Below are 55,542 nucleotides of genomic sequence, written 5' to 3' on the forward strand. Positions count from 1 at the left end.
TTTCACCAACCCCTCACCCGGCGCTTCGCGCCACCCTCTCCCCTTTCAAATGGGAGAGGGTAAAAATGTCATCCCGCCTGACCCCCAGGGGCAAGCCGGGATCTTGAACGACAGGCACCCGGCTTCAGGTCCCGGATCGCTTCGCGTCCGGGATGACAAGAGAGGAATCTAACCGCCCAGCCGACGCAGGACGCGCTCACGGCCCATCAGGGGCAAGAGCTTGTCCATCTCCGGCCCGTGATTGTCGCCGGTCAGCGCCTGGCGCAACGGCAGGAAGAGGTCGCGGCCCTTGCGGCCCGTCTCGGCCTTGATCGCACCAGTCCACTGGCCCCAGCTCTCGCCGGTCAGCTCACCTTCGGGCAGAAGCGACGCGGCTGTCGCGGCATAGTCCGCGTCCTCGATCACCGGCGTGACCGGTCCGTTGACGAGGCGGACCAGCGTGGCCGCATCGGAAAGTTTTTCCAGATTGGGCCGGACGGCGTTCCAGAACGCTTCGCCCGCGTCGGCATCCATTGCTTTCAGGCGTTCGGAGACCGCTCCATACGGCGTCTCATGCAGGAGACGCGCATTGACGCGTTTCAGTTCTTCCGGGTCGAAACGCGCCGGCGCACGCGAAAACTTGTCGAGATCGAAATCCGCGGCGAGTGCGTCGAGATCGGCGCGCGGTTCGACCGCGTCGGACGTGCCGATTTTAGCGAGGAGCGACAGGATCGCCATTGGCTCAAGGCCTTCTTCCTCGCGCAGACCCTGCACCGACAGCGCACCGAGGCGTTTTGACAGTTTCTCACCATCGGGGCCGACCAGCAGCGGGTGGTGGCCGAGCTTCGGTTCAGTCGCGCCCAGCGCCCGGAAAATCTCGATCTGCGCCCCGGAATTGGTGACGTGGTCCTCGCCGCGGATGATGGCGGTGATGCCGGACTCGATATCGTCGACAACGCTCGGGAGCGTGTAGAGATAGCTGCCGTCCTCGCGCACCAGGATCGGATCGGAAAGTGAGGCGGTATCGATGGTCGTCTCGCCGCGCACCAGGTCGGTCCAGGTGACCGGTTCGCCCGACAGTTTGAAGCGCCAGTGCGGCTTGCGGCCTTCGGCCTCCAGCTTTGCCTTGTCGGCCTCGGTCAGTTTCAGCGCGGCGCGGTCATAGACCGGCGGCTTGCCCTGCGCGCGCTGGATCTTGCGTTTGCGCTCCAGCTCGTCCTCGCTGTCATAGCAGGCGTAGAGCAGGCCCTTGGCCTTCAGCGCCTCGACGGCGCTGTCATAGCTGGCAAACCGGGCTGACTGGTTGAACGTCTCGTCCCATTCAAGGCCCAGCCAGGTCAGGTCGGCCTTGATGCCGTCCTCGAACGCCTTGGTCGAACGCTCCAGATCAGTGTCGTCGATGCGCAGCACGAACTGCCCGCCCTGCTTCTTCGCATAGAGGAAGTTGGTCAGCGCGGTGCGGATATTGCCGACATGGATTCTACCGGTCGGGCTGGGCGCGAAACGGACTTTGACACTCATGGGATTTCGCCTGCTGTATTCGGAGGCAGCGGCTTAGCGTTTGCAGCCTGTTCCGGCAAGCGGGCGGTGTGGTAGGCGGCGGGTCACCGCCGCGGCGCGCGGAACTTGTTGGTGATCGGATAGCGCCGGTCGCGGCCGAAATTCTTACTTCCGATTTTCACGCCCGGCGGGGCCTGACGGCGCTTGTATTCAGCGCGGTAGAGCATGTTCTCGATGCGCGCGACCAGGTCCGGATCGAAACCCCGGTCGGCAATCGTGTCCGGCGCGGTATCGGATTCGACAAGACCGTTGAGAATGGCATCGAGCACTGAATAGTCCGGCAGGCTGTCCTGGTCCGTCTGGTCAGGTTTCAGCTCCGCGCTCGGAGCCTTGGTGATGATCCGCTCCGGGATCACCAAGCCCTGCTGGTTGCGCCAGCGCGCCAGCTCGTAGACCTCGGTCTTGTAGATATCCTTCAGGACGTTATAGCCGCCATTCATGTCGCCATAGAGCGTGGCGTAGCCGACCGCCATTTCCGACTTGTTGCCGGTGGAGAGTACCATCGGGCCGAACTTGTTCGAGAGCGCCATCAGCACCACGCCGCGCACGCGCGACTGGATATTCTCCTCGGTCGTATCGGGATCGCGCCCGGCGAACACGCCGGCCAGCGTCGCCCCGAAGGCCGCAATCGCGGGTTCGACGTCCACCACGTCATGTCGGATGCCCAGCAACTTGGAGCACTCTTTCGCGTCGTCGAGACTGTCCTGCGAGGTGTATTTCGACGGCATCATCACCGCCCAGACCCTGTCGGGTCCCAGTGCATCCGCCGCGACAGCAGCCGAGATCGCGCTGTCGATCCCGCCTGACATGCCCAGCACCACCCCGGGAAACCCGTTCTTGTCCACATAGTCGGCGAGCGCGAGGCGCATCGCGGCCCAGTCGGCTTCCAGCCCGGTCACGACCGGTGCGCGTTCGGCCTTCACGCAGCTCCACCGCCCGCCGGACTTTTGCCAGTCGGCAATTGAGAGCGCGGTTTCAAAACCGGTAAGGCGCTGGACCTCGTTTCCGTCGGAATCCCAGGAAAAGGACGCCCCGTCGAAGACCAGCTCGTCCTGTCCGCCCACCTGGTTGACGAAGATCAGCGGTACCGCAATCTCGGTCCAGCGCGAGAAGGCCGCCTTGCGGTCGGCCTCGATCGTGCGCCGCCAGGGCGAGCCGTTGATCGAGATGAACAGCTCCGCGCCATGGCCTTTCAGCGTGCGCGGGACCGACTCGATCCAGATGTCCTCGCAGATCGGCAGGCCGATCCTGATACCGCGCCACGTGACCGGCTCGGGCAGCGGCCCGGAATCGAAGACGCGCTTTTCGTCGAAGACGGCATAATTGGGCAGTTCACGCTTGAACCGCACTGCCTGCACCCGACCCTCATCGAGCAGGGCGACCGCATTGTGCAGACGCCCCTCTTCGGCCCATGGCGTTCCGATTATCACCGCCGGGCCATCTTCCGCGGCCAGTGTTTCCAGCGCCTCACGGCAGGCCTGTTCCACGGCCGGGCGAAGGACAAGGTCTTCGGGCGGATAGCCCAGAAGGAAAAGCTCGGGGAAGACGACGAGATCAGCGCCCTTATCGGCCGCTTCGGCGCGGGCACGGCGGGCCTGTTCCAGATTTCCGGCAACGTCACCGACAATCGGATTGAGCTGGGCGGTCGCGATGCAAAGGGCAGAGGTCGTCATGGCCCGAGCCTTTAGGCCCGCTGGCCGGTTCAGGCAACCGCCAGACGGTCGATGTCACGCGCCGCGGCCAAAGCCGCCAGTCCGGCTTCGGCCGGAACGATCACAGGTGTGCCATCGAGGACTGAGCGGATGAAGGCATTCACATTCGCCCCGAGCGCATCCTTCGCTTCAGGATCCTCGGCAAAGTCCGGATTGAGATCAAAACCGGTCTCGTTGACGAAGGTCTTCTTCACGAAATCGACCTCGACGAAGCCTTCCGCGTATTCGATCCGCATCACCCGGTCGAGCGCGTCCGCGACCCGGCTGGACACCAGATGGGCTTCGTATCCGTCAGCGAATTTCAGCGTCGCTTCGGCCTCGTCCGCGGTCGCATTGGTCACGCAATGAGCGTTGGCATCCAGCCCTGTCATTTCGGCCTGCGCCAAGGCGATGGCGAGATCGAGATCATGGATCATCAGATCGACCGTGACCGAAACATCGAGATTGCGCCGGGACGGCACGCCCATCCGCCGGGCCTGCACGCGGCGCGGTGCCTCAGCGATATCGAACACACCCATGGCCCGGAAGACGAAACGTTCCTGGTGGCCGACCTGGAGCACAAGGTTCTTCGCCTCGGCCAGCGCGATCAGGTCACGGCCCCGGGCCGCGGTATCGGCCAGCGGTTTCTCGCAGAATACATGCCGGCCCGCATCGAGTGCCAGTTTCGCGGCGTCGAAATGCGCAATGGCCGGGCTGGCGATCGTTACCGCCTCACAAGCGTCGATCAGCGCTTCGGCACTGGAAAAGGCTTTCGCGTCCAGTGACGCCGCCAATTCCGCCGCACGCTCGGGCTGCGGATCGTACACACCAACCAGTTCGGCACGATCCGATCCGGCATATTTGCGGGCATGGTGGCCGCCAAAAACGCCGGCTCCGATCACACCTGCCTTGAGGGAAGTCTGGCTTGTTGTCATGGCTGGGGACCATGCACAGGCGATTCTGCGAGACAACAAAGCCGTGCATCAAGAATTGTTGCCATTTCCCACGCCATTTGCGGGGTTGCGGGCGGACGAATGCGACCTAGACTTTACCGGCAAGGGACAGGCGGCATGAGCGAAACAATTCCACCCCAGGACACGCGGCCTTCGCGGGCCGATGCGGATGACGTTGCCGATGCCGTCATCGGGGTCGACACGCGCATTTTCCGGACGGTCTGGGACACGCTGGTCCACACGCCACGCGTCCTGCAGGCCGCATTTGAGGGCGACCGTGAGCGCTATGTTCCGATCCTGCGGCTGTTTCTGATCCTGTTCGGACTCCAGTTCGCGGTCGTGGCCTTCATCGGCCTGCCGCAATCGATGTCCCTGGATCAGTTTGTCCGTCCCGGGGACACCGATGTCCTGAATAACTGGCTCGGCGGACAGACGGCTGACGCCGTAAACCTGACCCTGGAGCGGGCCGCAGGACTGACCAACACGATTTTGGTGTTCCTGTCGTCCCTTCCTTATCTGCTGTTGCTCAAGCTCTACCGTCCGAGCCGTTCGTTTTTCGGACATGCGCTCGCCTACCTGCTTGCGACCAATGTCTCCTATCTGGTGATGCTGCCGCTGATGCTGCCAGCCGCGCTGGGCAATTTCATATTCTGGTACGTACTGTCATTCTCGGTTGGGCTATCTGTCTTTTACGTCGCCGCCGGGCGCATTTTGTATAGCCACTATTCACAGAAAGCCTGGGTAGTTGCGCTACAAGTCCTGGGAATGCTGCTCCTGCTACCGATCACACTCCTCTTGGTCATCCTCGGTCAGCTCGGCACGGCCGAACTGGTCATGAGGGTTTTTCATGACCTGTCCTACTTCGAACTCTTCTTCCAACTCGCAGAGGCTCAAGCCCAATGAAATCTCGCCAGATCCAGCTCACCGCCTATCCCAAGGGCGAACCCGGCCCGGACCATTTCAACCTTGTCGAAGTGGATTTGCCCAAACCGGGTGACGGTCAGGTGCTGGTCGCCAACCGCTGGCTGTCGGTGGACCCCTATATGCGCGGCCGGATGAGCGGCATGCGTACCTATGTCGATCCCTTCCCCCTGAACGGCCCCATGGAAGGCGGCGCGGTCGGCGAAGTGATCGAGAGCCGCTCCGACCAGCTGAAGAAGGGCGATTGGGTCCAGTCCATGAATGGCTGGCGTGACGCGTATGTGTCCGACGCCAAGGGACTGCAGAAAATCGACACCTCCATCCTGCCGCCGCAGGCCTATCTCGGTATTGCCGGCCTGACCGGCATGACGGCCTATGTCGGCCTGAAACGGATCATTGGCCTGAAGGAAGGCGAAACCGTCTGGGTCTCCGCGGGCGCGGGCGCTGTTGGATCCGCCTCGATCCAGTTTGCCAAGGCGATGGGCGCGAAAGTCGTCGCGACTGCCGGCGGGGCCGACAAGGTCAACTACTGCAAATCCATCGGCGCTGACGGTGCGGTCGATTACAAGGCGACCGACAATCTTGCCAAGTCGGTGCGTGAAGCGGCTGGCGGCGGTGTCGACGCCTATTTCGAGAATGTCGGCGGCAGCCACTGGACCGCTGCGCTCGAGGTCCTCAAGCCAAAAGGCCGGATCGCGGCCTGCGGCATGATCCAGCGCTATAACGACGCCAGCGCCCAGCCGATCCCGGACAACCTCACCAATATCGTCGCCAAGTCGCTGAAGATCGAAGGCTTCATCGTCATCGATCACATGGATCTGCTCGGCGAATTCATCCAGGACCTGTCAGGCTGGATGATGGCGGGCAAGGTCACCGGCGAGGAAACGGTCCGCGAAGGACTGGGTGAAATGCCGAACGCCTTCCTCGGCCTCTTCAAGGGCGAGAATCTCGGGAAGATGCTGGTCAAGCTATGAGCGAGGCGGGGGACGCGCGCAGCGAATTCGAGGATTTCCTTGAGGATATCCTCGGCTTCAATTTCCGGTCTTTCCGGACACTGCGCGATCTCCTGATCCGTCCCAATACCGTCTTCAAGGCCTATGCCGCGCGCGATCGCGTCACTTACACGCCCAGCCTGCGGCTCTGGCTTGGCCTGATCACCCTGCAACTCCTGCTCTCGATCGTCTGGGGCGGATATGGGGGCATGTTTGTCAGCCAGCTGAACACACAGCCCGAGAACGCCGCCGTCATCGAGAATGCTCTGGGCACAAACCTCGAAGACCTCGCCGAACCCTACAGCGAGGCGGCCTCCTTCCTTCATCCGATCCTTGTCGGTGGATTTACGGCTTTCTCGGCTTTCCTGATCGGCGCCTTCAACAAATCGCTCAGTTGGGCGGCCCGGCTGAATATCACCTTCGGCATTCTCACCGCCGCGTCGCTGGTCGGTCTGATCCTTTTGCTGGGGATCGTCGTGACAGGCGCAACAGGGGCCATGACGTGGATGATCGTACCCGTCGCATTGATGTACTGGATCGTCTTCACGTTCGGCGCACCGGGCGTGCTGGCCGAAACCCGGTCGGGAGCCATCATCAAGGGGGCCGTGTTCTCACTGACAACGATCATTCTGGTGATGATCGGCGGGTTGGTCATGAGCCTGACGGCCCTCATGTTTGCTATTGCGGCCGTCTCGTAAGGCGGCCCAGCAGCCAGCCGCCTGCTATGGCACCAGCCAGCGCCGGCCAGGGATCGGGCGCACTGACAGCCTTCAGCGCGGCAAACGCGCCCAGCGCCAGAAAGAGCGGCGCAGGAAGCCGGCGCAGCATCGCGGCCATGCCCGACGGGCCGGGCTGAGGGTCATTTCGGAACATCATGCCAGCGCTGACGCAAACCCCGCGCCGGTTGTTTACCGGTCATTAACCTGCATCCGATGCCGCAGTGTGAGGCATCCCGATCCGTTTTCTGGTCGCCGACCAGAAGGCGGGCGCGCCAGCGTCGCCGATATCCCCCAGGTCACCGTCCACGAGACCGTCCACATCCTGCAGCTTCAGGCACAGGGCGGGTTTGAGAATTACCGCTCAGTCTACAACGCCGGGGCCGGCAGCAGTGACGGCGGGCTGCACGCGCTGTTTTCGTCGTATGCGCGACCCGAAATTGAGGCGATGGCGGATGCCTATGCCCACAGTCTCGCCGCCCAATAGCGCCGATTTACGGGGCGGATGTTGGGGATTCGACCGGCGTGTTCACCCGAATCACAGCCTCCCGGACGCACTACCTAAACGCGAAAGGCATGCTCTGGCTGGCAAAAACAGCGGGGCCGGGACGAAAAAATGCGGTTTTTTGGCAAAAAAGCGGTGATTTCCCCGGAGATTCAGTGCCGGACGCTTGCCTAACCGCGTCAGAGCGTCCTCTATCCCTTGCGTACAACGGATTCGCCCGGTGTCCTTTACTCAGGCCACCGGTAGAAAACCGGCTCAACACCAAGGGGGAGACCCAAATGAACAAATCCGATCTCGCCGCCGCCGTCGCTGGCTCCACGGGCATGTCCAAGTCGCAGGCCAGTGAAGCCGTCGACGCCACGATCGATGCGATCGTTGGTGCCGTGAAGAAGAAGGACAATGTCCAGCTCGCCGGTTTCGGCACCTTCTACGCCAAGCATCGCGACGCCCGTCAGGTCCGCAACCCGCGCACCGGCGAGACGATGATGTCGAAAGCCAAGACCTCCGCGGCGTTCCGCCCGGCGGCTTCGCTGAAGGACATCTGATCGTCCGATCAGTTGGCTCTTGAGCCAGGAAACGCCGCTCCGGGAAACCGGGGCGGCGTTTTCTTTTTCAGGTTGTACCGGGTTCAGCCTGTGCCGGATCAGGCCGCATCGGCGCTAGACCGGCGCGACGCTTTCATCGATTCCGCAATCCGGAACGCCATGTCGAGGGCCTGATCGGCATTCAGCCGTGGATCGCAATGGGTGTGATACCGCGACGACAAATCCGCTTCGGTCACGGCACGCGCGCCGCCAACACACTCGGTAACGTCACTTCCTGTCATCTCGAAATGCACACCGCCGGGATAGGCCCCCTCGCCGCGCACTGCCTCCATGAAGCGTTCGAGCTCGGAGAGGATGCTTTCAAAGTCCCGCGTCTTGTACCCGCTATCGGTCTTCACGGTGTTGCCGTGCATGGGATCACAGCTCCAGACGACCGTGCGGCCCTCACGTTCGACGGCGCGGACCAAGCCCGGCAGGCAGTCGCCGACCTTTTTTGCGCCCATGCGCGATATCAGAACCAGCCGGCCAGCTTCGTTCTGCGGATTGATCCGGTCGATGACCGGCAGGAGCTGATCGATCGTCGTCGTGGGTCCCACTTTCACGCCGACCGGATTGAGGACGCCACGCGCAAACTCGACATGGGCACCATCGGGTTGACGCGTCCGCTCGCCGATCCAGATCATGTGGGCCGACGTGGCCAGCCAGTCACCGGTCGCCGCCTCGCGCCGCGTCAGCGCCTCCTCGAAGGGCAGGTGCAGGGCTTCGTGACTGGTGTAGAAATCGACGCTTTCCAGGCTGCGCGCGCCCTCGCCCGTCACCCCACAGGCGCGCATGAAGGCCAGCGCCTCGGAAATCCGGCCCGCCAGTTCGCCATAGCGGTCACTTGCCGGGCTGCCGGACACGAATTCCAGCGTCCACTGGTGGACATTGTTGAGGTCAGCATAACCGCCCGAGGCGAAGGCCCGGATGAGGTTGAGCGTCGCAGCTGACTGGTCATAGGCGCGCAACAGGCGGCGCGGGTCAGGGACGCGGCTGTCCGCGTCAAACCCCATCTCGTTGACGGAATCGCCGCGATAACTGGGCAGTTCAACACCATCGCGCGTCTCGGTCGGGGCCGAGCGCGGCTTGGTGAACTGTCCGGCGATACGGCCGACCTTCACGATGGGTTTTGCTGCCGCGAAGGTCAGCACCACTGCCATCTGCAGCATGACGCGGAAAGTGTCGCGCACTGAGTCGGCCGAGAATTCCTTGAAGCTTTCCGCGCAATCACCGCCCTGCAAGAGGAAGGCACGGCCAGCGGTCACTTCGGCCAGCTGGCGCTTCAGACGGCGCGCTTCACCGGCGAAGACGAGCGGCGGTTTGGAAGCCAGCTCGCGCTCGACGGTCGTGAGTGCATCCATGTCCGGATATTGCGGGATTTGCACAGCCGGCTTGTCGCGCCAGCTCGATGGCGACCAGTCTGTCATGATCCGCTCCCCAGCTCGGGCGGCACCCATTTGTCTTTCATCGTGACCAGCTCCTCGGCCACGGTCGGATGGACGGCACAGGCGGCGTCGAATTGCGCCTTGGTCAATCCGGCTTTCACCGCAATGGCGGCCGACTGGATGATCTCGGGCGCATCATCGCCGGCGATATGCACGCCGACGACGCACTGATCGTCCGCCTTGACCACCAGCTTCATCAACATGCGGGAATCCGCATTCCCCAGGATATTCTTCATTGGCCGGAAGACGGTCTTGTAGATGTCGATCTTGCCGTGGGTCTGGCGCGCATCGTGTTCGGACAGACCAACGGAACCCACAGGCGGCTGTGTGAAGACAGCGCTAGCGACATCGCTATGGTCGAACGCCATGGCAGTGTCGCCGAAAACGGTCTCGGCAAAGGCCGCGCCCTCGCGAATGGCGACCGGCGTCAGATTGATCCGGTTGGTGACATCGCCGACGGCATAGATATGATCGATACTGGTCTGCGAATAGGCATCCACCTTGATCGCGCCCTTGTCGTCGGTCTCGACACCCACCGTGTCGAGGCCCAACCCCTTGGTATGGGGATCCCGGCCGATGGCCAGCATGACTTCGGTACAATCGACATGCTCGCCATTGTCGAGATCCACGCGTTTCGTGCCACCATCACCCTTGGTGATCTTGGTGAAATTCGCGTGCGTGATGACCCGGACGCCAAACTTCTTCAGCTCTTCGTGGATGTGGGCGCGAATATCGTCGTCAAAACCGCGCAGCACCGTATCGCCGCGATAGACGAGGCAGGTCTTGACCCCAAGTCCGGCAAAAATCTGCGCGAATTCGCAAGCGATATAGCCCCCGCCCGCGATGACGATGGACTCGGGCAGCGTGTCGAGGTGGAAGGCTTCGTTCGAGGTAATGGCCAGATCGCCCCCCGGAATATCAAGGCCGGACGGGGTTCCACCCGTCGCGATCAGGATATGCCCCGCTGTGACCGTCTTGCCGGACTTCTCCAGGCGCAGCGTGTGAGCGTCCTCGAAAACGGCGCGTTCGGGAATGATCTCCACACCCGAATTCGACAAATTCTTCCAGTAAATGCCCGACAGGCGGTCGACTTCGGCGTGGACGGCATCGCACAGGGTCGACCAGTCGAATGACGCGTCCTTGACGGTCCAGCCATAGCCCTTGGCCATGTCGAAAGACTTGGCGTAAGCGCTGGCATAGACGAGGAATTTCTTCGGCACGCAGCCGCGAATTACGCACGTTCCGCCGACCCGGTATTCCTCGGCTATCGCGACGCGCGCGCCCTTCTGGGCCGACATCCGGGCTGCACGGACACCGCCAGAGCCCGCTCCGATGACGAAAAGGTCGTAGTCATATTCGGCCACATCGCGCTCCCGCTACAATTCCATGATCCGCGCGCCGGAATCCTCACCCACAATGACGACGCGGGCCAGCCCGATGAACAGCCCGTGCTCCACCATGCCGGGAATCCGGTTGAGGGCCTCGGCCGCAGCATTCGGATCGGGAATGGCGCGGCAGGCGCAATCGAGGATGTAGTTACCGCCATCGGTTATGAAAGGCTTGCCGCTGTCACCCGCGCGGCGCAGCTGGACCTCGGGCCGCTGAATGCCCGCGGACTGCAGCGCATCGAACACTTTCTTGGCGGTGACGGTGAAGGCGAACGGGTCAACCTCGACCGGTAGCGGGAACTGGCCCAGCGTCGCGACCAGCTTGCTCTCGTCGATGATGACCACCATCAGGTCAGACGCGTTGGCGATGATCTTCTCGCGCAGATGACAACCGCCGCCGCCCTTGATCAGGCGGAACCGCCCGTCGACTTCGTCCGCGCCATCGACCGTGACGTGAATGCGGTCGACCTTGTCGACTTCCGACAGGGTGATGCCGCTTTCGCGCGCCACTTCGGCGGTGGATTCCGATGTCGGAATGCCAATGATCGAGAGGCCGTCAGCAACACGCTTGCCGAGTTCCCGCACAAAGACTTCCGAGGTCGATCCCGAACCCAGCCCGACGATCATTCCGTCCTGGACATAGTCCAGCGCAGCGATGGCCGCCGTGCGTTTCTGGCCGGCGGCGCTCATGGATTTACTCCGGCGAGCAGGACGTATTTGAGGTCAGTGAACTCCTCCACACCCCATTTGCCACCCTCGCGGCCAATACCGGATTCCTTGACGCCGCCGAACGGCGTCGAGGCCGATCCGACCATGGGCGCGTTGATCCCGACCATGCCGTAATCGAGCGCTTCGGACATGCGATGTACGCGGCCGATATCGCGCGTGTAGAGATAGGCTGCCAGGCCATAGGGCGTATCGTTGGCCGCCTTGATGATGCTGGCCTCGTCCGTCATCCGGTAAACCGAGGCGACGGGGCCGAAAATCTCGCCAGATGCCAGTTCGTGGTCGAGGCCGACACCTTCGATCAGGGTCGGCGCGAAGAAGGATCCGCCGAGTTCGGCTGCCAGCGACTTGCCGCCCACGCGCACCCGGGCACCGCTTTGGGCGGCCGAACGCACCAGCGAATCCACCCGGGTCACGGCCTCGTCATGGATGAGGGGGCCGATCTGGACATCGGGGTCGAAACCGTCACCCGCCCTGACTGCCGCGATCCGGGTTTCAAGCGCGTCGAGGAAGGCATCAGCGACGCCCTCCTGTACCAGGATCCGGTTCGGCGAGACGCAGGTCTGACCACCGGAGCGGAATTTGGCCTGCGCGACACCGGTAGCGGCGGCCTCGACATCGGCATCATCCATGACGATGAAGGGCGCATTGCCGCCCAGTTCAAGCGCGACACGTTTCACGCCATCGGCGGCCTGACGCATCAACAGCTTGCCGATCTCGGTCGAGCCGGTGAAGCCAATGAGGCGGACCGCCTTCGACCCTGTCAGGACCGGTCCGATCTGTTCGGCTTCGCCACAGACGACGTTGAAGACGCCCTTCGGGATGCCCGCGCGGTCGGCCAGTTCGGCGAGCGCCAGCGCGGTCAGCGGCGTTTCCGGAGCGGGCTTGACAACCATCGTGCAGCCCGCCGCCAGAGCTGGTGCACATTTGCGCGTGATCATCGCCGCGGGGAAGTTCCATGGAGTGATGCAGGAGACCACGCCGACGGGCTGGCGAATCGTCCAGCCGCGCGCGCCGGGCATCGGCACGGACAGTGTTTCGCCATGCAGGCGTTTGGCCTCTTCTGCCGACCAGTCGATGAAAGCCGAGCCATAGAGAATTTCGCCCTTGGCTTCGGCCAGCGGCTTGCCCATTTCCGCCGTGATCATCACGGCAAGGTCATCGATATGGGCGAGGATCAGGCGGTTCCACTCATGGAGCAGTTTTGCGCGTTCAAAGGGCGAGACCTTGCGCCAAATGACAAACGCCGCCTCGGCGGCGTCAATCGCACGGCGCGCGCCGTCAGCCCCGACATCGGCGACTTCGGCCAGGCGCTCGCGATTGGCCGGATTGTCGACAGGAAAGCGGTTCTGCCCGCTGACCCACTGACCATCGATGAAGGAATCCGTCTTGAAGAGTGCCGTGTCCTGAAGGCGATTCAGAGCCGTCATCTAGCTCTCCGTCTTGCGCTTCGTCATGGCCGCCCGGAAGCGGGTCGCCCATCCGTCCTTGTTCACCTGCTTGGCCCGACCCAGCGCCAGCGCATCATCGGGCACATTGTCCGTCACCACGCCGCCGGACCCGGTATAGGCCCCATTGCCGATGGTGACCGGGGCGACCAGCGAGGAGTTTGAGCCGATGAAAGCCCCCTCACCGATCACGGTCTGGTGCTTGCCGAACCCGTCATAATTGCAGGTGATGGTTCCGGCCCCGATATTGGCCTTCGCGCCGACATCGGCATCCCCGATATAGGACAGGTGGCTGGCCTTGGCACCGGCTCCGAAGCGCGACTTTTTGACTTCGACGAAATTCCCGATCCGGGCATCGGGGCCGATATCAGCCCCCGGACGCAGGCGGGCATAGGGACCGACCTGGGCCCCGGTGCGGATCACGCAGCCTTCCAGGTGCGAGAACGCCTTGATGACGGCCCCGTCCTCGACCGTGACGCCCGGACCGAAGACGACATTCGGCTCAATGACGATGTCGCGGCCCAGCTTTGTGTCATAGGAAAAATGAACGGTTTCCGGAGCCTGCAGTGACGCCCCGTCGCGCATGGCCTCGATGCGGCGGCGCACCTGCCAGACGCGCGTGGCTTCGGCGAGGTCGGCGCGGGCATTGACCCCCATGACTTCACCGGCATCGCCACGCACCGCGACGGCGCGCAGGCCGCGGGCGACGGCGAGGCCGACGACGTCGGTGAGATAGTATTCCTTGTTGGCATTGTCGTTCGTGACTTCGCCGAGAAGCTCGAACAGAAGCGGGGCCGGTGCGGCGAGCACGCCGGAGTTCACAAGCCGGACCTTCAGCTCGTCCGCACTGGCATCCTTGGCCTCGACGATGCGGAGAAGGTCGCCGTTCTCGCTCTCAATGAGGCGGCCATAGGCCCCCGGCTCGTCCGGCTCGAAGCCCAGAACGGCAACGGAGGCCCCGTCTTCCAGCGCCGCGAAGACACGCTCAACGGTTTCGGCCCGGATCAGCGGTGTATCGCCATAAAGAACGATGGCAAACCCGTCGAAACCGGCCATGGCGTCCTTCGCGGCGAGCACGGCGTGACCGGTGCCCAGCGGCGGATCCTGCAAGGCGGTCAACGTTCCGGCCTTCTGACCGGCTTCGTCGACCTGTCGTGACTTGTCGCCATAGACCGTGACGATCCGGTCCGCACCGCTGTCGCGCGCCAGCGCAATCGTCCATTCCACCATCGGGCGGCCGGCAACCGGGTGCAGGCATTTGGGCAGGCTCGACCGCATCCGCGTGCCCAGACCTGCTGCGAGGATGACGGCGGCGCGCGATTGGGACATGGCAGTAATTCCGGATAATTGGGGTCGTGTTGATTTCTGCGGGCGCTATAACGCATTGGCGGCGCGGACGCGACCACAGTTTACCCGATTTCCCCTCTCCGGAGAGCAGCTTTCATGTCCGATTGTTTCAAGGGAGCCGGGATCGCATTTGATCTCGATGGCACGCTGGTCGATACCGCGCCGGATCTGGTCCGTGCGCTCAATGCCGTCATCGCCGAGGACGGGCTCGCCCCCATTCCGGTCGGGGATGTCCGCATGATGGTGGGGCGCGGGGCCCGCGTGCTGATCGAACGCGCCTATGCCGTGCAGGGCGTGCCGCTCAAATCCGATGCCATTGACCCGCATGTCGCGCGCTTCATCGACGTCTACCGGGAGGGTATCGCTGATCTCAGCCGGCCGTTCGACGGCTGCATTGACCTGCTCGACGAATTGCAGGCACGCGGAAGCCGCCTGTCGGTTTGCACCAACAAGCCGTCCGAGCTCGCCGATCTGCTGATCGCCGAACTGGGTCTGTCGCAGTATTTCGAACGGATCATCGGCCCCGAACGCACGCCCGCCAAAAAGCCGGATGCGGCGCATTTCCTGTCGGCGGTTGCCGATGCAGGACCGAAGCTCGCCATGGTCGGGGATTCGGAACCGGACGTAACCTGCGCCAGGGCGGCGGGTGTCCCCGTCATCCTGATGGCGCATGGCTACAGCGAGATACCGGCCGGCGCACTGGGCGCCGACCGGCTACTCGATCAGTTTTCCGATTTGCCCGGCGCGCTCGAAGCGCTGTGGGCGGACCCGGATTAGGCCGAGCGGAGTTCCGGCTCGGAATCGTTCGCGGTGCGACCCGGGGCGCGGTCATTGGCGGCCACATTACGCGGCGGCATGCCATTGACCATGTTCGAGCGAACGTCGGTACGCGCAGAGCGCATGGCGGGCATGAAGCCGGCGTCGACCAGGTCGACATTGACGTCATATCCGCGCTCGGCCCAGTAGGCCTCGATACGTTGCTTCAGGCGGCGTGCGCCTTCGGGGGTGCAAAAATCGTTATTCATCAAAAACTCTCCGTAACGGCCGGGGCCCAGCCCGCGGCTCGACTTACGTGCGCTCCCTCTTAGGAAGGAAAACGACCGGGCCGTCTCTCGTAGCAGCCAGTGTCGCGTGGCCTCATATAGGTGCTAAACGTTCGTGACGATAGTGTGACCCTGCGTCAAGTCGCCGCACAGCGTCCAAGCCGTTGCAGCCTCCCTGCCTTGACCGGCCCGAGCCCGCCCCTTATAGCCCTGCATCCGCATTACGGCGGGCGATTAGCTCAGCGGGAGAGCACTGCCTTCACACGGCAGGGGTCGCTGGTTCAATCCCAGCATCGCCCACCATTTCCACCACGGTTCGTTAATACCCTGTTCGGCGCACCATGTGCCACATCGCCCACTTGCGAAACGTTCTCAAAAATGTCATCGCTATTCGGGACAAAGGGAGTTTGACGATCATGATCAAGAGAATGCTGTGCCTGGGTGTGCTGTCCGCGGTCGCTCTGTCCGCATGCGGCCAAAGCGGTGAAGAGCGCGTGGTGAACGTCTATACGGCGCGCCACTATTCCTCCGACGATTTCGTCTACGCGAATTTCACCGAAGCAACCGGTATTGAGGTCAATGTCATCTCCGCCGGTGGTGACCTGCTGATCGAGCGGGTTCGCGCCGACGGCGACCGCAGCCCGGCGGACGTGATCGTGACGGTCGACGCAGCGCGGCTTTACCGTGCCGAACAGGCCGGCCTCTTCGCCCCGACTGATTTCTCCCAGCTGGCAGGCACCCTTCCGGCCAACATGATGGACCCGCAGGGCCACTGGATTGCCTTTGCCGGCCGCGCCCGCGTCATCGCCTACAGCACCGAGCGCGTCGATCCGTCCGAGCTCTCCGGTTATGAGGACCTGGCCGACCCGCGCTGGGAAGGCCGGTTGTGCATGCGCTCGTCGGACAACGCCTATAACCAGTCGCTTCTGGCCTCGATCATCGCCCATCGCGGCGAGGACTTCGCGGAAAGCTGGGCCACCGGCGTCGCCAACAATCTGGCCCGTCCGCCCAGCGGCGGCGATACCGACCAGATCACTGCAATCGCCGCCGGTGAGTGCGACGCGGCCCTGGTCAATCACTACTACTATGCGCGTCTCGCACGCTCGGAGAATCCGGACGATCAGGCCGTGGCCACAGCGGTCGATCTCTTCTTCCCGGGCGACAGCGAGTTCGGCACCCATGTGAATGTTTCCGGAGCCGGGATCGCCGCCAACGCACCCCACCCGGCCGAAGCGCGCGAATTCATCGCCTACATGCTCTCTGATGACGCCCAGCAGGCGTTTGCCGAGCTGACCAATGAATTCCCGGTCACGGGGTTTGACGGTTACGACAATGCGCTGGTGCGCGACTACGTCTCGATTCGTCAGGACTCGATCAATCTCGGAGAACTCGGAGAGCATACTGAAACCGCACAGCGGATTTTCGACCGCTCCGGTTGGCCATAAGCCATTCCCCGGCTAGAGAGCAGCCGGATGAAGGTCGATCCGGTTCCTCTTGCGGGACTGGCCGCGCTCGCTGCGGCCACTCCTCTCGTCGCCGTCGCGGTGCTTGCCGCAACGGGACCGCTTGACGGCTATCTGGCGCACATCGCCCGGACCCGGCTGGGCGACTATCTCCTGACCAGTGCCATCGTCAGCCTGACGGCCGCCATCCTGTCCGGCCTGATCGGGGTGACGACCGCCTGGCTGGTCGCGCGATGCGAATTCGCCGGCCGATCCACGCTTCAATGGGCGCTCGCCCTGCCACTGGCTGTCCCGGCCTATGTGGCTGCCTATGCCTGGCTTGATCTCAGCCAGGCCGCCGGCCCTGTTGCCGCGATGCTGCGCGATGCAGGATTCGACGGAGTCGCCGCCGCGCTTCCCGCGATCAGAGGCCCGTTCGGAGCCGGACTGATTTTCGCGGTCACGCTCTACCCCTATATCTACCTGCTGGCGCGCGAGGCGTTCTCCGGACAGTCCGCCGACACCTATGACGCGGCCCGCACTTTGGGCCATGGGCCCGTCTCGGCCTTTCTCAAAGCCGCGCTGCCGATGGCCCGGCCCGCCATTGCCGCCGGCATGGCGCTCGTCGTCATGGAAAGCCTCGCCGACTATGGGGCGGTCTCCCATCTGGGCGCGCCAACGCTGACGGTCGGGATTGTCCGCGCCTGGGCCGGGGCCGGCGCGCTCGCCGACGCGGCGCGGCTGGCCATCGTGCTGGCCGCGATTGCCCTGCTCCTGTTCTCACTGGAACGTGCCCAGCGCCGCCGGGCGCGGAGCTCTGCCGGATCGGGGCGCCGCAAGCCACCGCGCCGGATCCGTCTTGCCGGCTGGGCCGCGGCCGGAGCGATGGCCGTCTGCCTCTTCCCCCTGCTGGCCGGCCTCGTCCTGCCGATGGCCCGCATGGTCTGGCTGGCGTTCGAGGCGGAACTCGCCCGTGGCCTGTTCGCGGCCTTCCGGCACAGCGCCATCCTCGCCAGCCTGTCGGGGTTGTTTGCCGCTGCGCTGGGGCTTGGGACGGCCTATGCGGTTCGCAACCGCTCGCGGCTCGCCCGCATTTCGGCCCGGGTCGCCAGCCTTGGCTATGCCGCGCCCGGAGCCGTGGCGGCCGTTGGTGTGATCGCGGTTCTGTCTTTCATCCAGACCGGTCTGGACAGTCTTTGGGGCGGACGCTTCCCGGTCCTGCTGACCGGGACCGTTCTGGCCCTCCTCTTTGCCTATCTCTCACGCTTTGCCGCCGCCGCCATCGGGCCGTGCGAAAGCGCGCTGGAACGTGTGACGCCCGCGCTTGATGGTGCCGCCCGGACGCTCGGTGAAGGCCCGCTTGGCGTGCTGCGCCGCGTTCATTGGCCGCTTGTGTCCGGAGGTGCCATAACCGCCGGACTGATCGTCTTCGTGGAAGTTTTGAAGGAATTGCCCGCCACCATGATCCTGCGGCCGTTCAACTTCGATACGCTGGCCGTCGTCGCGCACAATTTCGCCGCCGACGAACGCCTCGGCCAGGCCGGTGCGCCCTCGGTCCTGCTGGTCCTGACGGCGCTGGTCCCGATGATTTATGTCGCCCGCAAGATCGTGAAGGAATCCGCGATCGAGGAGCTCGGATGAGTACACCGCTTCTCTCAGTACGCGGTGCCCAGCGCGCGCTGGCCGGCAACCCGGTCCTGCGCGGGGCCGATCTCGACCTGACCAGCGGGCGCGTGACAGCCTTGCTCGGACCGTCAGGCAGCGGCAAGTCGACCCTTTTGCGCGCCATTGCCGGACTGGAGCGGCTCGACGCCGGGGAAATCCGGTCAGGAGACGCCCTTTGGTCGGCCAGGGGGCAGCATCTCGCGCCGGAACTCCGGCGTGTCGGCGTGGTGTTTCAGGACTTTGCCCTCTTCCCCCATCTGACAGCAGCGGAAAATGTCGCCTTCGGACTCCGCGGCATTCCCAAGCCGGAACGGCGCGAACGGGCGATCACACAATTGGAACGCGCCGAACTGGCCCATCGGGCAGACGCTTACCCGCACGAGTTGTCCGGGGGCGAGCAACAACGCGTGGCGCTGGCGCGGGCGCTGGTATTCCGCCCCGACATTGTCCTGCTGGACGAACCGTTTTCGGGTCTTGATCGACGGTTGCGTGCCCAACTGCGGACCGAAACCGTCGCCGCGCTTCGTGCGGCCGGGCTGGCCGCCCTTCTCGTCACACACGACGCGGAAGAAGCCATGGAAGCCGCCGACGACATCGCTCTGATGGCAGATGGCGTCATCGTCCAGACCGGAACCCCGGAGGAGGTTTATCTCAAGCCTGCCTCGCTGCTGGCGGCGCGTCTGCTCGGCGACGTCCAGACCTGGTCAGGCAAGGTCGAAAGCGGCCTGGTTCAGACACCGCTTGGCCCGGCCAGCGCCGCTGAGCTGTCTGAAGGCCATGCGGCCACGGTCCTGATCCGGCCGGAAGGCGTTGACCGGGTCGCCGGCGGCATTCCGGCGTCTGTCCTCTCCAAGCGCTTGCATGGAGGACGGGCAAGACTTCTGGTTCAGGCGGGCGGCGAAGGCAGCTGGACGGTCGAAACCCCGCTCGCGAACAGCGCGGAGCCGGGCCAAACCATAGAGCTTGGCCTCAACCCGATGTTCACTCGCGTCTTTCCTGACTGATCAGGCTGCCTTGGCAGCGCGGGCTTCCTCGATACGGGCCCGCGCCATCTCGTCCGCAATGACATTGGCCGGGCGGCCTTCATTCTCGGCACGATCAAGGATTTCGCCCAGGGTCGTTTCGAGGTTCTCGAGCTTGCCCTGGACCCAGGACGGATCGAAATCGCCGCGGATCTCGCCCATCACATTGATGATGCCACCGGCGTTGATCACGTAGTCCGGCGCATAGAGGATTCCGCGTTCCTGCAGCTTCGCGCCCATGTCGCGGGTCGAAAGCTGATTGTTGGCCGCACCGGCAACGATTTTCACCTTCAACCGGTCAATCGTATCCGGATTGATGATCGAACCGAGTGCACAGGGCGCGAACACGTCGGCGTCCTGGTCGTAGATCGCGTCCTTGTCGACAATCGTCGCACCATGTTGCTCGGCGAGCGGCTTGAGTCCGTCGAGATTGATATCGGTGACGATCAGCTGGGCCCCGGCCTTGGCAAGGTGACCGCAGAGATAATTTCCAACGTGACCGGACGCGCCCTGTACCGCGACGCGAACGCCTGATAGGTCGCTGAAACCGCCACGCTTCACGCAGGCGCGGATGCCGCGGAACACGCCTTCAGCGGTCACAGGCGACGGATCGCCAGAAGCCGCCTTGCCTTCCGGCAGGCCGGTGACGTGCTTGGTCGATTTGCTGACGCTGACCATGTCGGCCGGGCTGACACCGACATCCTCCGCAGTGATGTAATGACCGCTCAGGGAATCGACGGCGCGGCCGAAGGCCTGGAACAGGGCCTCGCGGTCGAAATCACCGTCCGGCTTCATGATCACGCTCTTGCCGCCGCCAATCGGCAGGTCGGCCATGACATTCTTGTAGCTCATGCCCTGGGACAGGCGCAGCACGTCGTCGAGCGCGGCCGCAGAGTTCTCGTACTTCCAGAATCGGCAACCGCCCACTGACGGGCCGCGGGCAGTCGAGTGGACCCCAATGATCGCGCGCAGGCCGGTTTCCTTGTCCGTCGCGAAAAGCACCTTCTCGTGATTGTCGAAAGACGGGTGTTCAAGAACGCTCATGAAGGAGTCCTTTGTGGTGACATCGGTCGCATGCACCCGCCACCGGTCCCGTGCGGGCGGCGTGGGGATAGACCCTCAGGCAAGCGGGCACAAGCGGGCAATCACGCCTGTCTGACAAGTTTTGACATGCCGCGGCGCAGCATCGGCAACACCTCTTCAGCAAACCACGGATTCTTTTTCAGCCAGCTATTGTTGCGCCAGGACGGGTGCGGCAGGGGGATGATCGACGGGGCATAGTCGCGCCATGCCCTAACCGTCTGAGTCAGTGTCGGTTTGGCGCGATTCCCGAGGAAATGCCGTTGCGCATAAAGGCCGACCAGCAAGGTCAGCTCGACGTGCTGCAATTGCGAAGAAAGGTCGGCCTGCCAGTGTTTTGCGCAGCGGGCAGGTGGCGGCTTGTCTCCACCTTTTTCATCGAGTCCGGGAAAGCAGAACCCCATCGGCGTGATGGCGATTTGCTGCGGATCGTAAAACACGGTTTCGTCAATCCCGAGCCAATCCCGCAACCGGTCTCCGGACGGGTCGGTGAAGGGCTTTCCCGAGGCGTGTACACGCGTCCCGGGGGCCTGTCCGACAATCCGGACTTTCGCGCCTGGCGCGGCCTGAACCACCGGACGCGGCTCAGGGATTTCGCCGGCGCACAGGCGGCAGGCGCGGATGCTGCCGAGCAATGTGTCGAGATCCTGTGCGGGTGGCTTGCCTGTCATCACGCTTTCATGTGCTTTTATGCTCACGATAAGCGCGGAACCCGGCAATGCGAAGAGATCACCGTCCCTACTGGATGCATGCGGCATGGGACCAGTTTGAAAACTGGCGGGCGCAAACCTGGCTGGCACCGCATTTCGACACACTCGGACCGAATGCCAAATTCACCGGCCCGGCCCATGTCGAGATCTTTGGTCCCAACATTACGGCGGGCTGTGCTCTGCACGTGGTTGCCACACGCGACATGCCGGTTCGTTTCACGGTCTGGTCGCCCGCTGATCAGGCCGGGCGTATATCCATCGGCGACGGCTGTTTCTTCGCGGGTGGGACGCGCCTTCTGGCCACGAAGGATATCACCATCGGTGACGCCTGCCTGTTTGCCGCGAACGCGACGGTCACCGATTGCGACTGGCATGGCCTTTATAACCGAATTGATCCCGCCCCGCCCGGCCATCCGGTCCGGATCGGCAACAATGTCTGGCTGGGTGACGGAGCCTTCATCGGCAAGGGTGTGACGATCGGCGATCATGCCGTCATCGGCGCGCGCGCTGTCGTCACGAAGGACGTACCGGCTTATGCCGTCGTGGCGGGGAACCCGGCGAAGATCGTCAAGCGGCTGGACCCGGATGCCCCGATGAAGACGCGGCTCGACATGGTCGACGACATCGCCGGCATCTCGCGCTTCATGGACGATGCCTACCGCAAGGCGCTCGCTGCCAACACGACCTTCGGCTGGCTGCGCAGCCGGCTGTTTCCTGAGCGCCGCGACTAGCCCTGGAACAGGGCCATGGGCAGCGCGCCGACGACACCGCCCGTCATCAGCGTAGCCAGCGTACCGGAAATGAGGGCACGCGGCGCGAGTTGCAGAATGTCCGCCCGGCGGCTGGGCGCGATAGCCAGCAGACCGCCAATCAAAATGCCGACGCTGGAGAAATTGGCGAAGCCGCAGATCGCATACGTCATGATCATGCGCGAGCGCGGCGACAGTGCCTCGCCCATCCCGGCGAGACCGTCATAGGCGACGATTTCATTCAGCGCTGTCTTCAGCCCCATCAATGATCCGGCATCGACGGCCTCACTCCACGGGATACCGGCCAGCCAGACGAGCGGCGCGAACAACCAACCGAGGATTCGCTGCACGGTCAATGGCTCGCCCGAAATATCGGGAACCGCGTCGAGCCCGAAATTCACCAGCGTTACGATGGCGATGAAGGTGATCAGCATTGCGATGATGTTGACGAACAGTTTGACCCCGTCGGTCACGCCCGTCGTCAGCGCATCCATCGACGACTGATAGATCGTGGTCGGGATTTTCTCGTCGGACTCGTCCTCCCCGGCATCGCCATCAGGCGGATACATCAGGCGGGCAATGAGGACGGCAGCCGGTACCGAGATCAGCGACGCCGTCACGATATGCCCGGCGGCACCCTCAAGCACGCCGGACAGCTGGCTGACATAGATCGCCATCACCGAACCCGCGACGGTGGAAAAGCCGACCGTCATGATCAGGAACAGGTCCGACCGGGAGAGCTGCGGCATGCGCGGGCGGATCAGCACCGGGGATTCGGTCATGCCAAGAAAGATATTGGCCGCAGCCCCCAGGCTCGCCGCACCGCTGAGATTGAGCAGTTTGCGGAAGACGAAGGCAAAGCCGCGTACCACGAATTCCAGCACCCGCCAGCGCCACAGAAGCGCCGAGATCGCCGACAGGACGATCAGCATGGGCAGGGCCTGAAACCCGAATATGAACAGGCTTTGCGGGCCGTCTGGATTGATCAGGAAAGGCGGCTCTGCCCCGCCGATATAACCAAAGACGAAACTCGTCCCCGCGGTCGTGGCGTCCTGCAACAGCTGAACGAATTGCGTCAGGGACTGCAGGAAGGCCCGCGTCGGTGAGAAACTGTAGAGCAGGAAGGCAATGGCGAATTGCAGGCCGATTGCCCCGCCAAAGAGAACCAGCGGGATGCGCTTGCGCGGCCCCAGAATCCAGGCGATGGCGGCAAAGGCGAAGAGCCCGAGAGAGCTCCTGAGCTGCAAGCCCATTTCGTCCATGGAATCATCCCCTCACCTGTCCCCTGCCAACCACCCTATTGGTTGACCGGACCGACGCAAGTTCTTGCCATGGCGTCACTCAGCCGGGAGAGTGTGCCCCATGTCCGTCTGGTCACCCTGCATCAAGGTCTGTTTTGTTGATCCCAAGGCCGGGATCTGTGTCGGCTGTTTCCGCACGATGGAGGAACTTGGCCGCTGGACGCGGATGACGGACGCCGAACGTGAGGCGGTCGGCCGCCAGCTGGATGACCGCCGCGAGGCCTACCAGCGAAACCGGGAGGCAGCACGATGAACCGCACACTGATCATCGTCATGGCGGGACTGGTGGCTGCGGCGCTGATCGCGCTGGCGATCTTTTCGACCAATTCCGGACCGGTCGGCGACGGCGTGCTGCAGAACTCGCGTCTCGCCTATCTCGTCCTGGCCGGCCTTTATGTGGCCGCGGCCAGCTGGGCGGCGATCCGCAAGAATCCGGGCCGCATGATCGGTCATCTCCTGGTCTGGCTTGGACTGATTGCCCTGGCCACCGCGGCGATCAGCTTTTTCGGCTAACCGCCCCGCCAGGCCTCATAAATCAGTGACGTCCCGACCACGACCAGTCCGATCGCGAACAGGCGGCGCAGCATCCGCTCCGGCAAGGCATGGGCCAGCGCAGCGCCCAACGGGGCGACAAAGAAGGCGCTGACCGCCAGCAGGCCGAACCCGATCATGTTCACATATCCCAGTGAATAGGGCGGAAGGCCGGGTTCACCCCAGCCCCAGACGATGAAGCCCAGAGCGCCGGGAAGGCCTATGGCGACGCCAAAGCCGGCCGCTGTCGCGACCGCTCTATGAATGGTCCGTCCGCACAGGGTCATCAGTGTGACGCCAAAGACGCCGCCGCCAATCCCCATCATCGACGACAGAAACCCGATACCGGTCCCCAGACCGGCCCTCGGCAATCCGCCCGGCATGTCGGCGGCCAGCTTCCAGTCCGGGCGTCCGAACACGAACTGCACCGACAGGATCAGGGCCATGGCCCCGAACAGCGCAGTCAGCCCCCGCCCCGGCGTGAGATCGGCAAGCGCGGCACCAATAAGGGTTCCCAGCACGATCCACGGCACCCAGGCTTTCAGGATCGAAAAATCGACCGCGCCGCGCCTGGCGTGCGCAGAGACGGATCTGAGCGATGTTGCGACGATGACGGCGAGCGATGTGCCGACCGCGACGTGCATGCGCGGTCCATCGCCATATCCCAGAAGGCCGAAGGCGAAGTAGAGCGCCGGCACCATGACGACGCCGCCGCCAATCCCGAACAGGCCCGCGACAAGCCCGGCCAGCGCGCCGGTCGCGCCCAGGGCCAGGGCCAAAATCAGGAGTTCGCTTTCCAAGTCAGGCGGCCTCGGACGGCGACAGGGCGGTCGCCGACAGCGCCTCGTCCAGCACGTCGAACCCGGCACCGGGGCGGTTTGCCTTTTCCGACAGGATACGCCGCCACTGGCGGGCCCCCGGACAGCCATGGAACAGTCCGAGCATGTGCCGCGTCATCGCGTGCAACGGCACACCTTTGGCTAGCTGAAGCGCGATATAGGGCCGATAAGCGTCGATCGCTTCGTGCCGGTTCGCGACCGGATCGGTCTCGCCATAGATGCGCGAGTCTACCTCAGCCAGCGTCCACGGCGTGTGATAGGCGGCCCGGCCCAGCATGATGCCGTCGGTGCCGTACTGCTCTCCGAGTCCGTGCTCGAGGCTCTCCAGACCGCCATTGAGGATGATTTCGAGGTCCGGGCGGGCCGCCTTCAATTCCCGCACGAGCGGATAGTCCAGCGGAGGAATGTCGCGGTTTTCCTTCGGACTGAGGCCTTTCAGCCAGGCCTTTCGTGCATGGACAATGAAGGTCGTCACGCCGCGAGCCGCAACGCGTTCGACGAAGGTGAACAGGGCGTCGCGCGGCTCCTGGTCGTCGACCCCGATACGGCATTTGACAGTCACCGGAATATCCACGGCCTCGATCATCGCGGTGACGCAGTCCCCCACGAGGTCCGGTTCCCGCATGAGGCAGGCACCAAACCGGCCCGACTGTACGCGGTCGGACGGGCAACCGACATTGAGATTGATCTCGGCATAGCCTAGCGCGGCACCGGTTCGCGCCGCCAGCGCCAGTTCCGCCGGGTCAGAGCCGCCCAGCTGCAAGGCAACGGGGTGTTCGGCGGCCTCGAAACCGATCAGGCGTTCAACATCGCCATGGACCACGGCCGGGCTGGTCGCCATCTCGGTGTAGAGCACGGCGCGGCGTGTCAGGACGCGGTGGAAGGCCCGGCAATGCCGGTCCGTCCAGTCCATCATCGGCGCAACGCACATCCGCCGGTCGAGAAGCCCGTTCGTATTCATGCGCGCCACTTAGCCCTCTTGGGCGGTGGTTTCAAATCCTGCGGACCGGCCTTTACCGGTCTATAACGCTGATTTGCTAGGCCATGATGACCTGAAGGGGACTTTTCGGAGCACCACATGGCCAAGGCCGTTTTCCAGAAACATCAGCGGGTATTCGTCAAACCGGTCGGCGTCTGGGCGCAGATCGAACAGGTCAAGCCGCACTGGGTCCGCGATGTCGAAGAGCCGGTGCGGGTCACCTACGACTGCGGCCTGGGACGCGACTTTACCGAGAAGGAGCTGGCCGAGGAGGAGCGGGACGACACCGATACCGGCGGGTGGCGGCTGATGCGGGCGCGCAACAAGTGGCAAAGTGCCGAGGAATGCGCACACCACCCCTTCCCCGGCTCCTTCCCCGTTGTCGTGACTGACAAGAATGACTGGGGCGGCTGGCGCGTGCCCGGTGCGGAATATGACCGCGACCCATCGAATATTGAATTCCAGGCCCGGCTGATCGCACAGGCACCCGCCCTGTTGCGGCTGGCCGAAGCGGCACTCCAGTTCAAGGACCAGGCCGACATGCTGCCCCAGGATGTCCGGGATTATATCCAGGCCGCGGAAAAGGCGGTTGGTTCCGTGCGGGCCAAGCCGGGTGACAAACCGGCTTCTGCAAAAGCCCAGCGCGCTTAATCAGCTTCTAACAATTTCGATTTAAATTGATCCTTCGTATTCCGTGGACCGGATGGGGAGCTCCGCGCGCATGCCGGCGAACCTTCAACAACTTCGTGTACTCGTCGTGGACGATAACCCGCACATGCTCAAAATCGTGCGGACGATCCTCAATGCCTTCGGGATCGACAATATTTTCGAAGCCGAGTCCGTCCGCGAAGGGCTTGATATCGCGCGTCATGAATCCATCGATATCGCGATTGTCGACTATCAGATGGAGCCGGACAACGGCTTGACCTTGATCCGGAAGCTGCGTGACGAAGACCAGACCAGCAATCCGTTGATCCCGATCGTGATGCTGTCGGCCTATTCGGAACGCACCCGCGTCATCGCAGCGCGCGACGCCGGCGTGAACGAATTTTGCTGCAAGCCCATCACTGCGAAGGACCTGTTTGCCAAGATCTCGGCCGTTATCGACCGGCCGCGCGCCTATGTGCGGACCAAGGAATTCTTCGGCCCTGACCGCCGCCGGCACGATCCCAACAAATACAAGGGACCGAAACGGCGCTCGGATGATCCCGATCAGAGTGACGCCGCCTGATTTGCGGCGGCAATAGTCGACAGGGACCTGTCTGACACCCTAACTTCATACACATGATTCGAGCTCGTTCCGGGCAGGGGGATGCCGCTCGCGCGAAACCGGCGCGGCCAACCGCAAGACGCGGCCGGAAAACTGCGCCCGCATCGACTGGACAAAAGGCCCAGGGCGGGATCGGCTGGATCTTTCTCGCCGTCGTGATCTTCATCGCGATGTTTGGCGGTGTCATCGGTTACAAGGTCTGGCAGGAACGTGAAGCCCTGCTCGCTGACACCGATCAGTCCCATGCCCGCGAAGCGGCCTTCCTCGCCGAACGCGTCTCATCATTGCTCGAGGAAGCGCGCGGGACCCTGGCCTTCGCGGCGACCGATACCAGCACCGTGCCGATGGATATGTTGCAGGCTGTCATACCAGCGCGGCTGGATTACCTGGAACAATCCGGTTCGATTGTAGAGGCTGCCCTCTTCCTGCCGAGTGGGGCCGTGATCTCGAGCGGCGAATTCAACCCGTCGCTCCGCCGCTATGCCGACGCCGCACTGGGGTCGCCTTCCCGTCTTCACGCGGTTCCCGCAGGCCAGTCGTCGTCTGCCGTTCTCGCGGTCGCAGAACCGGTCGTCCTGTCTGACGGCAGTGTTGGTGCCTATGTCGCGCGCCTCGATCCGGCAGAGATTCTGCCGGCGTGGGGTGACGGGCAGGTGGCCATGCTGACGACAGCGGAAGGACGGGTGCTGGCGATGCGGCCACAGCCTGCGAATGGCATTTTTGCCGAACCGGTGGGTGTGCGTTTCGATCTTCCCCACGAACAGGCGGCCCGCCTTGCCAGTGATGGCGGGGCGATTTCAGGCATTCAGTTGGGCAGTCAGCAGGCGACGCTCGCAGCCGCCCCTCTGACCACGCCGGAATTGTCAGTTTATCTGGTCGGCGCGCCGCGCATCGACTCCAGCGCCTGGCTGCGGACCCAGATCCTTTATGGGCTGATGTTCGTCGCGCCGGTGATCTTCGCCATTGGCCTGGGCGCAGCGCTCTCCATGCAGATGCGCAATCTGAAAGCCGCACGTGTGGCGCTCGGCGATAGCGAGCGGCGCTTCCGGCTCGCCATCGAAGGGGCCCGGTGTGGGGTGTGGGACTGGGACCGAAAAAGTGATTCCGTCTATGTGACCGATTCCCTGGCCCGCATACTCGGCCGGGAAGAAGCCTCGGTCATATCCGGCCAGGAGTTTCTCTCCCTGTTTTCCCGCAATGACCGGGAACGGATGCGGGCAGCCATCCGTGGTTCGGCCAATTCGGGCGATATCGACGTCGAGCTTCAATCGGCAAGTCTGCCTATCTGGGTGCAGATGCGCGGCCGTCCATGGGGCACACCCGATGGCGGGACGAGCGACCGCATTGTCGGCGTTGCCATTGATGTGACCGAACGCAAGGGGGCTCAGGCCCGCGTCGCCGCCGCGGAATCCCGGCTCCGGGCCGCCCTCGAATCCATGTCGGAATCCTTTGTTCTTTGGGATTCCCGCCGCCGCCTGGTTCTGTGGAACCGGAAATTTCGTGACTTCTTCGATTTCCCCGAAAGCGGTCTGCGCCCCGGCATGGGCTATGACGATGTCGAAGCGGGCGCATCCCGGGCCGTCAAGGCGGTCCATGGGGCGGAGACGGGTTCGGAAATCTACGAGATCGAACTCAGCGATGGGCGCTGGCTTCACTATTCCGAACGCGCCACCGCCGATGGGGGTCTTGTGAGCGTCGGTGCCGACATCACCGATCTGAAACGCCAGGAAAACCAGCTGAAGGATTCCGAGTCCGCGCTACGCAACACGATCGAGGACGTCCGGAAGAACCAGCAGCGCATCGCCGAGCTCGCCAAGAAGTACGAGGAAGAGAAGATCCGCGCCGAAGAAGCCAACCGCTCCAAGAGCGAATTCCTCGCCAACATGAGCCACGAATTGCGCACTCCCCTGAACGCGGTGAACGGCTTCTCGGAAATCATGCTGCGCGAAATGTTCGGTCCGCTGGGTGACGAGCGTTACGTTGATTACGTCAAGGATATCCATACCTCAGGGGAACACCTGCTCGCCTTGATCAACGACATTCTCGACATGTCCAAGATCGAGGCCGGAAAGATGCAGCTCCAGAAGGAGCCGGTGGACCTCGCCGCCCTCATCGAGCAATGCCTGCGCATTGTTCGTGGCCGTTCCGACGAGAAGGAAATCCGCCTGCAGGTCGATATCGAGGAATCGCCCGAGGTCGAGGCCGATCCGCGCGCCCTGAAACAGGTGATCCTGAACCTGACGTCCAACGCCGTGAAATTCACACCGGAAGGCGGGCGCATTACAGTCCGGACCTTCACCACCGCGGACGGCGTGGCCATTCAGGTCGCAGACACCGGCATTGGTATTGCCAAGGATGACCTGCCCCGGCTGGGCCGGCCCTTCGAGCAGATCGAGAGCCAGCATTCAAAATCTCACCAGGGGTCGGGGCTGGGCCTGGCCCTGTCGAAATCGCTCGTCGAGATGCATGGCGGATCGCTGAGTATTGAAAGTGATCTCGGCGAGGGCACGACCGTGACCTTCGTGATGCCGGTCTCAGATCCGATTATGTCCGCAAAGCCAACCGGCGCCGCCGAACCCGCTACCGGTACGCAGGTCGACGAAGCGCTTGACGATGCCGACGACGACACGCCGGTCTCGATCCGGAAGTCCGCAAACTCAGGCTAGAAAACTCAGGCTAGTACCGGTCTCGCGGCGGCGGCCCCCGGCGTCCATCCCGTTCTCTGCGTCGATGACGCGGCGGCGGAGCGCGGCCGGCCTCGATGGCCCGCATCCGGTCTTCCGGTGACAGGTCAGCGACCACATCGAGAATGATGGCTTCGACTGCCTCTTCCATCGCCATGCGGGCATCGCGCAAGTCACCAAAGGCCTGCCGGACGCGATCCGGGTCATAGGGCTCTGCCGCCACGGCATCCTGAGCCGCGTTCTGGGCTTCGCGGGTCTGACGGAACAGCGCCCTCAGATCCTCGCGCCGTACATCCAGCAGGGCCCTCGCATCGTCGCGCGCATCGTCTGGCAAGGCACCGATGAAGGCGCGGAAATTGAACCCGTCGCTGCCCCGGCGGGACGGAGAGCCGTCCTCTCGCATGTGATGCGGACCGGCGCGCGATCCGTCGGTCGTGGCCTGAAGCACCACGCCCAGCATCACGCCGTTGGCGAGGATGGACAACAGCAGCGCGACAATCCAAGGCGTAGCCCGTGTCATCATGCGCCATCTCCCGCAGCGAAGTCCCAGTCGGCGGACAAGCCACCAAAGGCTTCCGCATAATAGGCGTCCTCGTCAGCAGACAGATCGGGCGAAAGGATCAGCCCCCCACCGGCATAGCCGCCCGCCAGTCCGACAATCAGTGTTATCGCCGCAGCAGCCGCGGCGCTCCGCCAATTGTCAAATACGGGACGCGGCACCTTCGCCAGAATCCGCGCCTGCAGAAGTTCACTGGGTGTGGGAGCCGTCACTTCCGACAGCAGCTGGTCCAGGACGGCCGCTTCCCGAATCCAGACCTCAGCCTGGGCATGGTTATCCGCCTGCCACGCCAGAGCAGCATCACGGCGGTCGTCGGGCCAACGGGCCGGGTCCGCCCCGTAGGCATCGATCAGCTGCTTGAAGACTTGCGCATCCATGTCATCCCTCCCCACTCAGGGCTGCAAAACCGGACATCAGTTCATCGGCCTGGCGCGCCAGCGTCTCGCGCAGCTTTCGCCGGGCCCGCGACAGAAGCGATTCCAGTGCCTCGACACTGATATCCATGACTTCGGCCGCTTCGATATTGCCCATCTCCTGATAGTGGCAAAGCTCCATTGCCAAACGCTGCCGATCCGGCAATGTATTTAGCGCTGCGAGCACGACCTGCGCGGTTTCACCCGCCCCGATCATGGCATCGGCCGGCGCATCAGTACTGGGGCGTTCCGGCAAGGTCTCCATCAACGTCTCACGCCGCTTGCGAAGCCGGTCATAGCACAGATTGATGGCGATCCGGCTCATCCAGGTTTCGACCTTTGCTTCCCCGGGCCGCCAACGGTCCGCGGCCTTCCAGACCCGCAAGAACGTCTCCTGGGCCACATCTTCGGCCTCGACCGGGTCATTGAGCATGCGCCGGGCCAGGCCCAGTATGCGCGGGAGGCGGCGCTCCATGAGCGTCCGGGCCGCGCTCGGATCACCCGCCGCCAGGCGGACGATCAGCTCAACATCAGGATCGGAAGGGACGGTGTCTGGGCCGGAATTCCGGCCGGCATCACTGGCCATTCGGAATGAAACCCTTTCACCGCCTCCCCCTGATCATGCCATGGAAACGCCTAGTTGCGCCACCAGCGGCGGCGTTCCTCACGGCGTTCGCGGCGGGATTCCATCGCAGCGTCGAGTTCGTCCGGCGTGACGGACCCGTCGGAGTTTGCATCAAGGCGGTCAAAGCCGGGGTGCCCCTGGCTCATGAACTCCTCGCGGGAAATGCGGCCGTCTTCGTTGGTGTCCGCCATGCGGCCGTGATCACGTCCCATACCGCGGCCACGGCGGCCACGATGACGGCGTTCGCCATCATCGTCGCCGGCTTCCGCCTCGCGGATTGCGCGCAGGCGCTGGAAGACCGGGGAGCGGTCTTCGGCCGACAGATAGCCGTCGCCATTGCGGTCCATCCACTCGAACATCTCGCCCTGGAGCTGTTCGACTTCGGCCCGCGTGATCGTGTTGTCGCCATTGGCATCAGCCGCACGCAGCACCATCGAGCCGCGCATGGCGTGATGGTCCATGCCACCGCGACCGTGTCCGCCGCGGTGCTGGGCATCAGCGACCGGAACAGCGACCACCATGAAACCGGCAATGCCGGCCAGAAACAGAGAGGATTTCATCAGTTTGTTCTCCAACAGGTCCCTCGATACCTGTTGAACGGGCGGCCAGCGCTAATCCGTCGCGGCCAGGCCAGAAATCTGCACATGCCGGGCAAAACAGTCCGTGACAAAGCTCGCATGCTCGCCGATCAGGGCCTGAAGTGCCACGAGGTCGTCGACACCGGCGATGGCGGCCATGCGTTGTGCGAAGCCTCTTGCGGCACTGGCGGGATCGAAACCCGATCCGTGCGCGGTCCGGATCAGCTGCATCAGCGCCAGGTACAGCCGGCCGATGTCACACATCCGCGCGGCCTCCTCATCGTCGAGCAGCCCGGCGTCAGCCAGCGCAAGAAGCGCATCAAAAGTCGAGGCCTGGCGCGTCATCACGCCGTCATTCAGCGCAATCAACTGCAGGGTCTGGGCGATGAATTCGATGTCGACCAGACCGCCGGCACGGTGTTTGAGGTCCCAGTCTCCGGCAGCCGGGCGCGCCGCACGCATGCGGTTGCGCATGGCACCGGCGTCGGCACGGATTTGCTCAGGATCGCGACGGATGGAAAGGGCCGCATCAATCGCGGCTTCTATAGTGCCGTTCAGCGCCTCATCTCCGCAAACGATACGGGCGCGTGTGAGCGCCATATGCTCCCACGTCCAGGCAGACTGGGCGTAATAGTCGGCAAAGCGGGACACGTGCACGGCCACCGGACCGGACTTGCCCGAGGGCCGCAACTGCATGTCGACCTCATAGAGCCCACCTTCCTCGGTCGGGACGGATAGCGCGCTGATCAGCCTTTGCGTCAGCCGGGCAAAGTAGTTGTCGGGGACAGCCGCATCACTGTCCGCCGCACCGTCATAGACGAGCATCAGGTCGAGATCGGAATCGGCGGCCAGTTCGCGCCCGCCAAGTTTGCCCATGCCAATCACGGCGAACGATCCCGGCACGTCGCCAAACCGGGCGGCCATCACGTCCTGGGCGGCGCGGGCCATGGCCCGGATGCAGGCATCGGCGAGGTCGGCAAACGCTTTGCCTGCAGCGCGCGGACCGGCCCGACCAGTCAGGATCTGCGACCCGATACGGAAGCGCTCTTCCCGCGAGATCCGGCGCACTTCATTCATCCGGCCCTCGAAGCTCATGCTGGCCGGCAGGCGCGCCTTCATGAGAGCGTCCATGGAGCGCTCGGCCCCCTCACCCAGCGGTCGGACGAATTCGGGGTCCAGCATCGCATCCAGGATAGCCGGGCGCTGGGCCAGTGTCCGGGCCATGGCCGGTGCCAGACCAATGATGCCCACCAGGCTGGTTGCGAGACCGGGCTCATTCTTCAACAGGGAAAGCGGCTGCACCCCCATCGGCAGATTTTCGAAGAAAGCGGCGAAACGTACGAGAGCCGCATCCGGCTCACCGGTTTCGGCCAGCGCATCGATCAGGCGCGGCGCGAGCTTGGTCAGCAATTCACGCGCGCGAGCCGTGCGAACAGCGCGTGCCTTGCCGCCTGCCCAGCCATTAAACCGGCTCCAGACGGCCTGGGGATCCGAAAAGCCCAGCCTTTTTAGGGTCGCGAGCGTATCGGGTGTCGGATCAACGCCGGTAAAGACCAGGCTGCCAGCCGACGAGGCGAGCGTATCGCTCTCGTCGAACTGATCGCTGAAGATCGTGTGAACACGCGTCAGGACTGACCGGATGCGATCATCAAACGTGTCGAGCGAACTTTCCCCCCACAACGCAGCCACCCGTGCGCGCTGGCCGTCATCGGCCGGCAGGGTCTGGGTGGGCTCGTCCTCCAGCATCTGGATCCGGTGTTCGATCCCGCGCAGGAAGGCATAATCGTTCGACAGGCTCTGGGGATCCACGCCCTCCAGCTTGCCGCTGGCGCAGAGGGCTGGCAGCGCCTCGACCGGAGAGCGGGCCCGCAGGTCGCGATCACGGCCCCCGAACACGAGCTGGGGAATTTGCGCGATGAACTCGATTTCGCGGATACCCCCGCGCCCGAGTTTGAGATCATGGCCTGCAGCCCGGATTCTGGCCCGGTCACCGACCCGCTGGATCTGGCGCGCGAGCGAGCGAATGTCATCCACAGCGGCAAAGTCGAGCGTTCGCCGCCAGATGAAGGGTCCAAGGTCGCGCAGGAAGGCGGCGCTCGCCCGGCTATCACCGGCGCAACGCCGCGCCTTGATATAGGCCGCCCGCTCCCAGTTCTGGCCCATCGCTTCGTAATAGCGCATGGCGGATTCGACGCTGACCGCGACCGGTGTGGAGGACGGATCGGGACGCAGTCTCAGATCGACCCGGAAGACATAGCCCCCGGCATTGGCCTCCTGCAGCGTCCGGGTCACGGCCTGGACCAGCTTGACCGCGACCTGGCGCGGGTCCTTCTCGGTTTGCCGGGCCAGGATTTCCGGGTCGTAGAAGGCCACCAGGTCGATATCGCTTGAGAAGTTGAGCTCTTCCGCGCCCAGCTTCCCCAGCGCCAACAGGAACAGGCCGGGCACCGGGTTTTCCGGATCGGCCGGTTCAGCCAGGCGGCCCCGTTCGGCCATGAATCGCGCTGCGCCCAGAAGCGCGGACTGAACCGCGGCGTCCGCAAACCCGGACAGCGCTCGCGTCATGGCCGAGGTCGTCCACAGCCCGGTCACCTCGCACAGCGCGCATAAAAGATGGAATTTCGCCTTGGCATCGCGGAGGCGGTCGTCAAGCTCCCCGCCGTCCGCGGCGTCCCGGCCCGCCCGGAGCACATCATCGAGAAGCCGGTCCGCCAGTTTCTCGGGAGAGGTCGACGCCAGTTCGGTCACCACGTCAGGGCACCGCTGCGCCAGACGTGCCAGGTAGGGCGCGGCACCGAAAACCGATCTCAGGAAGGCCCGCGACGCATCATCAAGCCGGGCCAGCGTCTCCGCATCGAGGGCCTGGAGCGCCCGCTCACCGCAGTCCGGATCGATATCCGGCAATACGGGCAAAGGGTGGTCGAAGAGAGTCGCAGGGTCCGGCATGGCACCAGACTGACGCGCTCCCGGTCAGTTTCAAGAGGCTTGTTTGGCCGGTGGTATGATCAGCGCCGCACGCAGGCCCGGCCCCATTCCGTCCATGATGCCGGGACCGTCGCTCAGCTCCAGCGTCGCGCCATGAATGTCGGAAATGGCCTTCACCAGGCTCAGCCCCAGACCCGAGCCGGGCTGGCTGCGCGATTTCTCCAGCCGGACAAATCGCTGTGTGGCGCGCACACGATCGGATTCGGGAATCCCGGGGCCGGTATCGGTTACCGAGAGCTCGATTTCGCCCGACGCGCACCGTCGTAGACGCAGGGCGATGGCTCCGCCCGCAGGCGTATATTTCACGGCATTGTCGAGCAGGTTCGCGAGGGCCTGGGACAACAGGCCCCGGTCGCCGCGGACTTCCGTTCCCGTCTCGATCTCGGCCTCGAACCGCAGCCCGGCTTCCTCGCAGACCGGTTCATAGAGTTCACAGAGATCTTCCACGATCTGCGCCGGATCCATCCGGGAGAAGGACTGACGCCGCTCGCCAGCTTCGAGCCGGGAGATCGACAGGATGGCGTTGAACACGCCCAGCAGCTCGTCGGCATCGCTGACAGCTTGCGTCAGGGACGCTTCCCGCGATTCCAGATCCCCATCCTCGCGCAGGGCGTCATCAAGCCGGTTTCGCATGCGCGTCAGGGGCGAACGAAGATCGTGGGCAATGGAATCCCCGGCATTCTTCATGCGCGCCATCAATTCCTCGATCCGGTCGAGCATGGCGTTGAAATTGGCAGAGAGTTCGTCGAGTTCGTCACCGGTATTGGTTCGCGGCGCGCGCCGCTTCATGTCGCCCGCCTCAACGGCATGGGCGACGCGGTTGATCTGGTCGAGCCGGATGGCAAACCGCCGGCTGATGAAGACACCCGAGGCCACGCCAAGCGCCAGGGCCAGCGCAGACGCGGCCAGCACGGCCCGGAGCATGCCGCCGATCAGGCGGTCCTCGTCCTCGACATCCATGCCGACGAAAATCTGGTAGCCGCTGGGAAGGGGTGATATCCGCCCGCGGGCGAGGCGCTCGTCCTTCTCGCTCTCTTCCTCACCGGCGGGCGGCCGCATGTACTGAAATTCGAGCCGCCCGTCATTATCGGCACCGGTCTCGGGCAACCCACTGAGATTGCCTGAAATTCTCCGACCGCTCGGATGGACCAGCAAGTAAAGGAAGTCGCTGCCGCCGACACTGCGCTGGAGGATGTAGCGATTGACCGACTGGATCCCGCCATCGCGGAAGCGGGTTTCAACCGTGGCGATTTCTTCTTCCACAGCCGCATCGGTTCGGTTCAGCGACACGCCGACCGACGCGAAATAGACGAAGGTCAGGATCACCAGGCTGGAGGCGGCCAGAAGCGCCGCCGACAACAGGGTGACCCTGAACGCCGTCGTTCGGAGGAAGGCCGGCGCGAAGCGCCTCATCCCGCGTCAGGCCTGAAGCCGGTAGCCGGCCCCTCGGACCGTATGCAGCAATGCCCGATCAAACGGCTTGTCGATCTTCGACCGCAGGCGCGAGATATGCACGTCGATGACATTGGTCTGGGGGTCGAAATGGTAGTCCCAGACTTTTTCGAGCAGCATGGTGCGGGTCACGACCTGCCCGGAATGCTTCATGAGGAATTCCAGCAGACGGAATTCGCGGGGCTGCAGGAGGATTTCCTCCTCGCCGCGCAACACGGTGCGGGCGAGCAAGTCCATTTCCAGATCACCAACCGTCAGGCGGGTGCGCACAGTTTCCGGATCACGCCGGCGGACCAGGGCCTCGACCCGGGCCAGCAGTTCGGCAAAGGCGTAGGGTTTCACGAGATAGTCGTCCCCGCCCGCCTTCAGGCCTTCCACGCGGTGATCGACTTCACCGAGCGCTGACAGGATCAGCACGGGAGAGCGATCGTCTTCCGCCCGCAAGGTCTCGACCACGGTCAGCCCGTCCATCTTGGGCAGCATGCGGTCGACAACCAGCACGTCGTAGTCGGCGGCCCGGGCCATCTCCAGCCCTTCCTCGCCATCGGCGGCATGGTCGACGACATGGCCGGATTCCCGAAGTCCCTTGCGGATGTAGTTCGCGGCTTCGCGGTCGTCCTCGATGATCAGAATGCGCATATCCCTCTCCCCTGCCTTGTCTGTCGGGTCCGGTCAGACCGCGTCGAGCTGCAGCGCCACATAGCGCTGGCCGTTTGTGCCCTGCACCAGAAGCAGGATGGCCGAGCGTCCGTCGTCGCGGGCGGTATCGACCGCGGCCACAAAGTCCTCGACCGTGTTCACGTCTTCGCCGCCAGCCTCGATGATGACATCGCCGCGCCGAAGGCCCTTGATGGCAGCCTCTTCGCCACCATTGACGTTTTCCACCAGAAGGCCCGTACCGCTCTCGGACGGAGCCAGCTCCATACCGAAATAGGTGGCCGCTTCGGGCTCTTCGCCGACACCCGGCAGATTATTGAGCGTGTTCTCGTCAGGACGCTGGGCCAGCGTGATGCGAATCGTGTCTTCATCACCGTCGCGCAGCACGCGGAAGCTGACCTCCTGGCCGGCGGCGATTGCGCCGACCCGGCGGGTCAGATCACCGGAATCCTCGATCTCGGTGCCATTGATCGAAAGCACGACATCACCGCGCTCCAGACCACCCTCATCGGCCGGTCCGCCGGCTACCAGCGAGGACACAATGGCCCCCCGGCGTTCGGTCAATCCAAGGCTTTCCGCGATGTCCGCGGTCACATCCTGAATCGTCACGCCAAGCCAGCCGCGTGCCACGCTGCCTGTCTCGAGAAGCTGGGCGACGATGTTCGCCGCAACACCGGAAGGAATGGCAAAGCCGATCCCGACATTGCCGCCAGACGGTGAGAAAATCTGGGAATTCACACCGATGACATTGCCGTGCAGGTCGAACGTCGGACCACCGGAATTACCCCGGTTGATCGGCGCATCGATCTGGATGAAGTCGTTATAGGCCGTGGTGGCAATCTCGCGTCCGGTTGCCGAGACGATGCCGGCCGTGGCGGTCCCACCGAGGCCAAACGGGTTGCCAACGGCGACGACCCAGTCACCGACGCGGATATTCGGTTCCTCGGCCAGCGTCACGAAAGGAAAGCTGCGGTCATCATCCACCGTCACCTGCAACAGCGCGATGTCGGTCAACGGGTCAGTGCCGATGACACGGGCCGGCAGTTCGCCGCCATCGGGAAGGTCAATCGTGATCTCGCTGGCATTGGCGATCACGTGGTTGTTCGTGACGACATGGCCTTCTGCCGAGATGAAGAATCCCGAACCCAGCGAACGCCCTTCCCGCTGTTGGGGCGCGCGGTTTCCGAACTCACGCTCCATCCATTCGCGGAATTGCGGCGGCAGGTTTTCCAGATTGGGCGCAGCATTGGGTCCTACCGGCGCGGTGACGGTCGCATTGATCGACACCACCGCCGGGCTGACCCGCTCGATCAGGTCCGCAAATGACATCGGCGCACCATTCGGTGCCGCGATAACCAGCGGTCGCTCAGCAGATTGGGCCAGCGTTGCCGGAGCCAGCGTGGTCCCTGCGGCGAACGCCGTCAGCGCAAAGACCGAAACACCGGCAAGTTGGCGGATACGGGAGGTGCGGATCATGGTGGGTCTTTTCCTCTTGTCCTGATGCCACATGGCGTGACCGTCTTGTTGACCGGTCCCGCGTAACGGCGTCGTGGCTTAAATCTTACGGAATCATTACATGGCGGGTCCGCCAGGGGAGTTCAAGACTCCAGGCGGGTGCGGACCACGACCGGTTCGTGTAGCGTCCGGTGGACCGGGCAGCGGTCAGCGATTTCCAGCAGGCGCTGGCGTTGGTCGGCGTCGAGGTCGCCCTCAATGCGGAGTGTCCGTTCGAAAATGTCGACCTTGACCGACGTGTCCGGGCAGTGCTCGCAATCGTCGGCGTGGTCTTTGTTGTGGACGACCGTCACGGTGACGCGGTCCAGCGGCCATTTCTTGCGGTTCGCATACATGCGCAGCGTCATCGACGTGCACCCGGCCAACGCAGCGGCGATAAAGCCATAGGGCGTCATACCCGAATTTCCGCCACCGACCGATTCCGGCTCATCGGTCAGCACAGCATGATCCTGGTTGACCACCCAGTTCTGGTACGGCCCCTGCCCCGTCTCCTGAACGACCACGCCGTCGCGCACGGCCGCCGGTGGGTCAGGCAGCGGTGACGGCGCGCCATAGCGCCGGGCCCAGGCCGAAATCATGCCGGCCGCGAAACGGGCATCGGCCTCAGCCGTCAGCATGTGGTCGGCTCCATCCAGGCCGACAAAGGACTTCGGGTGACGCGCCGCGACGAATATCCGGGTGGCATTGTCGATCCCGACCAGCTCATCGACCGGGGAATGCAGAACCAGAAGTGCACGGCCGAGGCGGGAGATCCTGTCCTCCAGCGCGTGGCCTTCCAGGTCATCGAGGAAGTGTTTGCGAATGCGGAAAGGCCGGCCTGCCAGTTCGACAGTCGCTTCGCCGTCGCGGCTGATCGTATCGAGGTCCGCGGCGAAATGGCGGGTGACATGGCTGGCATCTGACGGGGCCCCGATGACGGCGACCGCTGTTACCGTGGGCAGGTCGCCCGCCGCCGAAATCACGGCCGCACCGCCCAGGCTGTGTCCGATCAGCAGGGTCGGCGCGCCGCCCCGGCCTTCCAGGAATTGCCCGGCCGCGACGATGTCTTCGACATTCGAGGAGAAATTCGTGTTGGCAAAATCACCATCGGAATTTCCCAGTCCGGTGAAATCGAAACGCAGGACGGCAATGCCCTCACGGGCCAGCTCCCGGGATATCCGGGACGCGGCCAGCACGTCCTTGGAACAAGAAAAGCAATGCGCGAAAATCGCATGGGCGCGCGGCGTTCCGAGCGGCAGGTCGAGGCGCGCGGCTAGGCTGTGCCCCTGTGATCCCTCGAACTCGACCTTTTCCGATTTCATGCCGGTCCCCCGCTTCCTACCATCCCGTCCTCTTGCCAACCTGCGGGCGGGTGTCACGGTTCCCGTCGCGACCGGCTCGCCATGATCAGCATACCGCCGCCTGCCAGCAGGAAGATGAGTGGTGCCAGCCACAGGGGCAAGGTCCGCCAGTCGAATGGCGGCCGCAACAGGACCTCGTCACGATAGCTTTGCGCCAGTTCCGCGCGGATCGACGCGGCGTCATCGCCGCGCGCCACACGCACGCGGATGAAGTGGCGCATGTCCTGGGCCAGGGCCGCATCGGAATCGGCTATGGATTGCCCGGCGCACACCACGCAGCGGATTTCCTGCATGATCGCCTCGGCCCGCGCCGTCTCGACCGCGTTCAGCGTCGGCCCCGGTGTTGCAGTCAGCAAAATGGCCGTCACAAGCGCGATCATGCCGGTCTCCGGCGGTGTGCAGCCTGTCCAGCCAGCGCGGTCAGCCCGCCGAGCGCTATCAGCGCGGCCCCCAAGCCCAACAGCCAGACAAACGGATTGAAGGACGCCCGGACCTCATAGGCCACGGTCCCGTCGCCGCGTGTATGAGGATCGCCAAGCGACACATAAAGATCACCGCGTACGCCTGACCGGATCGCGACCTCGCGCGTATTCTGGTCATTGGCCGGATAAAAGCGCCGTTCCGGACGTAAACGGCCCAGCGTGCGTCCGCCCTCGGTGGCCACCAGGATTGCACTGTCGGCCATGTAGTTGGCACCATCCGCGCGGGTGACGCTTTCCAGGGCCAGAATGGTGTCCCCGACCTGCATGGTTTCGCCCGGGGCTAGCGAGCGCGAGATTTCCGGCGCTCCGGTGGAATCCGCGGCAGCCCCGAGGGCCACCAGCCCGATCCCCGCATGGGCCATGGACCGGCCAGCTGACGCCAGGCGAGGCCCGAGACCGGCCTGGCCGCGTGATCGCTGATAGTCACTGATCGCGCCGGCGATGGCCCACGCGCCGACAAAGGCTCCGGCGATGGCGAAGATGGACCCACCGGCAAACATCAGCGCCAGTCCGGCTATCGAGGCCGGGACCAGCCACAAAGCAGCTGTCAGGGAGATTGCGACGGGTCTCAGGCCGGCCTTGCGCCAGGGCAGGAAGGGTGCAAACGGCAGGAAAACCAGCAACAGCGCGAGGAAGGGCGTCGCGACGGTATTGAAATACGGTGCGCCGACCGAAATCATTCGCCCGCCCAACGCATCGATGATCAGCGGCATCAACGTCCCGGTCAGCACGACGCCAGCGGTCACGACGAGGAAAAGATTGTTGGCTCCGATAAAGGCTTCGCGGCTTGTCGGCTCAAACCCGTCGCCGCGTCCGAGCGTCGAGGCCCGCCAGCCAAACAGTGCCAGCCCGCCCCCCGCGATCACAGCCAGCATGACCAGGATCCACAATCCCCGCTCCGGATCGAGCGCGAAGGCGTGAACGGATGTCAGCACGCCGGACCGCACCAGAAACGCCCCCAGTGCCGAAAGCGAGAAAGCGGTCAGTGCCAGAAAGGCCGTCCAGCCGGGGAAGGCACCACTGCGCTGCGTGGCGATGGCCGAATGGATGAGAGCGGTGGCAACCAGCCACGGCATGAAGCTGGCATTCTCGACCGGGTCCCAGAACCACCAGCCACCCCAGCCAAGCTCGTAATAGGCCCACCAGGCCCCGAGCGAGATTCCAGCGGTCAGGAAAGCCCAGGCTGCGACCGCCCAGGGCCGAAGGGCTTCGGCAAGCACCCGCCCGCCACGCCCTTCGATCAGACCAGCCGCCGCAAGGGAAAACGCCGCCGAGAGGCCGACATAGCCGACATAGAGCATGGGCGGATGCATCGCGAGGGCCGGGTCCTGCAGGATCGGGTTGAGGCCCCGCCCTGCCAGTTCTGCCGGATCAAGCCGGTCGAACGGGTTCGACGCGAAAAACAGGAAAGCGATGAAAAGGAGTTGCAGCCCGCCCTGCACCGCCGTGGCGCGCAGGCGCAGCCCGTCATCGGAGCGTGGCCCCCAGCGGTTGAGACCGGCACCGACACCGGCGAGCAGCAGACACCAGAGCAGCATTGAGCCCTCATGCCCGCCCCAGACCGCCGCGATCTTGTAGAAAACCGGCTTGTCGACATGGGAGTTCGCCGCGACATAACCGACCGAGAAATCCGATTGCAGGAACAGGACGGCCAACAGAACAAACGCCGCTCCAAGCGTGCCCAGCGCGACCGCACTGGCCCGGCCCGTGGCGACGGCCAGGGGTCCGACATTGCCAGCACGAGCCGCTCGCCATCCGAACAGGAGTTGGGCGACCGACGCGATCAGGGCAATCGCAACGAGAAAGCGTCCCAGCTCGGCAATCAATTGTCGTCCTCGCCCTGCCAGCGACCCGATTCACGCAGCGCCTCGGCCACTTCGGGCGGCATATAGGTCTCGTCATGCTTGGCCAGCACCGTCGTCGCGGTAAATTCGCCTGAGGCTTGGAACGTCCCCTCGGCGACGATCCCCTGTCCCTCACGGAACAAGTCAGGCAAAGGGCCGGCATAGCTCACGGCAATCGTGTGTGCGCCATCGGTCAGAACGAAGCGCGCGCCGCTGGCCTCTCCCCGAATGACGGACCCGTCCTCCACCAGCCCGCCAATCCGGATATGCGTTCCCGCCTCGGGCGGATTCTGCGCGAGTTCGGTGGGGCTGTAGAACAGGACAATGGCGTCGCTAAGTGCATAGAGCGTCAATGCCAGTGCGAGTCCCAGAACGGTCGCCGCGCCGCCAATCATCCAGAGCCGTTGATTTCGCCGTCTCAAGACGGGTCCTCCTCGTTCAGTCCCATCAGCGCAGCGGCCATGTCCAGAAGCGCGCCTTCACCGCTGCCGGTCTCGAAAGTATCCCGCGCCGCGCCAAGGGCGTCGCGGGCTGCGGCTTCGTCTCCCAGCGTGCGCCGCACACGGAGCAACACCAGCCAGCCGGATATATCATCCGGATCAGCGGCGAGACGAGTTTCCAGCCTAGCGACCATTTGCGCGATACGGGCCTGTGGCTCGGTCTCGGTGTCGGCCTGTTCGGCAACGGCCTGCGTATTCACGTCCGGGCGGGACAAGAGATCGACGGCCTGGCGCGCGATCACCGGGCGGAATGCACTGTCGGCGGGCAAACGCTCCAGAACGGACGTCCAGAAGTCGGCCGCGACGGCCCGGTCGCCGGCCTGATAGGCCGCCAGCCCCAGGAAGAAGTAAGGCTCCGGCAGGTCGGGGTCGCGGTTCATGGCTTCCTCGAACGCCCGCACGGATTCCGGCGTGACCTCGCCTTCGTTGAGATTGATCAGTGTCTGGCCAATGTCGGAAAAGGTCCGCGCGACCGGGTCAATCCGCAGCGAGCGCTGGAAAGCTTCGATGGCTTCCTGCTCGCGCTCGGCGCGGGCGAGCTGGCGGCCGAGCAAGGCCCAGGCCTCGGCGTCGGTATCGTCCTCGCGTGTCCGGTCGCGCAGGCTTTCAATCTGTTCGGCCAGGCTCAGGCTGGACGGATCAGTATTGCGGCGCTGTTCGGCTGCCTGTTCGTGCGGAAGGCCCGGCAAGTCGGGCCGCCCGCCAATCATGTAGGCACCGGAGACAACCAGGACGAGCCCCACGGTCAATGCCGGGGCCAGCCACCGGCTTGATCCCTTCAACGGTGCGGCGATCCAGAAACCTGCCGCGAAAGCCACCAGCACGAAGACGACTGCCAGGACCATCATCGCGCAGTCTTCCGGAAGACAAGCATCAGATTGTTCGCCGGCATTCCGATTACCTGTTCAAGATCGAATCCGTGCCGCGCCAGCAGCGTCTCAACGTCGTCGCGTGCGCGGACGCCCCACTCCGGGTTGCGGGACTTGAGCGATGCGTCGAATTCGAGATTGGACGGGGCCGTCTTCTCGCCCTCCAGGAACGGACCGTAAAGAACGAGGGGTGCGCCCGGCGAAAGAAGGTTTTCTGCGCCCTTGGCCAGCCCCTCCGCAACGCGCCAGGGGGAGATGTGAATGACATTGCAGCAAACGATGGCGTCGGTCTCGGGCAAGCCGGCCGGCCAGTCTGCCAGAGAAACATCAAGCGCGCGTGACGCCTGTATCCGGCCCGGACACTCAGTCGACCAGGCGTCCTGGCTCGCGCGGGACTGCGCGTCGGGGTCGCTGGGATGCCAGATGATGTCCTCGCGCGCCTGACACGCAGCGACCGCATGCTCTCCCGTCCCGGAACCGATCTCGAGCACAGCCGCATCGGCCGGTAATATCCTGGCCAATTCGTGCGCAATCGCGGCCTTGTTCCGCCCGGCGCTCGGGGAATGCAGCCGCCGCTCGGACCAGGTCCGGCTTTCCATGGCAGCGGGGGTGTCGGAGGAAGGCTCGCTCATGGCGAGCGGCTTACGGTTTGGCGTCGGTCAGTGCAAGGCGCTGCGCGCTTACGCCGCGAGTGCGGCGGCTGACCGGCGGCGGATCAGGGAGGCATTCTCGTCCTGTCCGGCCGCTTCAAACAACCGGGCGACGACATCAAGGCCCTGGGACGCGAGGGCCTGCTCCTCGCCTTCGGAATGCTGGACCAGATTGATCAGCGCGCTCGAACAATCGTCCAGCAGCGTGGTTGCCGCTTCCTCGGTCTTCTTGTGGATGCTCGCGACGGCCGCCTGGGACGCCCATTCATGCGCACCAGCAACAAAGTGGAGACGCGCCTCCGCCTGTTCGATGACGGTTTCGGGCGCTATTTCGACCGGGGTCATGATGCCGCCCTTGCCCTTTCGCGGTTCCGGAACGGCCTTGCCGAGTGCCTTGGGCACGCTGGCAAATATCTTCTCGAGGTCGCTGGACACCTGGGACCGGAGCCCGAAGAGCTGCTTGCCCCAGCGCCCATCCTTCCGGATGCCGAATTCGCGGGTCATGCCGACGGTGATCGAGACATAGTTTGCCAGGCCATCGACGGCGACGCGGGCATCGTCGAGTGTATCGGGCGCGTGTTTGAACAGGGCCGCGAAATGCTCGGCGTCCTTGAACACGGCATCACCGACCGTGGCGAGATCGGTCTTGGAGACGAGGAGATCGTCTCCCCTGCGCCCGATTTTCTCGATCGCCCGGAAAATCTGGGCCGTCTTCTTCAGGCGGGCGAGAATAATGAGCAGGAGCCAGAGTCCGGCATCGGGCGCATCATCGCCGAAGCGCTCATAGCCATCGCGCAGCTCGGTGCAGAGTTCCGGCGTGAGGTCGCGGATTTCATCGGGAAACGGCTTCAGCGCCGCGGTGATCTCGCCGCTGCTGCGCAACAATGTCGCGATATCGCGCGCCCGTTCGGCTCCGCCCGCGCCCCAGAGCGCTGCAAGTCGGGCCTCGGCCTTGCGGTCATTCGCCGACACATCAAGAAAGTCTGACAAGGCCTGCGCAGCCTGTTTTCGCCGCTGCGTCCAGCTGTCGTGCCAGGCCAGATTATCGTCTGCGATGGCCCACGCAATGAACTCCTCGCCCAGCTGGTCTTCGAACCAGGACCAGATTCGATCCAGGAAGTGGGGCGTGAAATAGGCGCGCGAAGGCGGAACTTGTGCGGGATCACCCGTCAGGATCGCCAGCGGTTCGAAAAAACGCGAGCGCGCAACCTGATCAGCGGGCGCGAGCCCGGCTTCCAGCCCGGCCAGTATGTCGTGAAGCCCCTGTTGCCTTGCGTCCGCCTGTGCGGCCGCAGCCGCGGCAGCGACCAGCTTCTCACGCATCGGGTCCGGCAATCCTGCCCAGAAAGCGGAAAGGCGCGTTTTTGTCGACTCGCTCAGCATGTCTGGTTCGCGCGAAGTTATCCTCGTCGAACCAGCGTGGCTGAATATCCTTAACGCAGCTTTAGCGGTCTTTCGCCGCCGGCAGTGTCAAGCAGGCCAGGAGCCCGCCAGCTTCAGCCTCGCCCAACGCCAGAACACCGCCATAGACTTTGGCGAGGTCACCCACGATGGACAGGCCCAGACCACTGCCCGGTGCACTTTCATCAAGCCTGACACCGCGCTTCAGCGCATCCTCGCGGGCCGCTGCGTCCATTCCCGGACCATCGTCGGCAATCCGGATCTCCAGCGTCTGCTCGCTGTTTCCGGGTCCGGCCGAAACGGTCACGCAAGACGCCGCCCATTTGCAGGCATTGTCCATCAGATTGCCGACCATTTCTTCGAGGTCCTGGCGTTCCCCACGGAACACCAGCTCGTCGGGTGATGTCCAGTTGATCGCGATGCCCTTGCGGCCATAGATGCGCGTCAGCGTCCGCGCGAGATCATTGATCAGCGGGGTTACCGGTGTCCGCGCGCCAACCGATTTGGCATGCGCCGCTGCACGGGCACGCCGCAAATGATGATCCACCTGGCGGGACATGATCTCGGCCTGACGGCCCACGAGTTCCGCGAATTCCGTCTTGTCGGTGCGGCTCTCGTTGAGAAGCACCGCAATCGGCGTTTTCAGTGCATGCGCAAGATTGCCGACATGGGTCCTCGCCCGGTCCACGACTTCACGGGAATGGTCCAGAAGCGAATTGAGTTCGTCGCCCAGGGGCTGGATTTCCGTCGGGTAGGCACCTTCGACCCGGTCCGCACGGCCTTCGCGTACATCGACCACCGAATCCCGCATGCGGAACAGCGGTGCCAACCCGACGCGGACCTGCAGGAAGATACCGATGGCTAGAGCGACCGCGAAGATCAGGAACATGCCGGCCACGACCGAGGCAAAGCGCTGGACATCGCGGTCGGCCGGCCGCCGGTCCTCGCCGGCCATCATGATGGCGGGGTCCTGCCGGCCAGCCAGCAGCACGGCCTGGGCCATGATCCGAAGCGGTTCGCCATCCGGGCCGGTCATCTCGATGGTGACGCGCTCGCCCGGTGCATCCAGCGTCGACGCCAGAAACGCGTCCGGCGGCCGCAGACGTTCGTCCCACAGAGACCGCGACCGGCCAATCACCCGGAACGTGTCGGCATCGTAGAATTCGCCAATCTGCCAGTACCGGCCGGAAAAAACCTGGTCGAACCGCGGGTCGCTGGGCTGCCGCGCCAGGACAAGCTCGCCATCCTCACCGGTCTCGACCGCTGCCACGAGCGCACTGACCGCGCTTTCCAGCCGGTCGTCAATCGCGCCAAGTGCTGACTGGCGATAGAGGGCGGTCAGCGCCAGGGCCCCGGCAATCATGAGCACCGCCGCCCAGATCGCCGCGCTGACGACCAGGCGCCGGACCAGGGATCCCGGAGACGGCGTCACGCCGTGTTCTGCTCCACGTCCACGAGCCGGTAGCCCAGCCCCCGCACGGTCTCGATCCGGTCCTGCCCGATCTTCTTGCGCAGGCGGCCGACAAACACCTCGATGGTGTTGGAATCACGGTCGAAATCCTGATCGTAGATGTGTTCGACCAGTTCCGAACGCGAAATCACGCGGTCCTGATGGTGGGCGAGATAGCTCAACATCCGGAATTCATGGGACGTGACTTTGACCGGCGCGCCATCGATGAAGACCCGTGCACCCCGCGTATCGACGGTCAGCGCGCCGCATTCGATTGTCGAGGTCGTGTGACCGGCCGCACGGCGGGTCAGGGCGCGCAGCCGCGCCAGCAATTCCTCGGTATGGAAGGGCTTGGTCAGATAATCGTCGGCACCGGCGTCGAACCCGGCAACCTTCTCGCTCCAGCGATCACGAGCGGTCAGGATCAGGACGGGGAAGTCCTTGCCATCACGACGCCAGCGCTCCAGCACCGTCACGCCGTCGATCTTGGGCAGGCCCAGGTCCAGCACGACGGCATCATAGGGCTCGGTATCGCCGAGAAAGTGCCCTTCTTCGCCGTCATTCGCGACATCGACGGCATAACCGGCGTCCGTCAGGGCGCGGGACAGCTGCCGGCTCAGATCGGGATCGTCTTCCAGGATGAGTACGCGCATCGCGAGGCTCCGGGTCTATCGTTCGTAGAGTATGGCACCGGTACGGGCGTCGACAATCACGTCAACGCGCCGACCGTCGCGGGTCAGGATCTTGATGATGTAAAGAGGCGGCTGCCCGCCCTCGAGCTCGGCATCAAGGACGTCTGCGCCCGGATATCGCTGGCGCACCTGGCGAATGACACGCAGCGCTGGCAGGACATCGCCCGAGCGCATGGCATCGCGCGCTTCATCCGCCGTATACCGGTCGCGCACGTCCGGCCGCGATTGCGTCATTCCGGCCGCATCGGCCGAAACCGAAGCGGTCATCGCGGCAACGGCGCTGATCAGGGCTATGAGGGCGTTCTTCATCATGCCTGCGACTTTGTCCGTGCACCGCTGAACCGGCGCTGAACAAGGTGTTACTCTTCCATTCCGTTTCGCGGATCGTAGCCCCTGGGCGGCGTCCAGTCTCGTACAAAGGCCTGAAGGCCTTGATCATCCTTGGGAATATCCACAATCAGACGGATGATCTGGTCGCCCCTCTTGCCACCTGAAGCGACGATGCCCTTGCCGCGCAGGCGCAGCAGCGAGCCGGACGTCGACCCGGCGGGAATCTTGATATCGACCGGCCCGTCAATGGTCGGTGCCCTGACCTTCGAGCCTTCGACCGCTTCTTTCAGGGACACGGGCAATTCCAGGCGAATATCGGCACCATCCCTGGTGAAGTAGGCATGCGGCTTGACCTGGAGCTCGATTAACACATCGCCCGCCGGCCCGTTCGCGCTGCCTGATTCACCCATCCGCGCCAGCTTCAGGACCTGCCCTTCACTGGCTCCGGGCGGGGCCTTGACCTCCACCGATTTTCCCGAGGCGAGCTTGATCCGCTTGGTTACGCCCTTGGCCGCTTCTACGAAGGTCAGAGGCATCCGGTACCGCACGTCCCGGCCCTTGCGCGGTGGAGCCTCGCGGCGGCTGAAATCGGTGAACAGGTCGGAAAAGATGTCGCCGAGATCGTCAAACCCGCCCTGTGGCCGACCCCTCGGCCCGCCCCGGCGCGCGCCATGGGCAGCATGGGCCGCAAAGGGCGCACGCTCATTGCCGTCAGCGTCGATCTCACCGCGATCGAACCGGGCCTTTTTTTCGGGATCGGACAGCAGCTTGAACGCCTGGCTGACCTGTTTGAAGCGTTCTTCGGCCGCCGCGTCCCCGGGACGGGCGTCCGGGTGCAGCGACTTGGCCAGCGCACGATAGGCACGCCGGATCTCGTCCGCACTCGCGGAGCGCGATATGCCCAAAGTCGTATATGGGTCGGCCATCTGTCACCTTGCCCGCCGGACCCCACCGGTCCGCCGGACTGATGTAGGCGTCTTTGGCCCGGTACGCCAACCCGCTTCTACAAGGTGAAGTTCACGAAAGCTGCCGCGCCGGGACCAAACCGATCGGACGCCTGTGCGACGCTGAAGACCGGCGCGCCACCTCCCCCGGCATAGAGCGTGGCGGCGTCACTGCCGGAGAGAACGAATTCCGGAGCTGTCACCTCGCCCTCATCGAGAAGGGTGCCTCCGTCGAAAAGGCCCACGCGATAGGCCTCCCGGGCTTCGCCAAGCGGCGTGACCGGTGCGGACCAGTCCTCTCCGCCAATACGACTGCGCCGGATCCAGCGGAAGCGGTATCCCTCGGCAACGCGATCCCATTTGAGATGGACCGGCGACAATGGCGCAAGATCACGGCCCTGATAGGTGAACGCCGCCGACGTCTGGAAGGGCGATTGCAAGGACAGGCGCGGATCACCAGCCCTTAGTGTCAGGTCTTCACCGCGTTCATGAGCAGGAACGGAAAGCGTATCGGGCAGCGTGTCCAGAACGATCAGTCGCGCCTCTGCCCCGATGAGCATCGGGGCGGCCAGGTCGTTGTGAAGCAGGCCGGTCAGGCTGTACGCCCCGTCCCCGATCAATTCGGCTGTCAGGAAATGCAGCACCAGCCAGCCATCGTCGTGTTCGACGGCAATCCGGTTGGCGCCGTTCAGGACCGCCTGCCTGTCACTGGAACTGAGACCGTCGCTATTTAACCGGACATGCAAGCTGCCGGCGGCCTGCCAACGCCCGGCACATCCTGGTACCAGGCTGTTCAGGCATGTCCCGAATGGCGTCCGACGCGTCACATCAAGCCGGTGTTCGAGCGCCGCCGCGTCCGGGCCGGCATGGATGGCGAGGCTTCCGGGCCAAGGCGACACCGACGCAGCGAGCAGGACACCATCGCGATCGCTGCTCTCTTCAGCCAGCAAGGCAATATCGAGCACAGCCAGGGCCGGTCTGGACCGACCGGAGATCGCCCCGGAAACACCTGCCTGACTACCCCGGTGGGCACCTGTACGCGGGTGATGGCGGCGCGCCAGAACGCGCCGGGTTTCACCGCCACTGGCCGACTCAATCCGGAAAACCGCCCCGTTCTGGCTGTCCAGGTGGAACCGGTCCCCGGGCTCCAGTGCCATCAATGAGGGCGGCAATTCGAAGGACAGCTGCTCGCCTGCAGCAATCGCGTCATTCAACACACCCTGCGCCCAGTCACTCGCCTGTTCTTCATCGGCCAGTAAAGGCCAGGCGTGATCGGCGATCTCGCCGCCAGCCTGTGCTCCGCTATGCGCAAGAAGGCTCTGGGGCTCATAATCCAGCCAGTCCCCAATGAAGCGCAGCCGGACATTCGACGGCAGGAATCCGGCGGGCATGCGTTGGCGCGTCAGCGCGTCCCCGTGGTCGGGAAGTACCAGCATGGCTTCCGGCAAGGTGACTTCTCCGCCGGCATTGCTGCCAAGAAGCGCCACGCCATCCGCGTGTTCCCGCACGGCAAAGCCATAAGCCAGAGCCAATGGCTCCAGCGCTGACCGGCCCGTTACTGGCCCCGAAAGGACAAATCCGGACACCAGCCCGTCCAGTGTGGACGCGTCCAGTTCGAGATCACATCGCGCGCCGATGTCTGCGACCACGCCGGAAAGCGGGGCCAGGCCCGCGCGTCCGGTCAGCCAGTGCCCCAACCACCAGTTCCCGCCATCAGACCAGATCTCTTCGCGAGCAGGAAAATCGGGAAAGGGCCGGGCATCCCACGTCCAGACGTGGATAAGATCGGGGTCCAGCATTGGACCGCCATAAACCGATGACACCGGATTATGCCCGGCCTCCGGGTCCCAATAGCGGTGAAATGCCTCCAGATACCGCCGCTGGATCAGATCGTCCCGGCGGCCATCGGAAGAGTGGGGCAGTGTACTTTCCGAGCTCTTCGGATCGACGAAGACATGGGGCTGGTTCGCGCCCTTGTCGACCGCCGGGCAACCGACCTCGGTGATCCAGATCGGTTTCGATTGCGGCACCCAGCCTGTCGCCGACCCGCTTTCGATGCCTCCCGGGCGGTCATGGTGCAGCTGACCCCACCAGTTCGACAGGTCCTTGTACCGAAACACCCAGGGTTTTCCGGCCCCACCATCGGTGATCGGCGTTCGGAGCTGTGTGTCGCGATCTGCTTCGCTGGCATAGTACCAGTCATACCCCTCCCCGCCTTCGACATTCGATTCCAGATAGACGGGATCGTGTATGGACGGCCAAAGCTGGGCATCGAGGTGCGCACTACCCTCGCGCCAATCGCTGGCCGGGGCATACCAGTCAATGGCGACCGCATCGATGGCCGGGTGGCTCCATAGCGGATCAAGGTGGAACCAGACATCGCCGCTGCCATCAGCGGGGTGATAGCCGAAATATTCCGACCAGTCGGCCGCATAGGAGAGCCGGACATCGGCCCCCAGAAGGCTACGGACTTCGGCGGCCAAGTCACACAACTCCGCGACCGAAGGGAAACCCGACACACCTCTTACCTGCGTCAGGCCCCGCATTTCCGACCCGATCAGGAAGCCGTCCGCACCACCGGCCCTGGCCAGGGCCGCATGGTGCAGGATGAAACGCCGGAACGACCATTCGGCAGGCCCGCCATAGCTGATCGCCGTCCCCGAGACGCTGAAATCAGCGGCTGCAGCGGCACCGAAAAAGGCCGTGACCTGGTCATCAGCGGCGCTCGTCTGGTCGGCGCTACCCGCCACGCCCGGTGCCGGATGGCACGTGATCCGTCCCCGCCAGGGAAACGCCGCCTGCTCCGCGCCGCCCCACGGATCGGGAAGCCCGTTACCGCCCGGTACATCCATCAGGATGAAGGGATAGAGGGATACCGACAGGCCGCGGGCGCGGATGTCCTGCATCGCGGCGATCAGCGTCCCATCACTCGGCGTGCCGCCATAAACGGGCCGCCCGTCGGCCTGCGTCACCAGCCATGCCGTTGTCCGGTCTTCGCCCGCCACGGCCCATACGAGGGGGTGGGTAACCTTGTCGCGTGTCTCGACGCCGGGGCGAATCTGGCAGTGACCACAGCGCAAATCATTTCCGAACCAGGCCGACACCAGCAAAATCGAACGGCATTCGGGAAGCTGGGCCTGAAGATCATCCAGCGCCGCGGTCAGGTCCGGCAGGCCACGGGAATTGTTGACATTTTCTGCCATGTCCCGGCCGGGACCGATCTCGCGGACAACGGCTTCGGTCGCATAGCTGAATTCGCCCGAAGCCGGGATCAGGTCGACGCCCTTGATCAGGCGCTCCAGCCCCGGCTCGCCATCCTCGGCCTGCGCCGGGCGGAACACTTCAAAGGACAGGTTTGGAATCCGGCCGCCGAAATCGTCGAGCGGCAGGTCCTCGAACACGGCATAGGCCAGGCCTCGAAAAGCGGGCGCGTAGCCGCTGCCTTCGACCGCCTCGATCAGCGCGTCGGGCAACTGGTCTTTACCGCCCCGGTAAAGCCGGTAATTGACGCCCGAAACCTCCAGCGGGGTGCCATTGGCCCATATGCGGCCGATACCGGTGATCTCGCCTTCGCACAGCCCCACCGCGAAGCTGACCGAATAGCGGTAGTCGACCCGCGTTGGTCCGCCGCCCTTCCCGCCCATGCTCGTCTTGTCGGCATGCTCGGTCAGCCGCGCCGCCCAGATCACCTGCCCGGCAATTCGCGCGCGCCCGAAGACCAGAGGAATGGGCGCGCCCTCGGTCGAGGTCTGGACGTGCAACTCGGGCAAGCGCGGACCGTGTGTCCGGTTTCCACCAAGGAGCGCGCGGTCGAGCCCGCCGCCGAGCAACGTGCCGGCGAAGCCTCCCATCGCTGCACCGCTAACCGATGCGCCGAGCAGGTTGAGCCCGCCCGGTAGCAGGGCGTTGCCCGCCGCTGCGCCACCGATACCAAGGACCAGTTGAGCCATATCAGTTCACATATGAAGGAAATTGGAAAGTGGCGACCAGGCGGCCTATCCACCAGGGTGTCAGGGAGGTCTCGCAAACCGCCCGCCCCCAATAGGCATGGGTAAGCCGGCCCGGCGCGGTCAGGATGCCGCAATGCTTCGTTGGGCCGTTTGCAAAGGGCCGGAAGAGCATCACATCGCCCGGCTCACGGGCCGCCAAATCGATCTCGACTAACCAGCGCCGCGCGGCTTCAAGCAGGGTTTCCGCGCCCGACCGCTCTGCCCAGTCGGGCGTATAGGCCGGCGGGGATTCCGGCTCGGCCCCGACGCAATTACGCCAGACGCCGCGCACCAGCCCCAGGCAATCACAGCCTGCCCCCTTCAGACTGGCCTGATGGCGGTAGGGCGTACCGATCCAACTGCGGGCCTCTGCGACAATCGCGGCTCGGTCCGGTGACGGGCTCACTCCGTGATCCCCCGCGAGGATCCGTCGCGCGGGTGTTGCGTGGACGGCGCGGCGATTAGCGCATCATTGCCCGGCATGAAGGGGCAGCCCCGGAAATTGACCGTGTTGCCAAAGACGTCCCGGCAGGTGGAAAGCCGCTTGTCGCAACCGGCGATCAAGGTGGCCGTGTCGCCGACCTCGACCGGTAAGGCTGGCGGTTGGCTCAGTTCGATGACCGTTGCCGCACCGGCGGCCCGATGAACCCGGACACGGGCGCTGCCTCCGGCATTCCCTCCGGACGCCCAGACCAGCCCGCCATCGGCGAAGAGCGGTGGCGCATGTCCGTCCAGCCCCGACATCTCGAAGGCGCTGGCGTGGATGATCCGCGTCACCGTTGCACCCGCCCGAAAGGCCGGATCATCCAGATCGACGCCGCAGCGCGCATCGCCAAGTTCCGCGTCGCAGCTGCGCGAATAGACCCGGCCCATCGTCCGGTCGAGCTTGCGCGCCGGACCTGCGAGATCGGCTTCGAACGCAGTCTTGCCGCGCCGGACCTCGCCCAGCTCTCCGGTCCAGACCCGCACGAAAAGCGAGGGGTCAGACCAGTCCACCCAGAACAGCTCGACGGCCGCGCCATCCCACAGGCCCTTGTCGAGGTCCGCTTCGGTCAGGCTGGCTGCATCGAATATCCCGGCGATCGAGGCCTGCCCGGCGGCAAAGTCAGCGGCCTGGTCCAGATCGCCAGGCACGAAACCGGTTGCCGCCCGGTATGTCACGCCATCGACGATCAGGTCAGCGTCATGCTCGGTGAAGCCAAAGACGGTTCCGTCGGCGCGCGTCACACGCCAGCACCAGCACAGCGTCGTCGTCCCGGCATTGAGCCGGGCCTGCATTTCTTCGGGAAGGGTCAGCATGGCGGCTAGAGCCTCAGCTCAACGACCGGCACATCTGGCGCATCGCCGGCACCAAACGCGTCGAGCGAGATCGCCAGTTGTGGCACGTCGAACCGGACCGGCACATCGAATTCATAGCCGGCGGTCAGGACCACGCCCTCATCCGGAGCACTCGTAAACGTGATAATCCCGGTCGCGGAATCGGCGGTGAAATCGTCCCCGGCAACCAGCTCGCTCCCGTCCGCGGTGACGCGAATAGTGTCTACGACAGGTTTGACGATAGGACGGTCATAGGCTTCGCCTCCGCTCGCATAGCGTTTCACCAACTGGAATTCGGTCGTCTCCCCGTCGCCGGTGCCGAGCGTCTGGTCGAGCGCATCAGGTGCAGCGGCAAGCGTACAGGACTTGCAGTCCGCCGGGTCGCGGAACCGGAAGCCATACAGCTGACCGCGCCGCGCCTCGAAGAAGGCGATCAGGGTTTCCAGATCGGCGAGCGTCTTCACGCCCGGCCCGGCATTCCAGCGCCGGCGCGAATGCGCCCAGGGGGTGTTGCGCTCCTCGCACCCTGACCCCAGCGTCACGATGTCGGTGCGCCGTTCCGGTCCGCCCGCCGCGCCGCGCGCCAGCGGGAAAGGGAAACGGACCTCGTGAAAACCGGTCATAGGTGACGCGCTCCCTTCGCGACGGCTCGGGCAAGGGCTGTCGCTATCTGGGTTTCAGAGCGCCGCAGCCGCGCCGGGTCAGCCCCGCCAGCCAGTGTGATGTTGACGGTGATCGGCGCAGCCGCGCCAACCTGCCCGGCACTCGCTGGCGTAAACATTTCCGGACCGCGTTCGCCGACGAGATAGGCCCCGCCCGGCACGACAGGCCCGCCATCGGCGCGCGCGCCGAAGAAGGGCAGGCCGGACGCCAGCGAACCGATCAGGTCTTCGATCGGCCCGGTCACGAAGCGGTCGACGGCCAGGCGCGACAGGTCGCGGACTATGGCATCGGCCATCGCCGAGAAGCTCAGCTCCCCCGTTCGTGCCGCGCGCGACAAGGCGCTCTCAATGGACGATCCCGCCCGTTCGAACGCGCGGCTCAAACTCTCGCTTGCCTCCCGCCCCGGCCCGTCGGCCAGCGCGCGCAGCGCCTCGCCCGCACGTTCGGCGTTCGCCGCGATGCGTTCAGTCTCGTCATCATCGAGTGTCATGGGTTTCTCTTTCTTGCGGGTATTTCCCACCCCACCCTTGCCCTCCCCTTGAAGGGGAGGGATTTGCGCCAAGACTCCCTCCCCCTCGGGGGAGGGTTGGGGTGGGGGGATCACCAATGAAGATGAAGAATTAGTCTGGAAACCGCGCCCGCAACGCTTCAAGCGCGGTGCGGTCCAGAACGGCCGCACCGCCTATCGCCGTCAGCGCGCGCCATTCTTTCAGCGAC

55 protein-coding genes and 1 tRNA gene (1 of these 56 only partly in view) are annotated in these 55,542 nt (G+C 64.3%); 16 read left to right on the top strand and 40 right to left on the bottom strand.

What is annotated here, in order from left to right; all coding sequences use genetic code 11:
* Positions 1 to 168 precede the first annotated feature (168 nt).
* From gltX to V0U35_RS11355, 3 genes are all read right to left on the bottom strand, one after another.
* Positions 169 to 1,500, bottom strand: a complete 1,332-nt coding sequence (gene gltX, locus V0U35_RS11345) for a glutamate--tRNA ligase (protein ID WP_330196832.1) — start codon at positions 1,498 to 1,500, stop codon at positions 169 to 171.
* Between the two features lie 83 nt (positions 1,501 to 1,583).
* Positions 1,584 to 3,212 (bottom strand): NAD+ synthase, encoded by a 1,629-nt coding sequence (locus tag V0U35_RS11350; RefSeq protein WP_330196833.1) that lies wholly within the window; start codon positions 3,210 to 3,212, stop codon positions 1,584 to 1,586.
* A gap of 29 nt (positions 3,213 to 3,241) precedes the next feature.
* Entirely contained in the window at positions 3,242 to 4,165 is a 924-nt protein-coding gene (locus V0U35_RS11355) for a Gfo/Idh/MocA family protein (protein WP_330196834.1), read from the bottom strand.
* 135 nt (positions 4,166 to 4,300) lie between these two features.
* Between V0U35_RS11355 and V0U35_RS11360 the strand changes: the two genes are divergently transcribed.
* Genes V0U35_RS11360 through V0U35_RS11370 form a run of 3 tightly spaced genes read left to right on the top strand, consistent with a single transcriptional unit; the run spans position 4,301 to position 6,794 of the window.
* Complete coding sequence (locus V0U35_RS11360) at positions 4,301 to 5,086, top strand: hypothetical protein (protein ID WP_330196835.1); 786 nt, start codon at positions 4,301 to 4,303, stop codon at positions 5,084 to 5,086.
* Positions 5,083 to 6,078, top strand: coding sequence for an NADP-dependent oxidoreductase (locus V0U35_RS11365; RefSeq protein WP_330196836.1), 996 nt, complete (start codon positions 5,083 to 5,085; stop codon positions 6,076 to 6,078). The genes V0U35_RS11360 and V0U35_RS11365 overlap by 4 nt, the downstream gene beginning before the upstream one ends.
* Entirely contained in the window at positions 6,075 to 6,794 is a 720-nt protein-coding gene (locus tag V0U35_RS11370) for a DUF3667 domain-containing protein (protein ID WP_330196837.1), read from the top strand. Before V0U35_RS11365 ends, V0U35_RS11370 begins: the two co-directional genes overlap by 4 nt.
* On the opposite strand, the gene V0U35_RS11375 is transcribed toward V0U35_RS11370, so the two are convergent.
* The gene (locus tag V0U35_RS11375; RefSeq protein ID WP_330196838.1) at positions 6,775 to 6,972 is read right to left on the bottom strand and encodes a hypothetical protein; all 198 of its coding nucleotides are present in this window, start codon (positions 6,970 to 6,972) and stop codon (positions 6,775 to 6,777) included. The two genes, V0U35_RS11370 and V0U35_RS11375, sit on opposite strands and share 20 nt — an antisense overlap.
* 66 nt (positions 6,973 to 7,038) lie before the next feature.
* On the opposite strand from V0U35_RS11375, the gene V0U35_RS11380 reads away from it, so the two are divergent.
* Together V0U35_RS11380 and V0U35_RS11385 are read left to right on the top strand one after the other, a co-directional pair.
* Complete coding sequence (locus V0U35_RS11380) at positions 7,039 to 7,299, top strand: hypothetical protein (RefSeq protein WP_330196840.1); 261 nt, start codon at positions 7,039 to 7,041, stop codon at positions 7,297 to 7,299.
* Between the two features lie 296 nt (positions 7,300 to 7,595).
* Positions 7,596 to 7,862, top strand: coding sequence for an HU family DNA-binding protein (locus V0U35_RS11385; RefSeq protein WP_330196841.1), 267 nt, complete (start codon positions 7,596 to 7,598; stop codon positions 7,860 to 7,862).
* A 98-nt stretch (positions 7,863 to 7,960) separates the two neighbouring features.
* Here the strand turns inward: V0U35_RS11385 and V0U35_RS11390 are convergent, their stop codons facing one another.
* From V0U35_RS11390 to glmU, 5 genes are read right to left on the bottom strand one after another with little or no spacing between them, the layout of a single operon-like run.
* A complete protein-coding gene (locus tag V0U35_RS11390) occupies positions 7,961 to 9,328 on the bottom strand; it encodes a class II 3-deoxy-7-phosphoheptulonate synthase (protein WP_330196842.1) in 1,368 nt (455 codons plus the stop codon).
* On the bottom strand, positions 9,325 to 10,710 hold the full coding sequence (gene gor, locus V0U35_RS11395) for a glutathione-disulfide reductase (RefSeq protein WP_330196843.1): 1,386 nt from the start codon (positions 10,708 to 10,710) through the stop codon (positions 9,325 to 9,327). The genes V0U35_RS11390 and gor overlap by 4 nt, the downstream gene beginning before the upstream one ends.
* A 12-nt stretch (positions 10,711 to 10,722) precedes the next feature.
* The gene (gene rpiA / locus V0U35_RS11400; protein ID WP_330196844.1) at positions 10,723 to 11,424 is read right to left on the bottom strand and encodes a ribose-5-phosphate isomerase RpiA; all 702 of its coding nucleotides are present in this window, start codon (positions 11,422 to 11,424) and stop codon (positions 10,723 to 10,725) included.
* Positions 11,421 to 12,890 (bottom strand): NAD-dependent succinate-semialdehyde dehydrogenase, encoded by a 1,470-nt coding sequence (locus V0U35_RS11405; RefSeq protein ID WP_330196845.1) that lies wholly within the window; start codon positions 12,888 to 12,890, stop codon positions 11,421 to 11,423. Before V0U35_RS11405 ends, rpiA begins: the two co-directional genes overlap by 4 nt.
* On the bottom strand, positions 12,891 to 14,237 hold the full coding sequence (glmU, locus tag V0U35_RS11410; protein WP_330196846.1) for a bifunctional UDP-N-acetylglucosamine diphosphorylase/glucosamine-1-phosphate N-acetyltransferase GlmU: 1,347 nt from the start codon (positions 14,235 to 14,237) through the stop codon (positions 12,891 to 12,893).
* Between the two features lie 114 nt (positions 14,238 to 14,351).
* On the opposite strand from glmU, the gene V0U35_RS11415 reads away from it, so the two are divergent.
* Positions 14,352 to 15,032, top strand: coding sequence for an HAD-IA family hydrolase (locus V0U35_RS11415; protein ID WP_330196847.1), 681 nt, complete (start codon positions 14,352 to 14,354; stop codon positions 15,030 to 15,032).
* Here V0U35_RS11415 and V0U35_RS11420 read toward each other — a convergent pair.
* On the bottom strand, positions 15,029 to 15,280 hold the full coding sequence (locus V0U35_RS11420) for a phosphoglycolate phosphatase (protein WP_330196848.1): 252 nt from the start codon (positions 15,278 to 15,280) through the stop codon (positions 15,029 to 15,031). The genes V0U35_RS11415 and V0U35_RS11420 overlap by 4 nt on opposite strands.
* A 246-nt stretch (positions 15,281 to 15,526) precedes the next feature.
* Here V0U35_RS11420 and V0U35_RS11425 point away from each other — a divergent pair.
* The 4 genes from V0U35_RS11425 to V0U35_RS11440 all read left to right on the top strand — a co-directional run bounded on the left by V0U35_RS11425 (position 15,527) and on the right by V0U35_RS11440 (position 19,409).
* Positions 15,527 to 15,601, top strand: a tRNA-Val gene (locus tag V0U35_RS11425).
* Positions 15,602 to 15,714: 113 nt separating this feature from the next.
* Positions 15,715 to 16,743: an extracellular solute-binding protein gene (locus tag V0U35_RS11430; protein WP_330196849.1), complete on the top strand. Its 1,029-nt coding sequence runs from the start codon at positions 15,715 to 15,717 to the stop codon at positions 16,741 to 16,743.
* A 27-nt stretch (positions 16,744 to 16,770) separates the two neighbouring features.
* Complete coding sequence (locus tag V0U35_RS11435; RefSeq protein ID WP_330196850.1) at positions 16,771 to 18,381, top strand: ABC transporter permease; 1,611 nt, start codon at positions 16,771 to 16,773, stop codon at positions 18,379 to 18,381.
* Positions 18,378 to 19,409, top strand: coding sequence for an ABC transporter ATP-binding protein (locus V0U35_RS11440; RefSeq protein WP_330196852.1), 1,032 nt, complete (start codon positions 18,378 to 18,380; stop codon positions 19,407 to 19,409). The genes V0U35_RS11435 and V0U35_RS11440 overlap by 4 nt, the downstream gene beginning before the upstream one ends.
* On the opposite strand, the gene V0U35_RS11445 is transcribed toward V0U35_RS11440, so the two are convergent.
* Both V0U35_RS11445 and V0U35_RS11450 read right to left on the bottom strand, forming a co-directional pair.
* The gene (locus V0U35_RS11445) at positions 19,410 to 20,471 is read right to left on the bottom strand and encodes a Leu/Phe/Val dehydrogenase (RefSeq protein ID WP_330196853.1); all 1,062 of its coding nucleotides are present in this window, start codon (positions 20,469 to 20,471) and stop codon (positions 19,410 to 19,412) included.
* 101 nt (positions 20,472 to 20,572) lie between these two features.
* The gene (locus V0U35_RS11450; RefSeq protein WP_330196854.1) at positions 20,573 to 21,178 is read right to left on the bottom strand and encodes a uracil-DNA glycosylase family protein; all 606 of its coding nucleotides are present in this window, start codon (positions 21,176 to 21,178) and stop codon (positions 20,573 to 20,575) included.
* A 47-nt stretch (positions 21,179 to 21,225) separates the two neighbouring features.
* On the opposite strand from V0U35_RS11450, the gene V0U35_RS11455 reads away from it, so the two are divergent.
* Positions 21,226 to 21,948, top strand: coding sequence for an acyltransferase (locus tag V0U35_RS11455; RefSeq protein ID WP_330196855.1), 723 nt, complete (start codon positions 21,226 to 21,228; stop codon positions 21,946 to 21,948).
* Here V0U35_RS11455 and V0U35_RS11460 read toward each other — a convergent pair.
* Positions 21,945 to 23,228, bottom strand: a complete 1,284-nt coding sequence (locus tag V0U35_RS11460) for a NupC/NupG family nucleoside CNT transporter (protein WP_330196856.1) — start codon at positions 23,226 to 23,228, stop codon at positions 21,945 to 21,947. The two genes, V0U35_RS11455 and V0U35_RS11460, sit on opposite strands and share 4 nt — an antisense overlap.
* A 100-nt stretch (positions 23,229 to 23,328) precedes the next feature.
* Between V0U35_RS11460 and V0U35_RS11465 the strand changes: the two genes are divergently transcribed.
* A complete protein-coding gene (locus V0U35_RS11465) occupies positions 23,329 to 23,520 on the top strand; it encodes a DUF1289 domain-containing protein (protein ID WP_330196857.1) in 192 nt (63 codons plus the stop codon).
* Positions 23,517 to 23,780 carry a hypothetical protein gene (locus V0U35_RS11470; RefSeq protein ID WP_330196858.1) on the top strand — a complete coding sequence of 88 codons (264 nt, stop codon included), beginning with the start codon at positions 23,517 to 23,519 and terminating at the stop codon, positions 23,778 to 23,780. Before V0U35_RS11465 ends, V0U35_RS11470 begins: the two co-directional genes overlap by 4 nt.
* Here the strand turns inward: V0U35_RS11470 and V0U35_RS11475 are convergent.
* Positions 23,777 to 24,598 (bottom strand): sulfite exporter TauE/SafE family protein, encoded by an 822-nt coding sequence (locus tag V0U35_RS11475; protein ID WP_330196859.1) that lies wholly within the window; start codon positions 24,596 to 24,598, stop codon positions 23,777 to 23,779. The two genes, V0U35_RS11470 and V0U35_RS11475, sit on opposite strands and share 4 nt — an antisense overlap.
* Position 24,599: 1 nt before the next feature.
* On the bottom strand, positions 24,600 to 25,598 hold the full coding sequence (gene dusA / locus V0U35_RS11480; protein WP_330197060.1) for a tRNA dihydrouridine(20/20a) synthase DusA: 999 nt from the start codon (positions 25,596 to 25,598) through the stop codon (positions 24,600 to 24,602).
* A 117-nt stretch (positions 25,599 to 25,715) separates the two neighbouring features.
* Between dusA and V0U35_RS11485 the strand changes: the two genes are divergently transcribed.
* The 3 genes from V0U35_RS11485 to V0U35_RS11495 all read left to right on the top strand — a co-directional run bounded on the left by V0U35_RS11485 (position 25,716) and on the right by V0U35_RS11495 (position 29,552).
* The gene (locus tag V0U35_RS11485) at positions 25,716 to 26,267 is read left to right on the top strand and encodes a hypothetical protein (RefSeq protein ID WP_330196860.1); all 552 of its coding nucleotides are present in this window, start codon (positions 25,716 to 25,718) and stop codon (positions 26,265 to 26,267) included.
* A gap of 70 nt (positions 26,268 to 26,337) precedes the next feature.
* A complete protein-coding gene (locus tag V0U35_RS11490; protein ID WP_330196861.1) occupies positions 26,338 to 26,847 on the top strand; it encodes a response regulator in 510 nt (169 codons plus the stop codon).
* Between the two features lie 53 nt (positions 26,848 to 26,900).
* Positions 26,901 to 29,552 (top strand): PAS domain-containing sensor histidine kinase, encoded by a 2,652-nt coding sequence (locus tag V0U35_RS11495; RefSeq protein ID WP_330196862.1) that lies wholly within the window; start codon positions 26,901 to 26,903, stop codon positions 29,550 to 29,552.
* 10 nt (positions 29,553 to 29,562) lie between these two features.
* Here V0U35_RS11495 and V0U35_RS11500 read toward each other — a convergent pair whose 3' ends face one another.
* The 25 genes from V0U35_RS11500 to V0U35_RS11620 form a co-directional block, all read right to left on the bottom strand.
* Complete coding sequence (locus tag V0U35_RS11500) at positions 29,563 to 30,093, bottom strand: periplasmic heavy metal sensor (RefSeq protein ID WP_330196863.1); 531 nt, start codon at positions 30,091 to 30,093, stop codon at positions 29,563 to 29,565.
* Entirely contained in the window at positions 30,090 to 30,506 is a 417-nt protein-coding gene (locus tag V0U35_RS11505) for a hypothetical protein (protein ID WP_330196864.1), read from the bottom strand. The genes V0U35_RS11500 and V0U35_RS11505 overlap by 4 nt, the downstream gene beginning before the upstream one ends.
* 1 nt (position 30,507) lies before the next feature.
* Positions 30,508 to 31,128: an RNA polymerase sigma factor gene (locus V0U35_RS11510; protein ID WP_330196865.1), complete on the bottom strand. Its 621-nt coding sequence runs from the start codon at positions 31,126 to 31,128 to the stop codon at positions 30,508 to 30,510.
* Between the two features lie 50 nt (positions 31,129 to 31,178).
* The gene (locus tag V0U35_RS11515) at positions 31,179 to 31,727 is read right to left on the bottom strand and encodes an EF-hand domain-containing protein (protein WP_330196866.1); all 549 of its coding nucleotides are present in this window, start codon (positions 31,725 to 31,727) and stop codon (positions 31,179 to 31,181) included.
* Between the two features lie 51 nt (positions 31,728 to 31,778).
* Positions 31,779 to 34,691, bottom strand: coding sequence for a bifunctional [glutamine synthetase] adenylyltransferase/[glutamine synthetase]-adenylyl-L-tyrosine phosphorylase (locus V0U35_RS11520; protein WP_330196867.1), 2,913 nt, complete (start codon positions 34,689 to 34,691; stop codon positions 31,779 to 31,781).
* Between the two features lie 30 nt (positions 34,692 to 34,721).
* Positions 34,722 to 36,143, bottom strand: coding sequence for a sensor histidine kinase (locus tag V0U35_RS11525; protein ID WP_330196868.1), 1,422 nt, complete (start codon positions 36,141 to 36,143; stop codon positions 34,722 to 34,724).
* A 6-nt stretch (positions 36,144 to 36,149) separates the two neighbouring features.
* A complete protein-coding gene (locus V0U35_RS11530) occupies positions 36,150 to 36,821 on the bottom strand; it encodes a winged helix-turn-helix domain-containing protein (protein WP_330196869.1) in 672 nt (223 codons plus the stop codon).
* Positions 36,822 to 36,854: 33 nt separating this feature from the next.
* Positions 36,855 to 38,315, bottom strand: coding sequence for a Do family serine endopeptidase (locus V0U35_RS11535; protein ID WP_330196870.1), 1,461 nt, complete (start codon positions 38,313 to 38,315; stop codon positions 36,855 to 36,857).
* 122 nt (positions 38,316 to 38,437) lie between these two features.
* The gene (locus V0U35_RS11540) at positions 38,438 to 39,655 is read right to left on the bottom strand and encodes a bifunctional alpha/beta hydrolase/OsmC family protein (RefSeq protein WP_330196871.1); all 1,218 of its coding nucleotides are present in this window, start codon (positions 39,653 to 39,655) and stop codon (positions 38,438 to 38,440) included.
* A gap of 53 nt (positions 39,656 to 39,708) precedes the next feature.
* Complete coding sequence (locus V0U35_RS11545) at positions 39,709 to 40,074, bottom strand: cytochrome c-type biogenesis protein (protein WP_330196872.1); 366 nt, start codon at positions 40,072 to 40,074, stop codon at positions 39,709 to 39,711.
* Complete coding sequence (locus V0U35_RS11550; protein WP_330196873.1) at positions 40,071 to 42,002, bottom strand: heme lyase CcmF/NrfE family subunit; 1,932 nt, start codon at positions 42,000 to 42,002, stop codon at positions 40,071 to 40,073. The genes V0U35_RS11545 and V0U35_RS11550 overlap by 4 nt, the downstream gene beginning before the upstream one ends.
* Positions 41,999 to 42,442, bottom strand: coding sequence for a cytochrome c maturation protein CcmE (gene ccmE / locus V0U35_RS11555; protein WP_330196874.1), 444 nt, complete (start codon positions 42,440 to 42,442; stop codon positions 41,999 to 42,001). The genes V0U35_RS11550 and ccmE overlap by 4 nt, the downstream gene beginning before the upstream one ends.
* Positions 42,439 to 43,368 carry a tetratricopeptide repeat protein gene (locus V0U35_RS11560; RefSeq protein WP_330196875.1) on the bottom strand — a complete coding sequence of 310 codons (930 nt, stop codon included), beginning with the start codon at positions 43,366 to 43,368 and terminating at the stop codon, positions 42,439 to 42,441. Before V0U35_RS11560 ends, ccmE begins: the two co-directional genes overlap by 4 nt.
* On the bottom strand, positions 43,365 to 44,021 hold the full coding sequence (locus V0U35_RS11565; RefSeq protein WP_330196876.1) for a DUF938 domain-containing protein: 657 nt from the start codon (positions 44,019 to 44,021) through the stop codon (positions 43,365 to 43,367). The genes V0U35_RS11560 and V0U35_RS11565 overlap by 4 nt, the downstream gene beginning before the upstream one ends.
* 48 nt (positions 44,022 to 44,069) lie before the next feature.
* Entirely contained in the window at positions 44,070 to 45,362 is a 1,293-nt protein-coding gene (locus V0U35_RS11570; RefSeq protein WP_330196877.1) for a hypothetical protein, read from the bottom strand.
* A 121-nt stretch (positions 45,363 to 45,483) separates the two neighbouring features.
* Positions 45,484 to 46,872: a sensor histidine kinase gene (locus V0U35_RS11575; protein WP_330196878.1), complete on the bottom strand. Its 1,389-nt coding sequence runs from the start codon at positions 46,870 to 46,872 to the stop codon at positions 45,484 to 45,486.
* The gene (locus tag V0U35_RS11580) at positions 46,869 to 47,543 is read right to left on the bottom strand and encodes a response regulator transcription factor (RefSeq protein ID WP_330196879.1); all 675 of its coding nucleotides are present in this window, start codon (positions 47,541 to 47,543) and stop codon (positions 46,869 to 46,871) included. The genes V0U35_RS11575 and V0U35_RS11580 overlap by 4 nt, the downstream gene beginning before the upstream one ends.
* A 15-nt stretch (positions 47,544 to 47,558) precedes the next feature.
* Complete coding sequence (locus V0U35_RS11585) at positions 47,559 to 47,894, bottom strand: PepSY domain-containing protein (protein WP_330196881.1); 336 nt, start codon at positions 47,892 to 47,894, stop codon at positions 47,559 to 47,561.
* A 47-nt stretch (positions 47,895 to 47,941) separates the two neighbouring features.
* Complete coding sequence (locus tag V0U35_RS11590) at positions 47,942 to 48,838, bottom strand: DnaJ C-terminal domain-containing protein (protein ID WP_330196882.1); 897 nt, start codon at positions 48,836 to 48,838, stop codon at positions 47,942 to 47,944.
* A gap of 77 nt (positions 48,839 to 48,915) precedes the next feature.
* Positions 48,916 to 52,806: a baseplate multidomain protein megatron gene (locus V0U35_RS11595; RefSeq protein WP_330196883.1), complete on the bottom strand. Its 3,891-nt coding sequence runs from the start codon at positions 52,804 to 52,806 to the stop codon at positions 48,916 to 48,918.
* 1 nt (position 52,807) lies between these two features.
* Positions 52,808 to 53,251 (bottom strand): NlpC/P60 family protein, encoded by a 444-nt coding sequence (locus tag V0U35_RS11600; RefSeq protein ID WP_330196884.1) that lies wholly within the window; start codon positions 53,249 to 53,251, stop codon positions 52,808 to 52,810.
* The gene (locus V0U35_RS11605; RefSeq protein ID WP_330196885.1) at positions 53,248 to 54,144 is read right to left on the bottom strand and encodes a phage/gene transfer agent baseplate hub protein; all 897 of its coding nucleotides are present in this window, start codon (positions 54,142 to 54,144) and stop codon (positions 53,248 to 53,250) included. Before V0U35_RS11605 ends, V0U35_RS11600 begins: the two co-directional genes overlap by 4 nt.
* 5 nt (positions 54,145 to 54,149) lie before the next feature.
* Positions 54,150 to 54,785, bottom strand: a complete 636-nt coding sequence (locus V0U35_RS11610; RefSeq protein ID WP_330196886.1) for a phage distal tail protein, Rcc01695 family — start codon at positions 54,783 to 54,785, stop codon at positions 54,150 to 54,152.
* A complete protein-coding gene (locus tag V0U35_RS11615) occupies positions 54,782 to 55,315 on the bottom strand; it encodes a phage tail tape measure C-terminal domain-containing protein (protein ID WP_330196887.1) in 534 nt (177 codons plus the stop codon). Before V0U35_RS11615 ends, V0U35_RS11610 begins: the two co-directional genes overlap by 4 nt.
* A 130-nt stretch (positions 55,316 to 55,445) precedes the next feature.
* A protein-coding gene (locus V0U35_RS11620) for a phage tail assembly chaperone (protein WP_330196888.1) crosses the window boundary here: on the bottom strand, positions 55,446 to 55,542 show its 3' portion. The gene runs 77 nt beyond the window's last position; only the last 97 of its 174 coding nucleotides appear in the window; its start codon lies beyond the right edge, outside the window; it ends in the stop codon at positions 55,446 to 55,448.

The organism is Hyphobacterium marinum (assembly GCF_036330325.1).
In the GTDB taxonomy this organism is placed as follows: domain Bacteria; phylum Pseudomonadota; class Alphaproteobacteria; order Caulobacterales; family Maricaulaceae; genus Hyphobacterium; species Hyphobacterium marinum.

Coding starts and splice junctions, on each gene's coding strand:
- rpiA (WP_330196844.1), bottom strand. CDS start 11,424: ATGAGCGCCGCCGGCCAGAAACGCACGGCGGCCATCGCTGCGCTGGAC.
- V0U35_RS11560 (WP_330196875.1), bottom strand. CDS start 43,368: ATGATGGTCCTGGCAGTCGTCTTCGTGCTGGTGGCTTTCGCGGCAGGT.
- V0U35_RS11375 (WP_330196838.1), bottom strand. CDS start 6,972: ATGATGTTCCGAAATGACCCTCAGCCCGGCCCGTCGGGCATGGCCGCG.
- V0U35_RS11490 (WP_330196861.1), top strand. CDS start 26,338: ATGCCGGCGAACCTTCAACAACTTCGTGTACTCGTCGTGGACGATAAC.
- V0U35_RS11370 (WP_330196837.1), top strand. CDS start 6,075: ATGAGCGAGGCGGGGGACGCGCGCAGCGAATTCGAGGATTTCCTTGAG.
- V0U35_RS11485 (WP_330196860.1), top strand. CDS start 25,716: ATGGCCAAGGCCGTTTTCCAGAAACATCAGCGGGTATTCGTCAAACCG.
- V0U35_RS11470 (WP_330196858.1), top strand. CDS start 23,517: ATGAACCGCACACTGATCATCGTCATGGCGGGACTGGTGGCTGCGGCG.
- V0U35_RS11465 (WP_330196857.1), top strand. CDS start 23,329: ATGTCCGTCTGGTCACCCTGCATCAAGGTCTGTTTTGTTGATCCCAAG.
- V0U35_RS11570 (WP_330196877.1), bottom strand. CDS start 45,362: ATGCGTGAGAAGCTGGTCGCTGCCGCGGCTGCGGCCGCACAGGCGGAC.
- V0U35_RS11495 (WP_330196862.1), top strand. CDS start 26,901: ATGATTCGAGCTCGTTCCGGGCAGGGGGATGCCGCTCGCGCGAAACCG.
- gltX (WP_330196832.1), bottom strand. CDS start 1,500: ATGAGTGTCAAAGTCCGTTTCGCGCCCAGCCCGACCGGTAGAATCCAT.
- V0U35_RS11545 (WP_330196872.1), bottom strand. CDS start 40,074: ATGATCGCGCTTGTGACGGCCATTTTGCTGACTGCAACACCGGGGCCG.
- V0U35_RS11505 (WP_330196864.1), bottom strand. CDS start 30,506: ATGGATGCGCAAGTCTTCAAGCAGCTGATCGATGCCTACGGGGCGGAC.
- V0U35_RS11615 (WP_330196887.1), bottom strand. CDS start 55,315: ATGACACTCGATGATGACGAGACTGAACGCATCGCGGCGAACGCCGAA.
- V0U35_RS11415 (WP_330196847.1), top strand. CDS start 14,352: ATGTCCGATTGTTTCAAGGGAGCCGGGATCGCATTTGATCTCGATGGC.
- V0U35_RS11450 (WP_330196854.1), bottom strand. CDS start 21,178: ATGACAGGCAAGCCACCCGCACAGGATCTCGACACATTGCTCGGCAGC.
- V0U35_RS11405 (WP_330196845.1), bottom strand. CDS start 12,890: ATGACGGCTCTGAATCGCCTTCAGGACACGGCACTCTTCAAGACGGAT.
- V0U35_RS11435 (WP_330196850.1), top strand. CDS start 16,771: ATGAAGGTCGATCCGGTTCCTCTTGCGGGACTGGCCGCGCTCGCTGCG.
- V0U35_RS11460 (WP_330196856.1), bottom strand. CDS start 23,228: ATGGACGAAATGGGCTTGCAGCTCAGGAGCTCTCTCGGGCTCTTCGCC.
- V0U35_RS11520 (WP_330196867.1), bottom strand. CDS start 34,691: ATGCCGGACCCTGCGACTCTCTTCGACCACCCTTTGCCCGTATTGCCG.
- V0U35_RS11355 (WP_330196834.1), bottom strand. CDS start 4,165: ATGACAACAAGCCAGACTTCCCTCAAGGCAGGTGTGATCGGAGCCGGC.
- V0U35_RS11610 (WP_330196886.1), bottom strand. CDS start 54,785: ATGACCGGTTTTCACGAGGTCCGTTTCCCTTTCCCGCTGGCGCGCGGC.
- V0U35_RS11580 (WP_330196879.1), bottom strand. CDS start 47,543: ATGCGCGTACTCATCCTGGAAGACGATCCCGATCTGAGCCGGCAGCTG.
- V0U35_RS11605 (WP_330196885.1), bottom strand. CDS start 54,144: ATGCTGACCCTTCCCGAAGAAATGCAGGCCCGGCTCAATGCCGGGACG.
- V0U35_RS11515 (WP_330196866.1), bottom strand. CDS start 31,727: ATGAAATCCTCTCTGTTTCTGGCCGGCATTGCCGGTTTCATGGTGGTC.
- V0U35_RS11510 (WP_330196865.1), bottom strand. CDS start 31,128: ATGGCCAGTGATGCCGGCCGGAATTCCGGCCCAGACACCGTCCCTTCC.
- V0U35_RS11365 (WP_330196836.1), top strand. CDS start 5,083: ATGAAATCTCGCCAGATCCAGCTCACCGCCTATCCCAAGGGCGAACCC.
- V0U35_RS11420 (WP_330196848.1), bottom strand. CDS start 15,280: ATGAATAACGATTTTTGCACCCCCGAAGGCGCACGCCGCCTGAAGCAA.
- V0U35_RS11440 (WP_330196852.1), top strand. CDS start 18,378: ATGAGTACACCGCTTCTCTCAGTACGCGGTGCCCAGCGCGCGCTGGCC.
- V0U35_RS11525 (WP_330196868.1), bottom strand. CDS start 36,143: ATGAGGCGCTTCGCGCCGGCCTTCCTCCGAACGACGGCGTTCAGGGTC.
- V0U35_RS11590 (WP_330196882.1), bottom strand. CDS start 48,838: ATGGCCGACCCATATACGACTTTGGGCATATCGCGCTCCGCGAGTGCG.
- V0U35_RS11385 (WP_330196841.1), top strand. CDS start 7,596: ATGAACAAATCCGATCTCGCCGCCGCCGTCGCTGGCTCCACGGGCATG.
- glmU (WP_330196846.1), bottom strand. CDS start 14,237: ATGTCCCAATCGCGCGCCGCCGTCATCCTCGCAGCAGGTCTGGGCACG.
- V0U35_RS11595 (WP_330196883.1), bottom strand. CDS start 52,806: ATGGCTCAACTGGTCCTTGGTATCGGTGGCGCAGCGGCGGGCAACGCC.
- V0U35_RS11445 (WP_330196853.1), bottom strand. CDS start 20,471: ATGAGCGTTCTTGAACACCCGTCTTTCGACAATCACGAGAAGGTGCTT.
- V0U35_RS11565 (WP_330196876.1), bottom strand. CDS start 44,021: ATGAGCGAGCCTTCCTCCGACACCCCCGCTGCCATGGAAAGCCGGACC.
- dusA (WP_330197060.1), bottom strand. CDS start 25,598: ATGAATACGAACGGGCTTCTCGACCGGCGGATGTGCGTTGCGCCGATG.
- V0U35_RS11455 (WP_330196855.1), top strand. CDS start 21,226: ATGCGAAGAGATCACCGTCCCTACTGGATGCATGCGGCATGGGACCAG.
- V0U35_RS11390 (WP_330196842.1), bottom strand. CDS start 9,328: ATGACAGACTGGTCGCCATCGAGCTGGCGCGACAAGCCGGCTGTGCAA.
- V0U35_RS11500 (WP_330196863.1), bottom strand. CDS start 30,093: ATGATGACACGGGCTACGCCTTGGATTGTCGCGCTGCTGTTGTCCATC.
- V0U35_RS11540 (WP_330196871.1), bottom strand. CDS start 39,655: ATGAAATCGGAAAAGGTCGAGTTCGAGGGATCACAGGGGCACAGCCTA.
- V0U35_RS11430 (WP_330196849.1), top strand. CDS start 15,715: ATGATCAAGAGAATGCTGTGCCTGGGTGTGCTGTCCGCGGTCGCTCTG.
- V0U35_RS11360 (WP_330196835.1), top strand. CDS start 4,301: ATGAGCGAAACAATTCCACCCCAGGACACGCGGCCTTCGCGGGCCGAT.
- V0U35_RS11350 (WP_330196833.1), bottom strand. CDS start 3,212: ATGACGACCTCTGCCCTTTGCATCGCGACCGCCCAGCTCAATCCGATT.
- V0U35_RS11585 (WP_330196881.1), bottom strand. CDS start 47,894: ATGATGAAGAACGCCCTCATAGCCCTGATCAGCGCCGTTGCCGCGATG.
- V0U35_RS11530 (WP_330196869.1), bottom strand. CDS start 36,821: ATGCGCATTCTGATCATCGAGGACGACCGCGAAGCCGCGAACTACATC.
- V0U35_RS11535 (WP_330196870.1), bottom strand. CDS start 38,315: ATGATCCGCACCTCCCGTATCCGCCAACTTGCCGGTGTTTCGGTCTTT.